At 65.4% G+C, this 56,401-nt stretch carries 53 protein-coding genes and 3 pseudogenes (2 of these 56 running past the window's edge); 32 read left to right on the forward strand and 24 right to left on the reverse strand.

The annotated features are described in order from the left end of the window. From motB to QM748_RS07420, 5 genes are all read right to left on the reverse strand, one after another. Nucleotides 1–279 carry the start of a flagellar motor protein MotB gene (gene motB, locus QM748_RS07400; protein WP_415246363.1) on the reverse strand. It extends 753 nt beyond the left edge of the window, so only the first 279 of its 1,032 coding nucleotides appear in the window; its start codon is at nt 277–279; the stop codon falls past the left edge of the window. A 44-nt stretch (nt 280–323) separates the two neighbouring features. Then, nucleotides 324–1,178 carry a flagellar motor stator protein MotA gene (gene motA, locus QM748_RS07405; RefSeq protein WP_415246364.1) on the reverse strand — a complete coding sequence of 285 codons (855 nt, stop codon included), beginning with the start codon at nt 1,176–1,178 and terminating at the stop codon, nt 324–326. Nucleotides 1,179–1,371: 193 nt separating this feature from the next. Then, on the reverse strand, nt 1,372–1,962 hold the full coding sequence (flhC, locus tag QM748_RS07410) for a flagellar transcriptional regulator FlhC (protein WP_415246365.1): 591 nt from the start codon (nt 1,960–1,962) through the stop codon (nt 1,372–1,374). Nucleotides 1,963–1,971: 9 nt separating this feature from the next. Then, complete coding sequence (flhD, locus tag QM748_RS07415) at nt 1,972–2,289, reverse strand: flagellar transcriptional regulator FlhD (RefSeq protein ID WP_415246366.1); 318 nt, start codon at nt 2,287–2,289, stop codon at nt 1,972–1,974. Nucleotides 2,290–2,431: 142 nt separating this feature from the next. After that, nucleotides 2,432–4,402: a diguanylate cyclase gene (locus tag QM748_RS07420; RefSeq protein ID WP_415246367.1), complete on the reverse strand. Its 1,971-nt coding sequence runs from the start codon at nt 4,400–4,402 to the stop codon at nt 2,432–2,434. Between the two features lie 190 nt (nt 4,403–4,592). On the opposite strand from QM748_RS07420, the gene QM748_RS07425 reads away from it, so the two are divergent. The 14 genes and pseudogenes from QM748_RS07425 to QM748_RS07490 all read left to right on the forward strand — a co-directional run bounded on the left by QM748_RS07425 (nt 4,593) and on the right by QM748_RS07490 (nt 17,480). Further along, nucleotides 4,593–5,135: an NUDIX hydrolase gene (locus tag QM748_RS07425; RefSeq protein WP_415246368.1), complete on the forward strand. Its 543-nt coding sequence runs from the start codon at nt 4,593–4,595 to the stop codon at nt 5,133–5,135. Between the two features lie 90 nt (nt 5,136–5,225). Further along, nucleotides 5,226–5,810 carry an electron transport complex subunit RsxA gene (rsxA, locus tag QM748_RS07430; protein WP_415246369.1) on the forward strand — a complete coding sequence of 195 codons (585 nt, stop codon included), beginning with the start codon at nt 5,226–5,228 and terminating at the stop codon, nt 5,808–5,810. A gap of 16 nt (nt 5,811–5,826) precedes the next feature. Further along, nucleotides 5,827–6,379, forward strand: a pseudogene (rsxB, locus tag QM748_RS07435) (electron transport complex subunit RsxB). Next, nucleotides 6,376–8,169, forward strand: coding sequence for an electron transport complex subunit RsxC (gene rsxC, locus QM748_RS07440; protein ID WP_415246370.1), 1,794 nt, complete (start codon nt 6,376–6,378; stop codon nt 8,167–8,169). Before rsxB ends, rsxC begins: the two are co-directional and overlap by 4 nt. A gap of 5 nt (nt 8,170–8,174) precedes the next feature. Further along, nucleotides 8,175–9,179, forward strand: a complete 1,005-nt coding sequence (locus tag QM748_RS07445; RefSeq protein WP_415246371.1) for an RnfABCDGE type electron transport complex subunit D — start codon at nt 8,175–8,177, stop codon at nt 9,177–9,179. Beyond that, nucleotides 9,176–9,850, forward strand: coding sequence for an RnfABCDGE type electron transport complex subunit G (locus tag QM748_RS07450; RefSeq protein WP_415246372.1), 675 nt, complete (start codon nt 9,176–9,178; stop codon nt 9,848–9,850). The genes QM748_RS07445 and QM748_RS07450 overlap by 4 nt, the downstream gene beginning before the upstream one ends. After that, complete coding sequence (locus QM748_RS07455; protein WP_415246373.1) at nt 9,847–10,548, forward strand: electron transport complex subunit E; 702 nt, start codon at nt 9,847–9,849, stop codon at nt 10,546–10,548. Before QM748_RS07450 ends, QM748_RS07455 begins: the two co-directional genes overlap by 4 nt. Before the next feature lie 13 nt (nt 10,549–10,561). Next, nucleotides 10,562–11,194 carry an endonuclease III gene (nth, locus tag QM748_RS07460; protein WP_415248036.1) on the forward strand — a complete coding sequence of 211 codons (633 nt, stop codon included), beginning with the start codon at nt 10,562–10,564 and terminating at the stop codon, nt 11,192–11,194. A 90-nt stretch (nt 11,195–11,284) separates the two neighbouring features. Then, the gene (locus tag QM748_RS07465) at nt 11,285–11,716 is read left to right on the forward strand and encodes a DUF1841 family protein (protein WP_415246374.1); all 432 of its coding nucleotides are present in this window, start codon (nt 11,285–11,287) and stop codon (nt 11,714–11,716) included. Nucleotides 11,717–11,868: 152 nt separating this feature from the next. After that, the gene (locus QM748_RS07470; RefSeq protein ID WP_415246375.1) at nt 11,869–13,461 is read left to right on the forward strand and encodes an ABC transporter substrate-binding protein; all 1,593 of its coding nucleotides are present in this window, start codon (nt 11,869–11,871) and stop codon (nt 13,459–13,461) included. Nucleotides 13,462–13,494: 33 nt separating this feature from the next. Next, nucleotides 13,495–14,475 carry an ABC transporter permease gene (locus QM748_RS07475; RefSeq protein WP_415246376.1) on the forward strand — a complete coding sequence of 327 codons (981 nt, stop codon included), beginning with the start codon at nt 13,495–13,497 and terminating at the stop codon, nt 14,473–14,475. A 10-nt stretch (nt 14,476–14,485) separates the two neighbouring features. Further along, the gene (locus QM748_RS07480; RefSeq protein ID WP_415246377.1) at nt 14,486–15,418 is read left to right on the forward strand and encodes an ABC transporter permease; all 933 of its coding nucleotides are present in this window, start codon (nt 14,486–14,488) and stop codon (nt 15,416–15,418) included. After that, nucleotides 15,415–16,473 carry an ABC transporter ATP-binding protein gene (locus QM748_RS07485; protein WP_415246378.1) on the forward strand — a complete coding sequence of 353 codons (1,059 nt, stop codon included), beginning with the start codon at nt 15,415–15,417 and terminating at the stop codon, nt 16,471–16,473. The genes QM748_RS07480 and QM748_RS07485 overlap by 4 nt, the downstream gene beginning before the upstream one ends. After that, nucleotides 16,470–17,480 carry an ABC transporter ATP-binding protein gene (locus QM748_RS07490; protein ID WP_415246379.1) on the forward strand — a complete coding sequence of 337 codons (1,011 nt, stop codon included), beginning with the start codon at nt 16,470–16,472 and terminating at the stop codon, nt 17,478–17,480. The genes QM748_RS07485 and QM748_RS07490 overlap by 4 nt, the downstream gene beginning before the upstream one ends. A 104-nt stretch (nt 17,481–17,584) precedes the next feature. Here the strand turns inward: QM748_RS07490 and QM748_RS07495 are convergent, their stop codons facing one another. Then, complete coding sequence (locus tag QM748_RS07495; RefSeq protein ID WP_415248037.1) at nt 17,585–18,241, reverse strand: DUF4351 domain-containing protein; 657 nt, start codon at nt 18,239–18,241, stop codon at nt 17,585–17,587. After that, on the reverse strand, nt 18,222–18,467 hold the full coding sequence (locus QM748_RS07500) for a hypothetical protein (protein ID WP_415246380.1): 246 nt from the start codon (nt 18,465–18,467) through the stop codon (nt 18,222–18,224). Before QM748_RS07500 ends, QM748_RS07495 begins: the two co-directional genes overlap by 20 nt. A gap of 190 nt (nt 18,468–18,657) precedes the next feature. On the opposite strand from QM748_RS07500, the gene QM748_RS07505 reads away from it, so the two are divergent. Then, nucleotides 18,658–19,785: an aminotransferase class V-fold PLP-dependent enzyme gene (locus QM748_RS07505; protein ID WP_415246381.1), complete on the forward strand. Its 1,128-nt coding sequence runs from the start codon at nt 18,658–18,660 to the stop codon at nt 19,783–19,785. 280 nt (nt 19,786–20,065) lie between these two features. On the opposite strand, the pseudogene QM748_RS07510 reads toward QM748_RS07505, so the two are convergent. From QM748_RS07510 to QM748_RS07520, 3 genes and pseudogenes are all read right to left on the reverse strand, one after another. Continuing rightward, nucleotides 20,066–20,203 (reverse strand): annotated as a pseudogene (locus QM748_RS07510) (transposase); the annotation flags it as partial. 533 nt (nt 20,204–20,736) lie between these two features. Beyond that, a complete protein-coding gene (locus QM748_RS07515; RefSeq protein ID WP_415246382.1) occupies nt 20,737–21,831 on the reverse strand; it encodes a hypothetical protein in 1,095 nt (364 codons plus the stop codon). A 34-nt stretch (nt 21,832–21,865) separates the two neighbouring features. Continuing rightward, a complete protein-coding gene (locus tag QM748_RS07520; protein WP_415246383.1) occupies nt 21,866–22,837 on the reverse strand; it encodes a hypothetical protein in 972 nt (323 codons plus the stop codon). Nucleotides 22,838–22,959: 122 nt separating this feature from the next. Here QM748_RS07520 and QM748_RS07525 point away from each other — a divergent pair, with 122 nt between their 5' ends. From QM748_RS07525 to QM748_RS07535, 3 genes are read left to right on the forward strand one after another with little or no spacing between them, the layout of a single operon-like run. Then, a complete protein-coding gene (locus QM748_RS07525) occupies nt 22,960–24,714 on the forward strand; it encodes a hypothetical protein (protein WP_415246384.1) in 1,755 nt (584 codons plus the stop codon). Between the two features lie 5 nt (nt 24,715–24,719). After that, nucleotides 24,720–25,325, forward strand: coding sequence for a hypothetical protein (locus QM748_RS07530; RefSeq protein WP_415246385.1), 606 nt, complete (start codon nt 24,720–24,722; stop codon nt 25,323–25,325). Nucleotides 25,326–25,327: 2 nt separating this feature from the next. After that, nucleotides 25,328–25,582: a hypothetical protein gene (locus QM748_RS07535; RefSeq protein WP_415246386.1), complete on the forward strand. Its 255-nt coding sequence runs from the start codon at nt 25,328–25,330 to the stop codon at nt 25,580–25,582. Between the two features lie 1,163 nt (nt 25,583–26,745). Here the strand turns inward: QM748_RS07535 and QM748_RS07540 are convergent. From QM748_RS07540 to QM748_RS07555, 4 genes are all read right to left on the reverse strand, one after another. After that, nucleotides 26,746–29,979, reverse strand: a complete 3,234-nt coding sequence (locus tag QM748_RS07540) for an efflux RND transporter permease subunit (protein ID WP_415246387.1) — start codon at nt 29,977–29,979, stop codon at nt 26,746–26,748. Next, complete coding sequence (locus QM748_RS07545) at nt 29,972–31,513, reverse strand: efflux RND transporter periplasmic adaptor subunit (RefSeq protein WP_415246388.1); 1,542 nt, start codon at nt 31,511–31,513, stop codon at nt 29,972–29,974. Before QM748_RS07545 ends, QM748_RS07540 begins: the two co-directional genes overlap by 8 nt. After that, nucleotides 31,510–32,835: a TolC family protein gene (locus tag QM748_RS07550; protein ID WP_415246389.1), complete on the reverse strand. Its 1,326-nt coding sequence runs from the start codon at nt 32,833–32,835 to the stop codon at nt 31,510–31,512. The genes QM748_RS07545 and QM748_RS07550 overlap by 4 nt, the downstream gene beginning before the upstream one ends. 119 nt (nt 32,836–32,954) lie before the next feature. Next, entirely contained in the window at nt 32,955–33,320 is a 366-nt protein-coding gene (locus QM748_RS07555) for a copper-binding protein (RefSeq protein WP_415246390.1), read from the reverse strand. Between the two features lie 167 nt (nt 33,321–33,487). Between QM748_RS07555 and QM748_RS07560 the strand changes: the two genes are divergently transcribed. Genes QM748_RS07560 through QM748_RS07570 form a run of 3 tightly spaced genes read left to right on the forward strand, consistent with a single transcriptional unit; the run spans nt 33,488 to nt 36,075 of the window. Then, the gene (locus tag QM748_RS07560) at nt 33,488–34,192 is read left to right on the forward strand and encodes a heavy metal response regulator transcription factor (protein ID WP_415246391.1); all 705 of its coding nucleotides are present in this window, start codon (nt 33,488–33,490) and stop codon (nt 34,190–34,192) included. Between the two features lie 3 nt (nt 34,193–34,195). Next, nucleotides 34,196–35,623 (forward strand): heavy metal sensor histidine kinase, encoded by a 1,428-nt coding sequence (locus QM748_RS07565; protein ID WP_415246392.1) that lies wholly within the window; start codon nt 34,196–34,198, stop codon nt 35,621–35,623. Then, the gene (locus tag QM748_RS07570) at nt 35,620–36,075 is read left to right on the forward strand and encodes a DUF411 domain-containing protein (protein WP_415246393.1); all 456 of its coding nucleotides are present in this window, start codon (nt 35,620–35,622) and stop codon (nt 36,073–36,075) included. Before QM748_RS07565 ends, QM748_RS07570 begins: the two co-directional genes overlap by 4 nt. 49 nt (nt 36,076–36,124) lie before the next feature. On the opposite strand, the gene QM748_RS07575 is transcribed toward QM748_RS07570, so the two are convergent. Continuing rightward, nucleotides 36,125–37,057 carry a ketopantoate reductase family protein gene (locus QM748_RS07575; protein WP_415246394.1) on the reverse strand — a complete coding sequence of 311 codons (933 nt, stop codon included), beginning with the start codon at nt 37,055–37,057 and terminating at the stop codon, nt 36,125–36,127. Between the two features lie 123 nt (nt 37,058–37,180). Here QM748_RS07575 and QM748_RS07580 point away from each other — a divergent pair, with 123 nt between their 5' ends. After that, nucleotides 37,181–37,783, forward strand: a complete 603-nt coding sequence (locus QM748_RS07580; protein ID WP_415246395.1) for a helix-turn-helix domain-containing protein — start codon at nt 37,181–37,183, stop codon at nt 37,781–37,783. 59 nt (nt 37,784–37,842) lie between these two features. Here QM748_RS07580 and QM748_RS07585 read toward each other — a convergent pair. Continuing rightward, nucleotides 37,843–38,216, reverse strand: a pseudogene (locus QM748_RS07585) (macro domain-containing protein). Here QM748_RS07585 and QM748_RS07590 point away from each other — a divergent pair. After that, the gene (locus tag QM748_RS07590; RefSeq protein WP_415248088.1) at nt 38,127–38,315 is read left to right on the forward strand and encodes a hypothetical protein; all 189 of its coding nucleotides are present in this window, start codon (nt 38,127–38,129) and stop codon (nt 38,313–38,315) included. The pseudogene QM748_RS07585 and the gene QM748_RS07590 sit on opposite strands and share 90 nt — an antisense overlap. 69 nt (nt 38,316–38,384) lie before the next feature. Here QM748_RS07590 and QM748_RS07595 read toward each other — a convergent pair whose 3' ends face one another. The 6 genes from QM748_RS07595 to QM748_RS07620 form a co-directional block, all read right to left on the reverse strand. After that, the gene (locus QM748_RS07595) at nt 38,385–38,768 is read right to left on the reverse strand and encodes a hypothetical protein (RefSeq protein ID WP_415246396.1); all 384 of its coding nucleotides are present in this window, start codon (nt 38,766–38,768) and stop codon (nt 38,385–38,387) included. 71 nt (nt 38,769–38,839) lie between these two features. After that, nucleotides 38,840–39,550, reverse strand: coding sequence for an aspartate/glutamate racemase family protein (locus tag QM748_RS07600; RefSeq protein ID WP_415246397.1), 711 nt, complete (start codon nt 39,548–39,550; stop codon nt 38,840–38,842). 64 nt (nt 39,551–39,614) lie between these two features. Beyond that, nucleotides 39,615–40,253 carry a LysE family translocator gene (locus QM748_RS07605; protein ID WP_415246398.1) on the reverse strand — a complete coding sequence of 213 codons (639 nt, stop codon included), beginning with the start codon at nt 40,251–40,253 and terminating at the stop codon, nt 39,615–39,617. A 101-nt stretch (nt 40,254–40,354) separates the two neighbouring features. Beyond that, entirely contained in the window at nt 40,355–41,323 is a 969-nt protein-coding gene (locus QM748_RS07610; protein WP_415246399.1) for a DNA-3-methyladenine glycosylase 2, read from the reverse strand. After that, complete coding sequence (locus QM748_RS07615) at nt 41,320–42,369, reverse strand: RNA methyltransferase (RefSeq protein ID WP_415246400.1); 1,050 nt, start codon at nt 42,367–42,369, stop codon at nt 41,320–41,322. The genes QM748_RS07610 and QM748_RS07615 overlap by 4 nt, the downstream gene beginning before the upstream one ends. A 34-nt stretch (nt 42,370–42,403) precedes the next feature. Then, a complete protein-coding gene (locus QM748_RS07620) occupies nt 42,404–43,018 on the reverse strand; it encodes a c-type cytochrome (RefSeq protein ID WP_415246401.1) in 615 nt (204 codons plus the stop codon). A gap of 183 nt (nt 43,019–43,201) precedes the next feature. Between QM748_RS07620 and QM748_RS07625 the strand changes: the two genes are divergently transcribed. The 9 genes from QM748_RS07625 to QM748_RS07665 all read left to right on the forward strand — a co-directional run bounded on the left by QM748_RS07625 (nt 43,202) and on the right by QM748_RS07665 (nt 53,329). Next, nucleotides 43,202–44,053 carry an AAA family ATPase gene (locus QM748_RS07625; RefSeq protein WP_415246402.1) on the forward strand — a complete coding sequence of 284 codons (852 nt, stop codon included), beginning with the start codon at nt 43,202–43,204 and terminating at the stop codon, nt 44,051–44,053. A gap of 15 nt (nt 44,054–44,068) precedes the next feature. Further along, complete coding sequence (locus QM748_RS07630; protein WP_415246403.1) at nt 44,069–45,460, forward strand: EAL and HDOD domain-containing protein; 1,392 nt, start codon at nt 44,069–44,071, stop codon at nt 45,458–45,460. A gap of 7 nt (nt 45,461–45,467) precedes the next feature. Next, nucleotides 45,468–46,646: a vWA domain-containing protein gene (locus QM748_RS07635; protein WP_415246404.1), complete on the forward strand. Its 1,179-nt coding sequence runs from the start codon at nt 45,468–45,470 to the stop codon at nt 46,644–46,646. Between the two features lie 302 nt (nt 46,647–46,948). Beyond that, nucleotides 46,949–48,982, forward strand: a complete 2,034-nt coding sequence (locus QM748_RS07640; RefSeq protein WP_415246405.1) for a TonB-dependent receptor plug domain-containing protein — start codon at nt 46,949–46,951, stop codon at nt 48,980–48,982. Between the two features lie 62 nt (nt 48,983–49,044). Then, the gene (locus tag QM748_RS07645) at nt 49,045–49,599 is read left to right on the forward strand and encodes a DUF2478 domain-containing protein (RefSeq protein ID WP_415246406.1); all 555 of its coding nucleotides are present in this window, start codon (nt 49,045–49,047) and stop codon (nt 49,597–49,599) included. Between the two features lie 19 nt (nt 49,600–49,618). Next, the gene (locus tag QM748_RS07650; RefSeq protein ID WP_415246407.1) at nt 49,619–50,662 is read left to right on the forward strand and encodes an ABC transporter substrate-binding protein; all 1,044 of its coding nucleotides are present in this window, start codon (nt 49,619–49,621) and stop codon (nt 50,660–50,662) included. After that, a complete protein-coding gene (locus QM748_RS07655) occupies nt 50,659–51,651 on the forward strand; it encodes a FecCD family ABC transporter permease (RefSeq protein WP_415246408.1) in 993 nt (330 codons plus the stop codon). Before QM748_RS07650 ends, QM748_RS07655 begins: the two co-directional genes overlap by 4 nt. Then, on the forward strand, nt 51,648–52,454 hold the full coding sequence (locus QM748_RS07660; RefSeq protein ID WP_415246409.1) for an ABC transporter ATP-binding protein: 807 nt from the start codon (nt 51,648–51,650) through the stop codon (nt 52,452–52,454). Before QM748_RS07655 ends, QM748_RS07660 begins: the two co-directional genes overlap by 4 nt. A 62-nt stretch (nt 52,455–52,516) precedes the next feature. Further along, nucleotides 52,517–53,329 carry a TOBE domain-containing protein gene (locus QM748_RS07665; RefSeq protein WP_415246410.1) on the forward strand — a complete coding sequence of 271 codons (813 nt, stop codon included), beginning with the start codon at nt 52,517–52,519 and terminating at the stop codon, nt 53,327–53,329. A 14-nt stretch (nt 53,330–53,343) separates the two neighbouring features. On the opposite strand, the gene QM748_RS07670 is transcribed toward QM748_RS07665, so the two are convergent. Both QM748_RS07670 and QM748_RS07675 read right to left on the reverse strand, forming a co-directional pair. Continuing rightward, complete coding sequence (locus tag QM748_RS07670; protein ID WP_415246411.1) at nt 53,344–54,537, reverse strand: multidrug effflux MFS transporter; 1,194 nt, start codon at nt 54,535–54,537, stop codon at nt 53,344–53,346. 88 nt (nt 54,538–54,625) lie between these two features. Then, nucleotides 54,626–56,401, reverse strand: partial view of a malate synthase G gene (locus tag QM748_RS07675; protein WP_415246412.1) — the 3' portion only. Its footprint extends 405 nt past the window's final position; 1,776 of the gene's 2,181 nt are visible here — the last part of the coding sequence; its start codon lies off the right edge, out of view — the gene reads right to left on this strand; its stop codon occupies nt 54,626–54,628.

Raw genomic sequence — 56,401 nt, forward strand, 5'->3', positions numbered from 1 at the left:
CGAGCGCGTCAGATCCTCCCCGCCGCCCGGAATCACGCTCGAACTGTCGCCCGTGCCATCCCCGCCTTCCATCGACAGCTTGATCGGATTCTGGAAATAGTCGGCGATGCCTTCGAGATCGCCCTGGGCGGTGGAGCCGAGCAGCCACATCAACAGGAAGAAGGCCATCATCGCCGTCACGAAGTCGGCATAGGCGATCTTCCAGGCGCCGCCGTGCGCCGCGCCGCCGCCCTTCCTGATCCGTTTGACGACGATGGGCTGCTGGGTATCGTCGCTCACGCCACGCTCCCTTCATGCCCTTGGCTGATCCGTGCTCGCATGGTTCAGCCCTTGCGGCTCTTGAGCTCCTGCTCGAGCTCGACGAAACCCGGCCGATCGGTCGAGTACAGCACCTTGCGGCCGAATTCGACCGCGATCTGCGGTGCATAACCGTTCATGCTGGCAAGCAGCACGACCTTGATGACCTGGTAGATCTTGCCGCTCTCCTCGACCTTCTGTTCGAGCTGGCCCGCGATCGGCGCCACGAAGCCATAGGACACGAGAATGCCGAGGAAGGTACCGACCAGCGCGCCGCCGATCATCTTGCCCAGCACCGCGGGCGGCTGGCCCACCGAGCCCATGACGTTCACCACCCCCATCACTGCGACGACGATGCCGAAGGCCGGCAGCGCATCGGCGACCTTGGAGACGATGTGGGGCGCCTGGTGCGCTTCGGTGTGATGCGTTTCGATCTCCATGTCCATCAGGTTCTCGATCTCGAACGCATTCAGGTTGCCGCCCACCATCATGCGCAGATAGTCGGTCATGAACTCGACTGCGTGATGGTCTGCGGTGACGCTCGGGTACTTGGAAAAGATCGGGCTGGAATCCGGGTTCTCGATGTCCCCTTCGATCGACATCAGGCCCTCCTTGCGGACCTTGGCGAGCAGTTCGTAAAGCAGCGCCAGCAGGTCCACATACATGGCCTTGTTGTACATCGAGCCCTTGAACACCGAGGGCAGCGCCCCCATCGTGGCCTTGATCGCCTTGCTGCCGTTGCCGGCCACGAAACCGCCGATCATCAGGCCGATGATGGCGAGATACTCCATCGGCACCCACAGCGCTGCGAGGCTTCCGTGCACCGCATAGGTGCCGAGCGAGGCGGCCAGGATGATGACATAGCCGATGATCAGGAACACAGCTCACTCCAAGATGAAGACGCTGCGGCACAGCCTAACCGCAACGGAATCCAGAACCCGTGATTTATATCGTCAGGCACCGGAAAAACTTGAATTTCCCCACCGGGGCTTGCCAGGCAGCATGAAAAAAGGGCTGCCCCGGCCTGCGGGCAGCCCTTGTTCGCGCCGCCCGGCCGGGCGGCAGATTCCTGCATCAGGCGGTCTCGGCGACGGCCCGATTGACCGGCTTGCGCTTGGCCACCGCCTTCGGCTTGGCCGTGCGGGCCTTCCCCGAACCGGATTTGCCCGCACGCGACGGCATGTTGCACAAGCCGCATACGTAGTCATGCACCGGGTCATGCGCATGAACGACGAAGCTGCCGCCGCACGAACGGCATGCCGCCATCTGCAGCAGATCGGCATCGAAGAAACGGACCAGGGTCCAGGCACGCGTCAGGCTCAGTGCCGGCTCAAGCGAAGTGGCCTCGAGGTGGTCCAGATAGAGGTGGTAGGCCTTGATGATGGCATCAAGGCCGCTCAACGCGGCCCGCTCGACATAGAAACGGTACAGCGCCATGAACAGCGACGAATGCACGTTCGGCTGCCAGGTCATGAACCAGTCGGTCGAGAACGGCAGCATCCCTTTCGGCGGCGAAACGCCACGCACTTCCTTGTAGATGCGCAGCAGCTTTTCGCGGCTCAGGCTGGTCTCGACTTCGAGCATCTGCATGCGCGCGCCGAGCTGCACCATTTCCACCGCACGGCGAATGTCGTTCGCCTCGTCGAGCACGCTCTTGTTCTTCATCTCAGTTCCTCAGGCCGCACCTTCGGCCGCCTTGCCTGCGGCGATGATCGCGGCATGCAGGCCGGCGCTCACCGCATCGCGCCCTTCACCCGCCATCAGGCGGGCAAGCTGGACATCATCGAAGCGGAAACACGGCACCAGCATCTGGCTTCCCGCCATTCTCACCAGTTTGGCCGCACTCATCGTCGCGATCAGTTCGGCCAGTTCGTCGCCGATGCCAAGCCGGAACATCGCCGTCGCCCGGTCGCTGCGCAGCATCTGCTGGGCAAGCATCAGATAAGCGAGGTTCAGTTCACGAATTTCGGCCTGGAAGTCGGGTCGTTCCATAAATTTCCAATCCCTTTCAGGGACGAACGGCATCGAAGTTAAAGTAAATTATTCGTAGCAGCAAGTTACAAAGCCACACCGGCAGCTAATCGGATAGCATCGGCGTTGCCCGGAAACAACAAAAAAGCATGCGGCCGGCAGTTCAGGAGGCAGGGCCGATCAACTGTGGCGCAACGACACAGTTGCGCCCACGTGCCTTGGCGAGAAAAGCCCCCTGATCGGCAAGCTTGATCAGCGTCTTCATCACCGGCATCGATTCATCCCGCACCGCCACGCCGATGCTGACCGAGAGATGCAGACGCGGACCACCCGTCTCGATTTCCAGGCTGGCCGCCGCTGCCCGCAGGCGCTCTGCGCAGGCAAGCGCCGCGCCCAGATCGGCATCCGGACAGATCACGACGAACTCGTCTCCACCCATGCGGCAGAGCACATCCTGCGCACGCAGCACGCCGCGCAGCGCATCAGCCACCTGGCGCAGGGCCATGTCGCCGACGTCATGCCCGTGCGCATCGTTGATCTCCTTGAAGCCATCAAGGTCCACGACCATCACCGCCAGGGGGCGATGGTGCCGCGCACATGCCGCCCACTCCATGTAGAGGCGATCGATGGCATAGCGGCGATTCGGCACGCCGGTCAACACATCGGTCATCGCCGCCTCCTGCAGGCGCCGGTTCGAAATTGCCAGTTCGGCAGCAAAATGCCGGAGCTCCTCGCGCTCGTGCTCGAGCCTCAGTTGCAGCAGAATCATGCGACGCCCCGTCTGCATCCGCAGCGCCAGTGCGCTCGGGCAGATCGGCCTGACGAGAAAATCGTCGGCCCCTGCCTCGGTGGCCTTCTTCAGCGTTTCTTCGTCCAGATGGTCGAGCAGCACCAGCAGATACATCGAGCGGCCGAAACGGGTGTCACGCAGGGCCCTGATCCAGTTGGCCCAGCAGCCCTCGCGCCCCCAGGCGACGACCATCAGTTGCGGCTGCAAATCGATCGCCCTTTCGATTCCCTGATCGTAGTCGTCCTCTTCGGTAATCAAAAAGGCAGCCGAATCCAGCGTCGCACGCATGCATGCACGCTCATCCTTGTTTGTGCCGATCACCAGCACGCGGACGGCCTCATCGTCCATGAACTCTTCGCCCGTACCGCCCGGGCGCTGTACGGCACGTTCCTGCGAACGCCGGGCAGTCTCTGCAGCCGGCGGTTCCCGTGTGGACGACAGCTCGGAAAACGCGGGCGCCGGCCTGGTTTCGAGCAGCAGCAATTTGCCCCACTCTTCCCATTCGCGTCCGACGTTCTCGCAGAGTGCGATGAAGTCGCCATGCGATATGCCCAGACGGCTCGACAGCCGCAACATCGTCAACATCAGGTTCGCATGCTCGGACTCGGGCGAGAGACATAGCTGCGCCATTGCCCGGGAAAGCACCAGGCACTGCAGCAGGCCCGCTTCACGGCTGGACTCGGCGAAGCTGACAAACTCCGGCGTTTCGTGACACCGCACCGGGGCGATCATCACCTCGGGCAGCCCCCAATCCGTCAGCATCGCAGCGCCGAGCTCGCAATGCGTCATGGCGAAGGCCTTCTCCTCGAGGTCAAGCTGGCCCAAGGTCGGCGTCACTGCGATTTCACGCAGCACGCGGCCGAACTCGACCGGATACAGCGTCGCCAGAGCCAGTTCGCCGACACGCGCAAGCAGGCCGAGACTGAAGGCTTCGTCGGCGGCGACGACACGCACGCGCAGCGCCAGCGCCTGCATCGACAGCGCCATCACCAGCGAAGAGGACCAGAAACGCTCGTAATCGAAAGTCTCGCAGGCGCCCTTGCGATAATTCGACAGCAGGGAAAAACCCAGCGCCATCGTGCGCACTGCGGGCAAGCCAAGCACCATCAGGGCATCCTGCACCGACACCACCGCGCGCTTGCTCGCGCCCAGCGAGGAGTTCGCAGCCTTGATCAGGCGCCCGACGAAGGCCGGGTCGCCCTTGATCGCCTGCGCAAGGTCGGCCATCGACACGTTTGGAGACTGGGTCAGCCGGATGATCGCGATCGCCACACCGCGGGGCGAAGGGAGATCGCCAGCCGCCTTGATCTGCTCGAAACGCTTCATGTCAATCGGCTGCTGCATGGATTCCTCGAGTGTTGTTCGATCGTCGGTGTGACTGAAGCATGGGGCACCTGCCTTCATTGTCCGCCGTGCCACCGGCAGGACAGCGGCAATGGGCCTATCGTGCGCGCCAAGGATACGTCGAATCCATATGCCGGACTGCGCAGAAAAGCACGCTAGAATCCAGAAAACTTCTTCCCTCGTCCATTTCATGAATTTTTGTTCGAACTGCGGCGCCCAGGTCGAAATCCGCATTCCGGCGGGCGACAGCCATCTGCGCCACGTCTGCCCGCAGTGCGGCACGATCCACTACCAGAACCCCAAGCTGGTGGTCGGCGCATTGCCCGAATGGGAAGACCGGATCCTGCTCTGCCGCCGCGCGATCGAGCCGCGCCACGGCTACTGGACCCTGCCCGCCGGCTTCATGGAAAACGAGGAGACGACCGCCGAGGCCGCCGCGCGCGAGACCGCCGAAGAGGCCTGCGCACGCATCGCGGTGGGCGATCTGTACACCCTGATCGACGTCCCGTACATCAGCCAGGTCCATCTGATCTACCGCGCCCGCCTGCTCGACCTGGATTTCCGCGCCGGCGAGGAATCTCTCGAAGTGGCGCTGTTCCGCGAAGAAGAGATTCCCTGGGATCAGATCGCCTTTCGCAGCATCGGCCTGACCCTGCGCCACTTCTTCGACGACCGCCGCCGCGGCCACTGGACCTTCCACAGCGCCAGCCTGGCGCCTCCGCCTGCTGCCTGACAGCCCGGCCTGAAGCCGGCGCCCGACCCCAGGCTTGAAGCCGCGTCGCCCCGCGGGCGATAATCCGCCGTTTATTTTCCCCGGCGGATCATGACCAGCTACATCTTCATCGTCATCGGCGCCGTCCTGGTCAACAACGTCGTCTTCGTCCGCATCCTCGGCCTGTGCCCCTTCATGGGCGTGTCGAAGAAGCTCGACACCGCGATCGGCATGGGCGCGGCGACCACTTTCGTGCTCACGCTCGGCTCGGGCTCGAGCTACCTGATCGACCATTACCTGCTGCAGCCCTTCGATCTCGGCTACCTGCGCACGCTGTCCTTCATCGTCGTCATCGCCGCCATCGTCCAGCTCACCGAACTCGTCATCCAGAAGACCAGCCCGCTGCTGCACCAGGTGCTCGGCATCTACCTGCCGCTGATCACCACCAACTGCGCGGTGCTCGGCGTGCCGCTGCTCAACGTCGGCATGAACCACGACCTGCTCGAATCGCTGCTGTTCGGCTTCGGCTCCTCGGTCGGCTTCACGCTGGCGCTGGTGCTGTTCGCCGGCATCCGCGAACGCCTCGACGGCGCCGACGTGCCGGTGCCGTTCAAGGGCACGGCGATCGCGATGATCACCGCCGGCCTGATGAGCCTGGCCTTCATGGGCTTCGCCGGCCTCGACCGCTTCCAGTGACCGAGAGACGCGACCGATGCTGACCGCCCTCCTCGTCATGACCGCCATCGCCCTGGTGCTCGGCGCCGCGCTCGGCTATGCCGCGGTGCGCTTCAAGGTCGAAGGCGACCCGCTGGTTGACAAGATCGACGCCGTGCTGCCGCAGACGCAGTGCGGCCAGTGCGGCTATCCCGGCTGCAAGCCCTACGCCCAGGCCATCGCCGGCGGCGAGGCCGACATCAACCAGTGCCCGCCGGGCGGCGAGGACGGCATCCGCAAGCTGGCCGACCTGCTCGGCCGCGAATTCAAGCCGCTGTCCGAAGAGCACGGCATCGAGAAACCCAAGGCCGTCGCCCTCATCGACGAGCAGACCTGCATCGGCTGTACGCTGTGCATCCAGGCCTGTCCGGTCGACGCCATCGTCGGCGCGGCCAAGCAGATGCACACCGTGGTCGCGCCGCTGTGCACCGGCTGCGAGCTGTGCCTGCCGCCCTGTCCGGTTCAACTGCATCAGCATGGAGCCGGTCGCCGAGACCGTCCACAGCTGGAAATGGAAGTACCCGGTGATCGACATCAGGAAAGCCGCATGATCGCCCGCCTGTTCAAGTTCCACGGCGGCGTCGCCCCCGAAGGCCACAAGGACGAGTCCGCCGGCACGCCGATCCGCCGCGCGCCGCTGCCTTCGCGCCTGATCGTGCCGCTGCGCCAGAGCACGCGCACGACCGCGCGCCGCTGCGTCGAAGTCGGCCAGAAAGTGCTCAAGGGCCAGCGCATCGGCGAGCCGGAAGGCAGCTTCGGCACCGCGGTGCATGCGCCGACTTCCGGCACCGTGGTCGATTTCGGCGCCTACCCGATGGCCCACCCCTCGGGCCTGCCGACGCGCTGCGTCGTCATCGAGCCCGACGGCGAGAAACGCTGGATCGAACGCCAGCCTTTCGACATCGACAGCGCCGGCCGCGATGCGGCGCTGGCCTGGCTGCGCGACTGCGGCGTCGTCGGCCTCGGCGGCGCGGCCTTTCCCAGCCATATCAAGCTCGGCAGCGGAGGCGGCGTCAACACGCTGATCCTCAACGGCGGCGAATGCGAGCCCTGGATCACCTGCGACGACCGCCTGATGCGCGAGCGCGCCGCCGAAGTGCTGGCCGGCGCCCGCATCCTGTTCCGCCTGATCGGCGCGCGCGAGCTGCTGATCGGCATCGAGGACAACAAACCCGAAGCCATCGAGGCGATGCGCGCCGCCGCCCGCGAGGCCGGCGACGAAGTGCGCATCCTGCCGGTGCCCGCGCTCTACCCGATGGGCGGCGAAAAGCAGCTCATCCGCACCCTGACCGGCATCGAGATCCCCTACGGCCGCTTCGGCGCCGAATACGGCGTGCAGTGCTTCAACGTCGGCACCGCCTATGCTGCGTACCGTGCCATCGAGCACGGCGAGCCGCTGGTGGATCGCATCGTCACCCTCACCGGCAACGTCGCCCATGCCGGCAACTGGGAAGTATTGATCGGCACCCCGATCGACGAACTGCTGGCGCTCGCCGAGCCGGCAGCGGACACCGACCGCTGGCTGATGGGCGGGCCGATGATGGGCTTCGCCCTGCCGCGGCTCGACGTGCCGGTGATCAAGGCCTGCAACTGCATCATCGCCGCCTCGCCGACGCTGATGCCGCCGCCGCCGCCCGAGCAGCCCTGCATCCGCTGCGGCGAATGCGCCCGCGCCTGCCCGGCCGAACTGCAGCCTTTCGAGCTGTACTGGTTCAGCCGCGCGCGCAACTTCGACAAGGCGAAGGCCTACCACCTGTTCGACTGCATCGAATGCGGCTGCTGCGCCTACGTCTGCCCCTCGCACATTCCACTGGTCGATTACTACCGCTTCGCCAAGAGCGAGATCGCCGCCGGCCAGCGCGAGAAGAACGCCGCCGACGAGGCGCGCGAGCGCTTCGAATTCCGCAACTTCCGCCAGGAGCGGGAGAAGGAAGAAAAAGCGGCCCGCTTCGCCGCCAAGGCCGCGGAGACCCGCGCCCGCACGGCCAGCGAAGCCGCTGCTGAAGCACCTGCGGCCAGTGCTGCCGCCGAAGCAGCAGCAAACTCTGCTGCGCCGGCCGCCGGAGTGCTGGCGACCGGAGCGCCCACCGCCGACGATCCTGCAGCCAAGAAGAAAGCCCTGATCGCCGCCGCGCTCGCCCGCGCCCAGGCCCAGAAGGCCGCAGCGGCCCCCCGCAACACCGCAGACCTCAGCCCCGCGACCCAGGCCGAGATCGCCGCCATCGAGTCCCGCCGCCAGCAGGCCGGCGCCAAAGCCGGAGCCACAGCCGAAAACAGGGGCGGAACTGCGGCGGCAGCGGTGGGCACCGAGAACACCCGCGCCGAAGACGAGGCCCGCTGACCCCCATGATCCACGCCCCCTACATCCGCAAACCGGCCAGCGTCCAGCGCATCATGGGCCTGGTGCTGCTGGCGCTGCTGCCCGGCATCGCCGCCTACGTTTACACCGTGGGCGCCGGCATCCTGGTCAATCTCGCCATCGCCACCTGCACCGCGCTCGCCGCCGAAGCGCTGGTGCTGGCCCTGCGCAAGCGCCCGGTGGCGATCGCCTTGCGCGACCTGTCGGCGGTGCTGACCGCCTGGCTGGTGGCGCTGTGCTTTCCGCCGATCGCCCCCTGGTGGCTGACGATGATCGGCGTGCTGGTCGCGATCGTGATCGCCAAGCAGCTTTACGGCGGCCTCGGCCAGAACCCCTTCAACCCGGCGATGGTGGCCTACTGCATGGCGATCGTCGCCTATCCGGCGCTGATGTCGCAGTGGCCACCCGTTGGCGGGATGGATTTCGGCACCCAGCTCGACCTGATCCTCGGCGGCGCGCGCGACATCGACGGCCTCACCGGCGCCACCGCGCTCGACGCCCTGCGCACCGGCCTGCATGCCGGCGCCGGCCCGGTCGACGTGCTCAGGCAGGGGCCGGCCTTCGGCTTCCTCGGCGGCAGCGGCTGGGAGTGGATCGCGCTCGGCTACGCCGCCGGCGGCCTCTTCCTGCTCGCTGCGCGGGTCATCACTTGGCACATGCCGGCCGCCTTCATCGCCACCCTGGCGCTGGTGTCCGGGCTGTTCTGGCTGTTCGATGCGGCCCGTTTCGCCTCGCCGCTGTTCCATCTGGCCAGCGGCGGCGCGATGCTCGCCGCCTTCTTCATCGTCACCGATCCGGTGTCCGGCGCCACCACGCCGCGCGGCAAGCTGATCTTCGCCGCCGGCGTCGCCCTGATCGCCTGGATCATCCGCAACTTCGGCGCCTATCCCGAAGGCATCGCCTTCGGCGTGCTGCTGATGAACCTGTGCGTGCCGCTGATCGACATGAAGACCCAGCCGCGCGTCTTCGGCCACCGCGGGGAACGGCGATGAGCACGGCCAATGACGCCCTGCGCACCTCGCTGCGCACCGCCGCGATCATGCTGGCCTTCACCGTCGCCTTCACCGCGATGATGGCCTTCACCTACGACCGCACCCGGCCGGCGATCGAAGCTTCGGCGCAGGAAGCGCAGATGCGGCTGATCGACGAGGTGCTGCCGCCGGACAGCTACGACAACGCCCTGCTCGACGATTACGTGCACCTCGGCCCCACGCCTGCACTCGGCCTCGACAAGGGCGGCAGGGTCTGGCGTGCGCGCAAGGCCGGCGAGCCGGTCGCGCTGATCGCCGAAGCCGTCGCCGCCGACGGCTACGCCGGCCGCATCTCGCTGGTGGTCGCGATCAACACCAACGGCCTGCTGTCGGGCGTGCGTGTCACCGAGCACAAGGAAACCCCCGGCCTGGGCGACTACATCGACCCGAAGAAGGACCGCCGCAAGGACATGCCCTGGATCGGCCAGTTCGCCGTGACCACCTGGCAGGAAACCGATCCGGCAAACTGGTCAGTGCGCAAGGACGGCGGTACTTTCGGCTACCGCACCGGCGCCACGATCAGCGCCCGCGCGGTGGTCGGCGCCGTCGGCCGCGCCACTGCCTGGGCCACGGCCCGCCAGCACGACCTCTTCACCGCCCCCGCCGGCAGCACTTTCGGAGCGCAGCCATGAACATCCAGCAATTCCGCGAGCTCACCCACAACGGCCTGTGGAAGCAGAACACCGGCCTCGCCCAGCTGCTCGGCCTCTGCCCCATCCTCGCCGTCAGCACCAGCATGGTGAATGCGGTCAGCCTCGGCCTGGCCACCATCCTGGTGATGGCGCTGGCCAACCTCGCCGTCTCGGCGCTGCGCGGCTACATCCCCTACGAGATCCGCATCCCGGTCTTCATCCTGATCATCGCCGCGCTGACGACAGTGGTGGACCTGAGCTTCAATGCGTATTTGCACGATCTTTACCTGGTGCTCGGCATCTTCATCCCGCTGATCGTCACCAACTGCATCGTGCTCGCGCGCGTCGAAGCCTACGCGGCCAAGAACGACCCGCTCACCTCGACCCTGGACGGTGTCATGATGGGCCTCGGCCTGGTCTGGGTGCTCGGCCTGCTCGGCGGCATCCGCGAACTACTGGGTGCCGGCACGCTGTTCTCCGGCATCGAAATGATCGTCCCCTCACTGTCGGCCTGGAACGTGTTCGGCGACGACTATCCCGGCTTCCTGGTCGCAATGCTGCCGCCCGGCGCCTTCATCACGCTGGGCTGCCTGATCGCCGCCTTCAACGCGATCAACGCCAAACTGGCCGAGCGTGCTGGCCAACGCCCACCCGCGGCGCCGGCCGGCACGGATGCCGAACCGGCCGGGGTGAACTGAAACCATGGCCCTGATGAAACGCGACGCGATCCGCGAATTCTTCCGCCGCCTGCACGATGCCAACCCGAGCCCGCAGACCGAGCTGGAATACGCTTCGCCCTACCAGTTGCTGGTGGCGGTGGTGCTGTCCGCCCAGGCCACCGACCGCAGCGTCAACATCGCCACCCGCAAGCTGTTCGCCGACGCACCGACGCCCGAGGCGATGGTGTCGCTCGGCGAAGCCAGCATTGCCGAGCACATCAAGACCATCGGCCTGTTCCGCAACAAGGCCAAGAACACCCTGGCGCTGTCGCGCCTGCTGCTCGAACGCCACGGCGGCGAAGTGCCGGCCGACCGCGACGCGCTCGAAGCCCTGCCCGGCGTCGGCCGCAAGACCGCCAACGTCGTGCTCAACACCGTGTTCCGCCAGCCGGTGATGGCGGTCGACACCCACATCTTCCGCCTCTCCAACCGCAGCGGCCTGGCCCCCGGCAAGGACGTCGTGGAGGTGGAAAAGGCCCTGATGCGCCGCGTCCCCAAGGACTACCTGCTCGACGCCCACCACTGGCTGATCCTGCACGGGCGCTACGTCTGTACCGCGCGCAGCCCGAAATGCGGCCAGTGCATCGTGCACGACCTGTGCCTGTTCCGCGACAAGACCAACTGACGCCCCCACGGCACAAACGAACCGAAGCCGGCAAGCAGGATCGAATCCTGCAGCCCGCCCCCCTCCCCCAGAACACCTCCCGGAGCCCCCATGTTCAACCCCAGCCGCGACCAGGTCCGCAACTTCTTCATCGAAAGCTGGCGCAAGCACCAGGCGCGCGAGGTGCTGACGCCGATGGAAACCATCGCCGCCGACATCATCGGCCATCATCCGGAATACCACGCCATCGTCGAAGACCCGGACGCCATCGACCGCGACTTCCCCCCCGAGGACGGCGGCATCAACCCCTTCCTGCATCTGTCGCTGCACCTGGCGATCGAGGAACAGCTCTCCATCGACCAGCCGCCCGGCATCCGCGCCGCCTTCGAAGCCGCCTGTGTGCGCCACGGCAACCGCCACGATGCGATGCACGACGCGCTCGAAAGCCTCGGCGAAATGCTGTTCAACGCCCAGCGCAACGGCACCCCGCCCGACGCCGCGGCCTACCTCGCCAGCCTGCGCAAGAAGGCCGGCCTCATCTGAACACCGCCCGCCGGCCCGGCTGGGTCGCCACGCGCCGGCATTTCATGCGTTAGCATGAAAAAGCAAACCAGCATTTCATCGTTCCGCCCCATGGGCCGGCAACGGACAATCGGGGCACATACAGTGCCCTCATTTGCCAGGAGAACCCACCCATGCCGCAGCACACCTCCGTTTCCCGTCGTCCTTCCCTACTGACCCGCCTGCTGCTCGGCGCCGCCACGGCCGGCGCGCTGCTGCCGGCCTGGGCCGCCGACCTGCGCATCGGCCTGTCGTCCGACGTCACCTCGCTCGACCCGCACTTCGTCAACATCGCGCCGAACATCGCCTTTTCCGACCACATCTTCGACACCCTGGTGAAGTCCGACGCCAGCGGCAAGCTGGTGCCGGGACTGGCGGAAAGCTGGCGCGCAGTGTCGCCGACGACCTGGGAGTTCAAGCTGCGCCAGGGCGTCGTCTTCTCCGACGGCACGCCACTCACCGCCGAGGACGTGGTGTTCTCGCTCGACCGTCCCGGCACGATCAAGAACAGCCCCGGCCCCTTCACCAGCTACACCAACCAGATCGTCCGCAAGGAAATCATCGACGCCCGCACCGTGCACCTGCACACCGCATCGGCCTACGGCCCGCTGCCGCTCGACCTGATCTCGATCTACGTGGTGTCGAAGAAGGCCGCCGAGAATGCCGGCACCGAGGACTTCAACACCGGCAAGGCGCTGATCGGCACCGGCCCGTTCAAGTTCGCCGCCTTCCGCAAGGGCGAAAGCATCGAGGTCACGCGCAACGAGCGCTACTGGGGCAGCAAGCCCGAATGGGACAAGGTGGTGTTCCGCATCCTCGCCTCCGACGCGCCGCGCCTGTCGGCGCTGCTGGCCGGCGACGTCGATGTGATCGAGAACGTGCCCGCCGCCGACCTCGCCCGGCTCAAGACCAACCCGCAGGTCACGCTCGCCCAGCACACCACCTGGCGCACGCTGTTCTGGCAGCTCGACCAGTTCCGCGACCAGAGCCCCTTCGTCGCCGACAAGGACGGCAAGCCGCTCGCCAGGAACCCGCTCAAGGACCTGCGCGTGCGCCAAGCGATCTCCAAGGCGATCAACCGCCAGGCGCTGGTCGAGCGCACGCTCGAAGGCCTGGCCGAGCCGGCCTCCAACATCAACGCCCCGGGCATCTTCGGCTACAACGACCGGATCCCGCTCGAGGCCTACGACCCCGAAGGCGCCAAGAAGCTGCTCGCCGAAGCCGGCTACCCCGACGGTTTCTCGCTGACCATCCACGGCACCGACAACCGCTACATCAACGACGAGCAGGTGGTGCAGACCGTCGCCCAGTTCCTCAACCGCATCGGCATCAGGACGCGGGTCGAGACCCAGCCGGTCGCCACCTACTTCGGCAAGGCGCGCGCGCACGAATACAGCTTCGCGCTGCTGGGCTGGGGCTCGCTCGCCACCGACTTCACGCTGCGCTCCATCGTCGGCACCATCGACCCCGACACCGGCTGGGGCAGCTGGAACTGGGGCAAGTACAGCAACCCGAAGGTGGATGAACTGGTGGCCGGCGCGCTGGCCGCGGTCGAACCGGCCGAGCGCGAACGCCTCGCCCGCGAAGCCGCCGGCGTCGCACTGGGCGACCTGGCGGTGATCCCCTCGCACCACCAGCTTGCCACCTGGGCGCTGCGCAAGGGCTTCGCCTACGACGGCCGCATCGACGAGTTCACCTTTGCGCATGAAATTCGCAGCACCCGCTGAACAGCCGCCGGCCTGCCATGACGGAGCCGGCGCATGATCCTGTTCCTGCTGCGCCGCCTGCTGCAGACCGCCCAAGTGCTGTTCATCATGTCGCTGCTGGTGTTCGTCGGCGTCTACGCCGTCGGCAACCCGCTCGACATGCTGGTCGATCCGCAGGCCACCGCGGCCGATACCGCCCGCGTGGCCGCGGCGCTGGGGCTGGACCAGCCGCTGTGGGTGCAGTACTGGCGTTTCCTCGGCAACGCGCTGCAGGGCGACCTCGGCAACTCCTTCCTGCACGGCACGCCGGCGCTGCAGCTGATCGTGCAGCGCCTGCCAGCGACGCTGGAGCTGGCCGTCAGCGCGCTGCTGATCGCGGTGCTGCTCGGCATTCCGCTCGGCCTGTGGGCCGGGCTGCGGCCGGACAGCTTCGGCGGGCGCACGATCATGGCCGGCTCGATCCTGGGCTTTTCGCTGCCGACCTTCTGGGTCGGGCTGATGCTGATCATGGTGTTCTCGGTGCATCTCGGCTGGCTGCCGTCCGGCGGGCGCGGGCCGACGCGCGAATTCCTCGGCCTCGAATGGTCGCTGCTGGCGCCCGGTGGCTGGCGCTACCTGCTGCTGCCGGCGCTCAACCTGGCGCTGTTCAAGCTCGCGCTGGTGATCCGCCTGACCCAGAGCGGCACCCGCGAGGCGCTGCTGCAGGACTACGTGCGCTTCGCCCGCGCCAAGGGCCTGCCGCCGCATCGCGTGGTCGGCGTGCACGTGTTGAAGAACATCATGATCCCGGTCGTCACCGTGGTCGGGCTGGAATTCGGCACCCTGATCGCCTTTTCGGTCGTCACCGAATCCATCTTCGCCTGGCCCGGCATCGGCAAGCTGCTGCTGGACTCCATCAACCAGCTCGACCGGCCGGTGGTGGTCGCCTACCTGCTGCTGATCGTGTTCATCTACACGCTGATCAGCCTGGTGGTCGATCTGCTCTACGCCGCGCTCGACCCGCGGGTACGCCTCGCCGGCGGACAGACGGCATGAGATTCAGCCGATGACGGCTTCCGCTTCTTCCTCCCCTTCTTCGTCCATCTCGCCCTCCCACCCGGGCACAGGCGGCTGGCGCACGCTGGTCCGCGCCTACGCGACCAGCCCGCTGGCGGTCGCCGGGCTGGTCCTGCTGCTGGTGATCGTCGCCGCGGCGCTGGCCGCACCCTGGATCGCGCCGCAGGACCCTTACGACCTGTCGCAGCTCGACATCATGGACTCGCGCCTGCCGCCGGGCAGCACCAGCGCCGACGGCAGCCTGCACTACCTGCTCGGCACCGACGGCCAGGGCCGCGACATGCTGTCGGCGATCCTCTACGGCCTGCGCATCAGCGTCGCCGTCGGCTTCAGCGCCACGCTGCTGGCGCTGGCGCTGGGCATGTCGCTCGGGCTGGTGGCGGGTTATGCCGGCGGGCGCATCGATGCCTTCGTGATGCGTGCGGTGGACATCCAGATGTCCTTCCCGGCAATCCTCACCGCGATGATCCTGCTGGCACTGTTCGGCCAGGGCACGGACAAGATCATCATCGCCCTGGTCGCCTCGCAGTGGGCCTACTACGCCCGCACCACGCGCAGCGCGGCGCTGGTCGAAGGCCGGCGCGAATACATCGAGGCCGCCCGCCTGCTCGGGCTATCCACGCCGCGCATCCTGTTCCGCCACCTGCTACCCAACTGCCTGCCGCCGCTGATCGTCGTCGCCGCGCTGCAGGTGGCGGCGGCGATCGCGCTGGAAGCCACGCTGTCCTTCCTCGGCCTCGGCCTGCCGGTCACCGAGCCATCGCTCGGCCTGCTGATCTCCAACGGCTTCCAGTACCTGTATTCCGGCCGCTACTGGATGAGCGTGTTCCCCGGCGTGGCGCTGCTGCTGACCATCGTCGCCCTCAACCTGGTCGCCGACCGCCTGCGCGAGATCCTCAACCCGCGCCTGCAATCATCATGACAGCGATCCCGCCCTCCACGACCCACGGCACCGAACCGCTGCTGTGCGTCCGACACCTCAGCACCCGCTTCCGCAGCCGCGACGGCGAAGTGACGGCGGTCGACGACATCAGCTTCGAACTGGCGGCTGGCGAAGTGCTGGGCCTGGTCGGCGAATCCGGCTGCGGCAAGTCGATGACCGGCTACTCGCTGATCGACCTCGTCGATCCGCCCGGCTACATCGCCGGCGGCTCGGTACGGCTGAACGGCCGCGAACTGCGCGGCCTGCCGGCCAAAGCCTGGCGCGCACTGCGCGGCGACCGCATCGCGATGATCTTCCAGGATCCGATGCTGACGCTGAACCCGGTGCTGCGCATCGACACCCAGATGGTCGAGACCGTGCTCGCCCACCGCCGCATATCCCGCGCCGAGGCGCTGGCCCGTGCGCTCGACGCCCTCGAACGGGTCGGCATCCCGGCCGCGGCCGAGCGCCTGCGCAGCTACCCGCACCAGCTCTCCGGCGGCATGCGCCAGCGCGTGGCGATCGCCATCGCCCTGCTCAACCAGCCCGACCTGATCATCGCCGACGAACCCACCACCGCGCTCGACGTCACCATCCAGGCGCAGATCCTGTACGAGATGCAGACCCTGTGCCGCGAAGCCGGCACCGGCCTGATCTGGATCACCCACGACCTCTCCGTGGTCGCCGGCCTGGCCGACCGCGTCTGCGTGATGTACGCCGGCCGCATCGTCGAGCAGGGCAGCACCGCGCAGGTGCTGGAACGCCCCGCCCACCCCTACACCCGCGGCCTGCTCGACGCCACGCCCGCCGCCGCACTGGCGCGCGGCCACCGCCAAGGCGAGCCGCTGCGCCAGATTCCCGGCAGTGCGCCGCCGCTGTCGGCGCTGCCGGCCGGCTGCGCCTTCCGCCCGCGCTGCCCGCGCGCGGACGAAGCCTGTCTGCAAGTACCGCCAAGAGTCGAAACGGCAGACGGCCAGCAAGCGCTGTGCTGGCACCCGCTGTCGCCGGGCGAAGCCCTGCCCGAGGCAAGCACCGCCATCGGAGCGCAATCATGAGCACCCCGCCGCTGCTCGCCCTCCACGGCATCCACAAGCACTTCGGCCCCCGGCCGGACTGGCTGGAAAGCATCGGCATCCGCCTCGGCTGGCTGCCGCCGCCGGCCCGCGTGCACGCGCTCGACGGCATCGACGTCGACATCGCCGCCGGCGAAGTGCTCGGCCTGGTCGGCGAATCCGGCAGCGGCAAATCCACCCTCGGCCGCGTCGCCGCCGGCCTGCTGTCGCCCGACCGGGGCACGCGCCTATGGCACGGCAAGGAAATCGAAGCCACGCCGATCGCGGCCAACGGCATCCAGATGGTCTTCCAGGACCCATCCGCCTCGCTGAACCCGCGCATGCGGGTGGCCGAACTGATCGCCGAAGCACCGCGCACCCACGGCCTAATCACCCGCAGCGAACAGGCGGACTACGTCGCCGAGCTGCTGCGCCAGGTCGGCCTCGACCCCGGCGCGGCGGGCCGCTTCCCGCACCAGTTCTCCGGCGGCCAGCGCGCCCGCATCGGCATCGCCCGCGCGCTGGCGGTCAAACCCGAACTGCTGATCTGCGACGAGCCGGTCGCCGCGCTCGACGTCTCGGTGCAGGCCCAGGTGCTGAACCTGTTCGGCGAACTGCGCAGCCGCCTCGGCCTGACCTACCTGTTCATCAGCCACGACCTCGGCGTCGTGCGCCACCTGTGCGAGCGCGTCGCCATCCTCTACCTGGGCCGCATCGTCGAAAGCGCGCCGGCGGACGCGCTATTCACCGCGCCGGCCCACCCCTACACCCAGGCCCTGATCGCCGACGCGCCGACACTAAAGGCCGAGAAAAAACGCTTCGTCGCCATCCGCGGCGAACTGCCCTCGCCGCTGTCGCCACCATCCGGCTGCCACTTCCACCCGCGCTGCCCGCATGCCTTCGGCCGCTGCCGCAAGGAACGGCCGGTGTTGCGCGAGATTGCGCCCGGCCATCAGGCCGCCTGTCATCTGCACGACGGTCCCGCTGCCCTGTCCCTGCTGCCACCCTGACCCCAGGCTCCAGGCTCCAGGCTCCAGGCAGCCTGCATCGAGCAAGAAAGTAAAAACGGCACCCTCAAACAGGTGCCGTTTCTTCCAGCTCAGCCCCTCAGGCTTCACTTCTCACTGAATACATCCTCCAAGGTTCGCGCATCCAGGATGTTCTCGGCCCATTGTTCCAGCTCTACCGATTTTGCCTTGCGCAAGCGCTCATCCGTCACCGGATCAAGCGGACCGAAACGGCATGTAAGCTGCCGGATCAACACGGCGAGTTCACCTTGTTGCACACCCTCGCTGCGGACGCGTTCGCTCCAGGTCATCATGGTCTGCTTCTCCTGCGGGTACTGTTCGGCAAAAAGCTCACGCTCATTATCGGTAAGCCGGCTGTAGATGTCGATGAAGTCCATGTATTTGAGGCGCTTCTCCATGTCCGGTTCCAGTTCCAGCAGACCCCGGAAAGCCCAGGCGAAGACATCGACCGCAGCCTGTCTCACATAAGCCATGTTGGGCAGATTGAGCCGGGCGACGATGTTGTCACTGTCGCGGAACTGCTCGGCTGGCATCTCGTTCAGAATGCAGAACAGGTAGCGGAACGACAGAAAAGCATGATTCTCGCTACCCAGTTCCAGCCGCTTGCGGATACGCGCGTCTCCGCGCAAGAAAACCACCACGGGCACCACGCGATCGGTCTTGCACAGTTCGGCCAGATCGAGGCAGTAATGGCCGAGCCGGTGGATGGAGAAGCGTGCCGGATCACTTTCCTCTTCCAGCACGAACAGCAACGCCTCCCTGCGACCGTCGGGCCACCAGCAAAGGCACGTCCAGCTCGTGAAAGCGGTCGCCGAGGCGGTTCTTCAGTTGCTCCTGCCGGATCGGCGTAATCCGCACCGATTCGTCGATATGCATCGCTTCGTCCGGAGCAAAGAACGCCAGCGCCTGACGCGGATAGTCGAGGATCAGATTCTTGAAATTCTGGTCGTGACTGTTGGGAGCTGACATGGCGGCACTCCGGCTGGCGATGCCAGGATCATCATCACGCACTCGCTCGATGTCAATATCATTATTGGACGGATGCCCCACAGTGCCTTCGTCTCACCTTCGGCTACAATCAACCGTTTCCGGCAGGTCGTTGACTGCCGCCCGCCCGATGGAAACATCCGGCCCCCACAAACAAAACTGGAGATCACCCATGCCCGGACTGCTGCCCAACGTTGACCCCGATGGCCTGCTCGAATACTCGGTGGTGTTCACCGACCGCTCGCTGAACCACATGTCCCAGGCCTTCCAAGGCGTGATGCGCGACATCTCGGCGACACTGAAGAAGGTCTACAACGCCAGCGCGGTCGCGCTCGTGCCCGGCGGCGGCACCTACGGCATGGAAGCGGTGGCACGCCAGTTCGCCACCGGCAAGAAGACCCTGGTGATCCGCAACGGCTGGTTCAGCTTCCGCTGGACGCAGATTTTCGAGATGGGCGGCATCCCGGCCGAATCGGTGGTGCTCAAGGCCCGCCAGACCGGCAGCGGCCCGCAGGCGCCCTTCGCGCCGGCCCCGATCGACGAAGTCGTCGCCGCCATCCGCCAGCACCGCCCCGACTTGGTCTTTGCGCCGCACGTCGAAACCGCCGCCGGCATGATCCTGCCCGACGACTACCTGCGCGCCGTCGCCGACGCCGTGCATGAACACGGCGGCATGTTCGTGCTCGACTGCATCGCCTCCGGCGCCGCCTGGGTGGACATGCAGGCCTGCGGCATCGACATCCTGATCAGCGCACCGCAAAAAGGCTGGAGCAGCTCGCCCTGCGCCGCGATGGTGATGCTCAATACCACCGCGCGCGAACGCATCGACGCCACCACCAGCACCAGCTTCGCCGCCGACCTGAAGAAGTGGCTGCAGATCATGGAAGCCTACGAGGCCGGCGGCCACGCCTACCACGCCACCCTGCCGACCGACGCGATCGCCGCGCTGCGCGACGTGATGAAGGAAACCGAGGCCTTCGGCTTCGACAAGGCCCGTGACGCGCAATGGGAACTCGGCCGCCGCGTGCGCGCCCTGCTCGAATCGCGCGGCATCCGCAGCGCCGCCGCCGAAGGCTTCCAGGCCCCGGGCGTGGTCGTCAGCTACACCGAAGACGACGGCTTCAAGAGCGGCGCCAAGTTCATCGCCGCCGGCCTGCAGACCGCCGCCGGCGTGCCGCTGCAATGCGACGAACCGGCGGACTTCAAGACTTTCCGCATCGGCCTGTTCGGCCTCGACAAGCTGGGCAACATCGACCGCGCCGTGGGTAATCTGGAGCGGGCGCTCGACGCACTGGGTTGAGGATTCAACAGCCTTCGCCGACCAGCATCAGCGGCCGGCGAAGGCTGTATGACGGCGGGTTCTCAGCCGAAGCAGCCATTGGATACCACCCTGGCAACTGCAGCTGCCGGCCAGAAGCTGCAGTTCGAGGCTCCCAGTCAAATACCACCGGCAAAGCCGGTGGTTTGAGATTGTGAGCGCCTCAAAGGCGCCCATGAAACCGTGAGCCGCCCTTGGCGGCTTACCCCATCTCCAACTTCATCTGGTCGTAGCGCTCATCCTCATCTTCCTGCTTGCGGATCTACGCTCGAACCATGTGCTCATCCAATCCGACCGTCGATACAAAGTAGCCTCTCGCCCAGAAGTGCTCACCGGTGAAGTTCTTCTGACGACCGCCAAACCTGCGTGCGATCTGGATCGCACTCTTTCCCTTCAGGTACTCTTTCATCGTAAATCTCCTTCTCTTGGCAGAGACTAGAAATTCACCCCGACCGTCATAAAGGTCAAACCTTGGTCAGTCCCCCGGCAAAGCCGGGGGCTTACCCTCTATGAGTTAGGCCCCTCCACGCTTCGGCGGCCGAACGTAGAGTTCGACCGGGGACAAGAAATAGGAGCAACAAGAGGAATGCGCACGTACAGTCGGGTCGGCCACCTTTTAGGATGCACCGTTATTCCAACGTCGGCGAAGCCACCAATACGCAAATCTGGTGATTACTCCGTATTTGGTTCAACGTACAAAGGAGACCACGCGCGCGCCAGTGCGCGGAGTCAAACGGTTGCGCGAGTTCGAACCCAAACAGGAGCATCGGTTCACGCACCAATCAGGACGAATTGCTACCATTTGCGAGATCAAAGCGCAACAACCACTGTGCGGGAGTTCCGACGAAGATGGCAATGGGTATCGACTGCCAACCCTATCGGCCATACGCCCTCATGGCCCGCTCGTCGAGGCCATGGTTTGCCCAGTGAACATCAGGGCAACCAAGAGTTGTCTATCCAGACAATGCCAGCTTGGACGGTGCGCGACTTGAGGTCTCGGTAAGACTGACCCGCTCCCCAATAAGCTCGGCCAGTAACTGTCATCGAGCCGTCCGGTGGTCCCAGAAAACGCAGGGTCCTTCTGCCTGCGGCTGTTCCTTGGCGGCTCAAGACGACACCTTTAATCGTCTGCACGGGGCTGCCCTTTCCCGGTGAAAACGTGAGATCAAGCTGAACAGAATGGAAGGCACCTCCGCGCGCCGGATCGTCGCTGATCTGATTCTCGATCGAGAACGTCTGGATCGCTGAACCCGTCGCAGGAAGCAAGTACTTGAATGGATCTGCGCTGGAAAGCACATGGCGCAGTCCCGGGCCAGGCGCAGAACAAACCGAGGCGCAGTTGAGTGAAATTTCCTGCCCCGCGTTGACCCGAACAGGTGAACCAAGGACTCGAATGGAGTCGCCATCAATGAAATAATCAATGTCAACAGGGTGCACGAACGGATTTCGGAGCTTTCCGACGGCTCCCACCAACGAAAGATCTCCGCGAAACAGGCTCAAATTGGTAATCAACGGACTCTGGGGTACGCCGCCATGTCGCCAGCCGATGCTGACGTTCTTTCCGTACGTTTGCGTCAACTCCGCCATCGTCGCGACCAATGACGACTCTGGAATCCGAAGATCGATCGAAAACTCGCCTCCACCTGTTGGCGTAATAGATTGACTGATCAGGCCCGTGAGTTGCAAGTTGGGCGTGTCGAACTGAACATCATCGGAAATTTCCGTAACTTCCCTTGCCACGGGGAATTTCTTCTTCACGTACTCGAGGACACTGAGATCGGTCTGCAGTCGCACCAGAAACCGAAGCCTCACGTTCGCACCCTCTCGATCAGCGAAGCCGATGCGGACGCCGCCGTCCGTCTGAATGAACTGCGTCGAGAAAATATTTGGCAGTACCTGAACACGAAGTGATGCTTGGTCACGCACCAGTGTTGCCGTGAGTGGAGGCGCTCCCGGTCTAGGAATTTCAAGGCGCTCGATGACATAGTTGTTCAACAGCGCTTTTTCGATTTCAAGCAGTGCTTCCACACTCGCTGTAACCCCCGGCTCTCCGATAACAGTCTTAGGAGCCGAAGAGACGAGACTCTTCAAGCTGTTCTACGGTCGTGGCAGCTATGCCGTATTCACGATTGAGCAGATGCGATTTGGCGATGCCCGTCCCAGCCTGCAATGACTTGACGAACCAAGTCGCGACTTCCTTGCCGGGTAACGCACTCAAGAGTTCGTGAAAGGGCTTGACCGTGTCGAATTTCGAAACCTCGAGTTGAAGCGCCCGCGCTACGAGCGCGAACTCAGGCTCGGACCGAAGCCAGGCCTGGTATGAGCCCGTCAACTCACTCCACATAATGCTTGAGGATCCCGAGGCAACGGCTTGCACGGGATTCATTGAAGAAAATGAGCGGGCAATGGCGCGCAAAATCGGGGCGGGCACCGGGGTGTTGCTCGTCGCACCGCCCGAGATATCTTTCAAAAGAGCATCGATGTAGCCCGGAGAGTATTCAACTCGATTGGTAAAAACATGGACATTGCCGCGTTGACCATCAAACAGTGTGGCACCAAACGGGTTTACGCGTGCGCCATCTCGCTGAATAGAAAATGGCGCAGTCAAGCCATTCCCATCAGTGCGAACTCCGCTGACGACGATCGTTTCTGCGGCGATGTACACGTCTCCGGCCCTGGTGTTTTCGGCCGAGCCGGGCGAATACACGCCGTCCATCAGGAACGACGTGGCGGGCCCAATCTTGATCTCTCTGGCTAGAAAAACGATGTCAGATGTGCGCTGATAACCCTCGCGCGAGGGCATGAATGTCTGATCGGACAGATCCAGCCTATCGCCGACGAACATCACGGTCTTCACGTGGCGACCGTTGACATTGGAGTCTGCGATCTTGATGCGATCGTAGTTCTCGACGAGCCGAACAGGCCCTTCGAGTGCGCCTACGGTCTGCGCGTGTACATCGGAGGCGACAAGGAAGCCAAGGAGCAAAACAGCGAAAACCTTTGTGCCGCGTCCGCAGAACATGAACCCGCCCATAACCCCCCTTGTATATTAGATGTTGATACACCACACTGGGAACCATACCATGCCGCTAGGGAGGACGTATGTTATTACTAAGGCGTTGGATTGTCCCGGCTCTGCTCGCATCCGGCACTGCTATGAGCACTGGCGCAAACGCGCAGGCGAGTCTTGCGGCAGAGAACATCATCGATTCCGTCGCGTTCCAGTATCAGGACGCGACAGGTTCGCTGCAGGAGGTCAAAGTCACGGTGGTAAGAGACGCGCGCGAGGCCAATCAATGGTATTACGTGCCCAGTTCTCCGGTTCTTGTATCGACCAACGTCGGCAGCTCCGCGGTCCCAGTGTTTTCGCTGCTCCAATACGACTATCGGGACAGCACGAACACTCAAACGATCAAGCGGGCGGGGCTGCTGAATTTCGCAGTGCGGCTCTCACTGCCGCCTGAAGCCACGGCAGCACTGCAGAACACTCTCGTCTCGGAAGTGCGTAAGCGACAGGGGCAGATCTCCTCGGACAACGTACGCATTGCGGCTCTGCCCATTATTTCGGCCACAGTCTCGCTGTTCGCCAACGACGGGAACTTGGTCGGGACGGCGGAAGGCACGGGCGTCGCGCCTACGTTCGCGTCGCAGCACATGGCCTTCAGTGTTCCGTTGACGGAGGTTGGTGCACCAGTTTTTGATGCGCTTGTTCGCACACCCACGGGTATCCGCACTGCGGTGCAGTACAAGTATTACGGCCTTACGCCGCCAGCCGGATTCAAGGTAAAGCTCAACTACCGCAATGCGTTCGAGCACTACAGCAAGAACGAGCAGTTTCGAGCACGCGCGAGCTACTACGGTTTGTTTTCGGCGTCGGTCGCTTCTGAGCGGACCTCGATCCGCGAAGAACTGATCCGCTCGGGTGCCATGCAAGTCGAAATCATCGACGGCGCCAATTTCTCGATGGAGAAAGTGGATGCGTATCTTCAGCCGATCTTGAAACGCATCAATGATCAAGTTCTGGAAAACCAACGGCCCCCGGACAAGATCGATCCTGCTCGCGCGTCGCCGGGCTCCACAGAAGGTTATTTTGGCGGGGCCTCCTATTCCGTGGCAATGAAGAGCATGTCGTCCATCCGCACGCTCACTGAAGAAATCGATTTTCGGCAGCAATCGATCGTCGAAAGAGCGACTGTAGCTGAGGGCTTCATTGGCATTGGAAATTACCCGGAGTCCATCAAGTCGCAACTTTTCACCGCGGTTGATGGCGCCGCACAGCGAAGTGCGTATCTCGCGTTTCCAGAAGTCCCGCGCGGCCTCGCCCGGGTCGATCTTTCCGTCGCGTTGCAAGCTAGGGGAGAGACCTTCGCGCAGCGAACGTACGTGTACAAGCGGGATTCAGGATGGAAGGACCTGGCGTCCGGCAAGGATGCTGATCGGATCGGATTCTCTTTGGCATCTGTCGAGCAAAAGTACGGCGCTTCGGCGCCGAATGAAGGCAAGTTCCAGATTACGAAAGTGATTCGATCGGGTCAAGACGCGGTCAGCGTCGTGGAGTCGATTCCGACAAATATCGCGACGCAAGCCGTTGATCTTGAGTCCAGCATTTCAGGAATACGTCTTCGTCCCTCCCAGGTGGTTTTCACGCAGATGGGCGGGGATGTCCGCCGCGTGGTTGCCCGCGTCATCACTGCCAGCAAGAAGAAGGAGTACGTTTTCGAGGCTGTCAACGCGAACGGAACGTGGCAAGCGCCTTTTGACGAATTCTTCTTGCTTCCCCAGTCCGAAGAGGGCAAGAAAGCAGAAGTGCAAGTGGAGACAGTGTTTTCTTCAGGACAGGCAAAGATGAATTCGACCTCGATCACGCTTCACCGCGGTTTCTCGAATGTTTTTCTCGACGACTACAGGTAGCAGCCATGTCGAAGTATTTCCTAATTTGCGCGGCATTGTGTTGTGCTGCTCTTTCGGTGTATGCAGGCAATCTCGATCCGTACATCATGAGTCCAATGCCACATCCATTCTGCGGACTGAATTCGAACTTCCCATCGCCTCCGTCCTTACCTGAGGGTGCGCCGGCCGGCGCCAAGTTGCCAAATGGGATTCCATTCAAGTTTTGCAGGTCATTGATCCCGGGCTTCTCTGCCAACAAGGATCCTTTGCATCCCGGAAAAGATGCATTGATTGGATTGATCGCAGCGATCGGAAATGTTGGATTCGAGGAAAAGGTGACGAAGCCCATGAGCCCTCCTTTGACGTGCAAGATCACGCCGCCGGTCGGATTGGGCCCTATGAATCCGCCGCAAGACAGCAAGCCAGAATGCACTATGTCGGATTTGCAGTCGTTCTTGGACGAATACGAAAGGAAGCCAGAGGTGCGCGATTTCCGCAAGTTCCATTCGCTAGTTGACCGGATGAATTTGGATGACCCCGCCTCTGTAGCAAAGTTAAGGCAGGCGCACTCGGTACTGATCCTTTCGAACGGGAAAGCCACCTTCGGCGAGTTGGTTCAAATATTGGAGTAAGCATGAAGCTTGCCTCAATCATCGGCATATCGCTCCTGGGCTTCTCTTCCTTCCTTGCTTACGCGGTTGACATCACGAATCTTCCAACGCTTACGCTTGATTCGATTTCACTGACAGACGTTCTGGACCAGACAGTTCGCGTCAGTGTTCGCAGCGCTGGCTGCCCTGAAACAGCAATCGAATTAACGAAGGATGAGCTTCTTGCAAAACACTTCGTGTTCAGCTGGAGCACAGCAGCCCTTCTGGTTTTTATGTGAATTTTTGCTGAGAGGTTGGATTGGCCGGTGCGCAATCTAGCGAAATGGCATTTTTATTGTAATTTTGGGCGCGCGCGCCTGCGGAAACGCCCTGCATCGTCTGGCGAGAAGGCACACAGCGCGCGGTCAGCGCAGCAATCGCATCAACTGGTCGGCCGATAGTGCCAGGACACCGAACGAGAGTAGACGTGATTTTGAGCGGACCCACAAGATTCTTCTGCAAGCGTCTGAATATAAAAAGAATTACTGGGCAGGTGATCGAAAATCAATGACGTCCGAGTGTAGCAACCAGGGCAATCGCACCTTTATGTGACAAATTGGTCTTGGAAACCGGAATTTGCCCAAAATTTAAGCAACGATGGGCTCACAAGCATGCTGCGGAAGTCTCTAAGTAGTCGTGGCCCGTGTTCTGAATCCCGTGAAAAGGTCGGTTGTGCCTAAAAATCGTGCATTTTTACCTTTTTTCGAGCCATGCCATATAGGTGCGATTGCCCTGGTGTGGTGGCCCTGACAAGCTGAGCGACATCGACCGCATGATCGGACATCTGGAGCGGCCGCTCGACGCACTGGGTTGAACAATGATGCCCGAGGTCTACGGCCCCGGACGTTGCATGCACTGTAATTCAGCTCATCGTGCTCGGCGAGGCGACTCGTTTTTACCCAGGCATGAAATGAACGCCTTAGTACCGACCGCGAGCACGACGTCTGGTGACTTCGGCTGCGACAGCGGCATCCATTTCACTGAGACTGACCCGCGCGCGGCGAGGCTTGAGACAAGCAGCCACGTCTGCAATCTGGCTGCTGCTCTCCGGGTCTGGCAGTACACTTTCCGACGTTTCTTCCACCAATAGACTTGCCAAGGCAGCCTCATCCATACCCCGTTTCGCTGCCTGTTCACCTACGCGGTCGCAGAAGTCTTGGAATTTTTTGATGGGCATGGCGATATAAGCACTCGTCGTGGATACGTGATCCTGCTTGTTTTACGCGATGCGGTCAATTTAACCGAAGCACTCCAAGGAAGATCTGAGCAATTCGGTTTTTGTTCGCCGCTCCCAAGACAGCGGGAGCCCAGGGGTCTTTGGCGTCAAGGTCTTGCGATTCACTGGATGCCCGCCTTCGCGGGCATGACGGACTTGTTCAGACGTTCCCCAAATTCACCTTCATTACCCCCCCGCCCGCCGCAGCTCCCGCTGCTTCGCCAACACAAACAACACCGGAATCACCGCCAGCGTCAGCACCGTTGACGACACCATGCCGCCCACCATCGGCGCGGCGATGCGGCGCATGACCTCGCTGCCCACCCCGGTGCCCCACATCACCGGCAGCAGGCCGACGACGATGGTCAGCACCGTCATCATCTTCGGCCGCACGCGGCCTGCGGCGCCTTCCATCACTGCAGCGTGCAGTTCGGCGGCCGTGGGTTGGCGGCCTTCGGCGGCGCAGGTGGCGCACACGCGCTGCCATGCGTGGTCGAGATAGATCAGCATGATCACGCCGGTTTCGGCGGCGACGCCGGCCAGGGCGATGAAGCCGACCGCCACCGCGACGCTCATCTGGTAGTCGAGCCACCACATCAGCCAGACGCCGCCGATCAGCGCGAAGGGCACCGACAGCATCACGATCAGGGTTTCGGCCAGGCGGCGGAAGTTCAGGTACAGCAGCACGAAGATCAGCGCCAGCGTCACCGGGCCGACGATGGCAAGCCGTTCGCCGGCGCGCTCCATGTTCTCGAACTGGCCGCTCCAGGTGGCGTAGTAGCCCGGCGGGAACTGGACCTGCTCGGCCACCGCTTGGCGGGCGCGGGCGACGAAGGCGCCGAGGTTGCTCTCGCGGGTGTCCACATACACGTAGGCGGCCAGCATCGCGTTTTCGGTGCGCACCGACGCCGCGCCGCGCACGATGCGCACGTCGGCAAGCTGGCCGAGCGGCACCGCGCCGTTGGCCGTCGGCACCAGCACGCTGGCGGCGACGCGCTGCGGGTCGTCGCGCAGCGCGCGCGGGTAGCGCACGCTGACGTCGTAGCGCTCCAGCCCTTCCACCGTCGTCGTCACCCGTTCGCCGCCGAGCGCGGTGGCGAGCGCCTCCTGCAGGCGGTCGATGGTCAGGCCGTGGCGTGCCAGTTGGTCGCGGCGCGGTTCGATGTCAACGTAGTAGCCGCCGGCGACGCGTTCGGCGTAGGCACTGCTGGTGCCGGGCAGCGCGCGCACTGTGGCTTCGACATCCTTCGCCACCCGTTCCAGGGTTTCCAGGTCCTTGCCGAACACCTTGACGCCCACCGGCGTGCGGATGCCGGTCGACAGCATGTCGATGCGGGCCTTGATCGGCATCGTCCATGAATTGGCCAGGCCGGGGAATTTCAGCGCCGCGTCCATCTCGGCGATCAGCGCATCCACCGTCATGCCCGGGCGCCATTCGGATTCGGGCTTGAGGTTGATGACGGTCTCGAACATTTCCAGCGGCGCCGGGTCGGTCGCGGTGTTGGCACGGCCGGCCTTGCCGTACACCGACTCGACTTCGGGGAAGGTCTTGATGATGCGGTTGGTGGTGGCGAGCAGGCGCCCGGCTTCGGTCACCGACATGCCGGGCAGCGCCGCCGGCATGTAGAAGATCGCACCTTCGTTCAGCGTCGGCATGAATTCGCTGCCGATCTGGCGCGCGGGGATCAGCGTCACGCCCATCGCGACCAGCGCCAGTAGCAGGGTCGTCAGCCTGAAGCGCATCACCAGCGCGATCAGCGGGCGGTAGGCCGCCACCAGCACGCGGTTGATCGGATTGCGGTGCTCCGGCACGATGCGCCCGCGCACGAAGAACAGCATCAGCACCGGCACCAGCGTCACCGACAGCAGCGCCGCGCCGGCCATCGCCAGCGTCTTGGTCCAGGCCAGCGGCGCGAACAGCCGGCCCTCCTGGCCTTCGAGCGTGAACACCGGCAGGAAGGACACGGTGATGATCAGCAGCGAGAAGAACAGCGCCGGCCCCACTTCGCGGCAGGCGCCGATCAGCGTCGCCCGGCGTTGAGCTTCGCTGGCGTCCGCGCCCAGCGTCTCCAACCGCTTGTGGGCGTTCTCGATCATGACGATGGACGCATCGACCATCGCGCCGATGGCGATCGCGATGCCGCCCAGGCTCATGATGTTGGAGCCGATGCCGAGCGCCCTCATGCCGATGAAAGCGACCAGGATGCCCAGCGGCAGAGTCACGATCGCCACCAGCGCGCTGCGCACGTGCAGCAGGAAGACGATGCACACCGCGGCGACGATCAGGCTTTCTTCGAACAGCGTCCAGCTCAGGGTGTCGATCGCGCGCCCGATCAGGGTCGAGCGGTCGTACACCGGCACGATTTCCGCGCCTTCCGGCAGGCCGGCCTGGATTTCGCCGAGCTTGGCCTTGACCGCGTCGATCACGTCCAGCGCATTCTCACCGAAGCGCGCCATGACGATGCCGGACGCCACTTCGCCTTCGCCGTTCAGCTCCGCCAGGCCACGCCGCTCGGCCGGCACCTGCTCGACGCGGCCGACGTCGGCGATGCGCACCGGCGTGCCGTTCCCGGTCTTCAGCACGATGCCGCCGATGTCCTCGATGCCGCGCAGGTAGCCGCGGCCTCGCACCATGTATTCCTTCTCGGCCAGCTCGATGATGCGGCCACCGACGTCGCGGTTCGATTCGCGGATCGCGCGCGTGACGTCGTCGAGGGCGATGCCATAGCCCGCCAGCCGGAAGGGATCGACCGTGACCTGGTATTCGCGCACGAAGCCGCCGACGCTGGCCACCTCGGCCACGCCCTCGGCCTGGGTCAATTGGTAGCGCAGATACCAGTCCTGCAGGCTGCGCGTGTCGGCCAGCGACATGTCCTTGCCGGTGACGGCGTACTGGTAGACCCAGCCCACGCCGGTCGCATCCGGCCCGATCTGCGGCGCCACCCCCTGCGGCAGCCGCGCCGCCGCGGTGCTCAGGTATTCCAGCACCCGCGAGCGCGCCCAGTAGATGTCGGTGCCGTCCTCGAAGATCACATAGACGTAGGACGCGCCGAACATCGAGAAGCCGCGCACCACCCGCGCGCGCGGCACCGCCAGCAGCGAAGTGGTGAGCGGATAGGTGACCTGGTCTTCCACCACCTGCGGCGCCTGGCCGGGGAAGTCGGTATAGACGATGACCTGCACGTCGGACAGGTCGGGCAAGGCGTCGAGCGGCGTGTGCTTGATCGCGTACAGCCCGCCACCGATCAGGAACAGCGTCGCCAGCAGCACCAGAAAGACATTGCGCGCCGAGGCCTCGATTAGGCGGCCCAGCAGACCGCCTTCCGCCCGGTGGAGTTCTTCCTCCGCTCGGCGGCCTCCTTCCGTACCGCCGTCGGCTTCCAGACGGCCGCCAGCGGAATCCCGTGCCGAATCAGTCATGGCGATGCTCCGCCGCGCCCTGTACCGGCGAGGCGCCGACCGGCTCGATGCGGGTGACGACATACTCACCCGGCCCGCGCTCCTCAAAACGGAAGCGGATCGGCGTGCCCGGTACCAGGCCATGCACGAGATCGGGCGATTCGAGGCCGAACTCCATCGTCATCGACGGCCACTTCAGCGCCGGAATCGCTTCGTGGCTCAGCATGACGCTGCCGGTTTCGGCATCGAAATCCTCGAAGCTGCCTTCGGTGTCGTAGGCAGGCGGTGAGCCGGCCTCGCCTTCATCCGCATCGGCGAGATTCGACAGCGCCGCGCGCAGCTGGCTCTCGGAATCGATCAGGAAGCTGGCGGAGACCACGACCCGTTCGCCGTCCTCCGCGCCGTCGAGCACTTCGACGAAATCGCTGCCGCGCACACCCAGGCGCACCGGCCGCGGCGCGAAGCGCCCTTCGCCGAGCGCGACCAGCACCACCTGGCGGTCGCCGTCGTCGATGATGGCCGATGTCGGCACGGCAATACGCAGTGCATCGCTGCCGGTCAGGACTTCGACGCGGGCGAACATGCCGGGCCGTAGCGCGCCGTCCGGGTTGTCCAGCTCCAGCCGCACCTGGGTGCTGCGCGTGGCTGCATCCAGCGTCGGGTACAGATAGGCGACCCGCGCCTCGAAGCTGCGGTCGGGGAAGGCATCGAGCACGAGTTGCGCGGACTGGCCGACCCGCAGTTGCGCGAGATCGCGCTCGAACACGTCGGCGATCACCCACACTTTCGACAGATCCGCGATGCGGAACAGCGCCTCGCCGGCGGCGAAGCGCGCGCCTTCGACCGCGGTCTTCTCGAGCACGATGCCGTTGATCGGCGCGTGCAGGGTCTGGCGCGCCCCTGCCTGACCGGCCACCTGCAGGTTGCGCAGGCGTGAACGTGTCGCTTCGGCCAGGCGCGCGGCAGCTTCGGCCGCCTGCGGATCGGCCGCGCTTTCACGCTGCAGGCGTTCGGCGATGCGCAGTTCCTCGCCCGCCGACTGCAATTCCGGGCTGTAGGTGGAGAACAGCGGCTGGCCACGGCGCACGACGTCGCCGGTCGCCCTGACGTGCAGGTGCTCGATCCAGCCGTCGAAGCGCGGCGCGACGACGGCCTGGGCGCGCTCATCGACTTCGACACGGCCGCTCGCGCGCACCGGCTGCGACAGCGGTCGCTTCTCGACCACCGCGGTTTTCACCCCCAGCGTCTGCACCCGCGCCGGGCTGACTTTCACCACGCCTTCGTCGCCCGGTTCCTCGCCCGCATAGACCGGGATGTAGTCCATGCCCATCGAATCCTTCTTGGGCACCGGCGAAGTGTCAGGCAGGCCCATCGGGTTACGGTAGTACAGGATCTGGCGCCCCTGGCTGTCCGTCTGCGTCCCCGCCGCCCCGCTGGCGTGGCTCGTATGCCCGGCACCGTCATGCACGACCTGCCGGCTACCTGCCCAGTAGCCGCCGCCCGCCGCCAGCGCGCCGAGCACCACCAGCGCGGCAAGCCATCCCGTCCTGTTCACTTGATCTCTCCAGACAATCTCTCGATTTCGCTCAGCGCCAGGCGGGCTTCGACTTCGGCCTGCAGCACCTGCTCGCGCACGGCGATCAACTGCCGCTCAGCCTCGAGCACGCTGTCGAAGTCCACCTGCCCGCCGGCCAGCGCGCTGCGCGCTGCGTCGCGGGTGGCTGCGGCCTGCGGCACCAGACTGTCGCGCAGCAGGCGCAAACCGTCCCGCCCGCCGGTATAGGACGCCCACGCCGCGCCCAATCGGCCGGCGGCTTCATCGGCTGCCGCTTCGCGCCGCGCCTCGGCGGCAGCGAGCATGCGTTCGGCTTCGTATTCGCGAGCACGCCGGCTGCCCTGCTGCAAGGGAATCGTCACCTCGAACATCAGATCCCAGGACGAACGCCCTTCGTCGGGCCGGTTGTGGGTCAGGCCGATGCCGAAGTCCGGCAGGCGGTCGCGACGGGTACGATCCCGCTCGGCATGGGCAAGGCCGACGCCCTCTGCCGCGGCCATCACGGCCGGATTGAGGCTGCGCGCACGCTCGAAGCGGTCGGCCGCATCGCGCAGATCGGGCAGCGGGCCGGGTTCGGCCGGCGCTGCCAGCGGCGCATCGGGCCGGCGCGACAGCAGACCGTTCAGCGCCGCTACCGCGCCACTGCGGGCACGTTCGCGCGCCAGCAGCAGCAAGCGCTGCTCGGTGATCTCGCGCTGCGCGCGCAGCACCGCCTGCTGCGGCAGCAGGCCGAGGCGGTAGCGCGCCAGCGCCAGGGTTTCCAGCTCCTGCATCAGCGCCAGCGCATGACGCGCCAGCCCGAGTTCGCGGTCGGCTGCGTAATAGCGCAGCCAGGCGGCCTCGATCGCGGCCACGCGCTCGCTCCAGCCGGCATCGCGCACCGCGCCGGCCTGCCGCGCTCTCGCCTCGGCCGCCTTCACATCCAGATCGCGCTTGCCCCAGGCCGGCAGCGGCTGCACGATGCGGTAGCGCGTCTCGCCGACACGCTCCGGCAGCAGCGAAGCCGAGCGGCCGTTCATGGTGTTGGTGAAGTCCATCAGTTCGAGTTCGAAGCGCGGATCGGGCAAGGCTCCGGCCGCCTCGATGCGCGCCTGCGCTGCCTCGACTTCGGCGCGGTCGGCCGCATAGGCCGGGCTGTGCTCGCGCGCATAGTCGATCAGCCCGCGCGGCTCCGCGCCCAGGCCGGCTTCGTTCCCCGCACCAGTGTCTGCACTCAGCGCCGCCCCCGGCAACACAAGCGCCGTCACGGCCAGGCAGGCTGCGGCGCCGGCACGCAGGCCGGCCAGGACACGGGTAAACGCAGGCTTGCGAAGCCGGTTCATTGCAGACTCCGAACATGTCGAGCGCGGGCAGCCGGGCCACGAGAGTCCAGGCCGCAAGGGAGCGGACAGTGCTGCAGCTCAAGCATCTGGATGAAGTCGAACCCGGACATGGCGAAACCTCAGCGCAAGGGCTCCAGCTCGATCACGACGAGCTTGCCGTCGACCTTGTCGGCGATGAAGCGCACGCGATCGCCCGCCTTCAGACCTTCGAGCATTGCCGCATCGGTGACACCGAACACCATCGTCATCGGCTGCATGTCCAGCCGCGGCAGAGGGCCGTGGGCAATCGTGATCCTGCCGCCGGCGGCATCCACCTTGCGCACCGTGCCTTCGGAATGGTCGTCTGCCTGCTCGACGGCTGCCGCGCCGTGGCCGCCGTGGTGATCGTGCCCGCTCTGGGCCAGCGCGACGGCGGGCGCGGCCAGGATCAGCGCCGAGGCCAGCAGGGAAATTCGCAGCGAAGGAATGCGAAGCGCCTTGTCCATGTCTCTCTCTCCGTTGGATTGGGGATGAGCCGATGGTGCCCCGCCACCCCCGTCGACAAACTGACGCCAGGATTACATCTCTGTAATCTGCGGCCCGCGCGCCGCCGCACAGGGCACAATGCGCTTCAGTTCCAGCAACACGGCAAACCCGGCTCCACCCTGCCCCGATGAAGATCCTGATCGTCGAAGACGAACCCAAGACCGGCGATTACCTGCGCCAAGGTTTGGCCGAAGCGGGCTTCGTCGTCGACCTCGCCCGCAACGGGCCGGACGGCCTGCACCTGGCGCTCAGCGGCGACTACGACCTCGTCGTGCTCGACGTCATGCTGCCAGGGCTGGACGGCTGGGGTGTGCTGCAGACGCTGCGCAGCGGCGGGCGCGAGATGCCGGTGCTGTTCCTGACCGCGCGCGACAGCGTCGAGGACCGCGTGCGCGGCCTCGAACTCGGCGCCGACGACTACCTGGTCAAGCCCTTCGCCTTTTCCGAACTGCTCGCCCGCGTGCGCACCCTGCTGCGCCGCAGCCGCGGCAAGGAACCCGAAGTGCTGCGCGCCGCCGACCTCGAACTCGACCTGCTGCGCCGCCGCGCCCAGCGCGCCGGCCAGCGCATCGAGCTGACCGCCAAGGAATTCGCCCTGCTCGAACTGCTGCTGCGCCGCCGCGGCGAGGTGCTGCCGCGTTCGCTGATCGCCTCGCAGGTGTGGGACATGAATTTCGACAGCGACACCAACGTCGTCGAAGTCGCCGTGCGCCGCCTGCGCGCCAAGGTAGACGACGCCTTCGAACCGAAGCTGATCCGCACCGTGCGCGGCATGGGCTACGTCTGCGACGCGGGCGAGGCCGGCGATGCGGGCAATCCGGCGGAGCGCTGAACGATGCCGCTGTCGCTGACCGCCCGCCTCGCCCTGCTGTTCGCGCTGCTCACCGCCGGCCTGCTGATCGTGGTCGGCATCCTGCTCGGGCGCGCGGTCGAACACCACTTCGACGAACTCGACGCCCACGAACTGGCGGCCAAGCTGACCCTCGTCGGCAACCTGATCCGCGAAGGCGGCACCGAACCGGAACAGCATCTCGACGCCGCCTTCGCCGGCCAGGACACCGTCGGCCTGCTGCTGCGGGCGAGCGACGGCAGCGTGCTGCACGCAATCCAGCCCCGGGCCTTCACCGACGCACAACGCGCAGGCGCCGCGCTGAACGCGCGCGGCGAAACCTGGCACGAAGCCGGACGGGAATTCATCGGTCGCGAGATCGAGCTGGCGCCGGCCGACACCGACGGCGAGCCGCTGCGCGTCGCAGTGGCGCTGGACATCTCCCACCACGCGCACTTCCTCGACGACGTGCGGCGCGGATTGTGGCTCGGCATCTCGGCCGCGGCACTGGTCGCCGCGCTGCTCGGCTGGCTGGCCGCCCACCGCGGCCTGGCACCGCTGCGGCGGGTGACGAGCACCGCCCGCCGCTTGTCGGCCGACGGCCTGTCGCTGCGGCTGGACGAAGCCGGCGCGCCGGCCGAAGTGCGCGACTTCGTCGACGCCTTCAACGGCATGCTGGCGCGGCTCGAAGCCTCCTTCACCCGGCTGTCGGACTTCTCCGCCGACATCGCCCACGAACTGCGCACGCCGATCTCCAACCTGATGACGCAGACCGAAGTGGCGCTGTCGCGCGCGCGCAGCAGCGAGGCCTACCGCGAAGTGCTGGCCTCGAACCTGGAAGAGTTCGAGCGCATCGCCCGCATGGTCGGCGACATGCTGTTCCTCGCCCAGGCCGAGAACGGCCGCCTGCCGCGCCCGGTCGAGACCGTGCAGCTCGACGACGAGGCGCGTGCGCTGATCGAGTTCTACGAAGCGCTGGCCGAAGACCGCGGCGTGAACATCACGCTGGCCGGCCAGGCGCGTGTCACCGGCGACAGGCTGATGCTGCGGCGCGCGCTGTCCAACCTGCTGTCCAACGCCCTGCGCCACACGCCGGCCGGCAGCAGCATCGGCATCGCCATCGATAGCGACATCGGCGACGCGAACGAAGCCCCGGATGGCATGGTCACGCTGTCCGTCTCCAACCCCGGCGAAACCATCCCGCCCGACCAGTTGGAGCGCATCTTCGACCGCTTCCACCGCGCCAATAGCGAACATACCCGCAAGGGCGAAGGCGCCGGCCTCGGGCTGGCGATCACCCGCTCCATCGTGCTCGCCCACGGCGGCAACATCCGCGCCGCCTCGGCCGACGGCCAGACCCGCTTCACCCTCACGCTGCCGCGCGCCACCGCGGCGGGCGGCGTCTCCCCCTCTCACACAGGAGTTGCACCATGAACCCCGTCCGTTCCTCCCTGATCGCCCTGATCGGCGCCGCCGTACTCGGCCTGGGCGCCACCGGCATCGCTGCCGCAGCCGACGACGAAGTCACGATGTTCAAGGACCCGTACTGCGGCTGTTGCGGCAAGTGGGCCGAGCACATGCGCGAACACGGCTTCAAGGTGAAGGAAGTCATCTCGCAGGAGATGGACCAGATCAAGCACCAGGCCGGCGTGCCGCGCGCGCTGGGCTCCTGCCACACCGCCAAGGTCGGCAACTACATCGTCGAAGGCCACGTGCCGGCCGCCGACGTCAAGCGCATGCTGAGCGAAAAACCCGCCATCACCGGCATCTCGGCACCGGGCATGCCGATGGGCTCGCCCGGCATGGAAGGCCCCTACCCGGCTGATCGCTATGATGTGGTGAGCTTCGATGCCGAGGGCAAGACGGCCGTGTTTGCCAGCCACTGAGCACGGCTCGCGAGGCGGCCTCGCCGGACACTAGGTAGCCGGATCATCGCTAGGTGACCTGCCTGTACGTTCCGGAACGTTCCGCCTCATAAGCCTCCATGTTGGCCAGACTGAGCCGCAGCAGGGGGGCAGATACGTCTGCCGCCCGTGCACGAATCAGCATGTCGCCGATGATGTGCTCGTGCTCCGTCCTTCCGTTTCGTGCCATGTCGCGCAACATCGACGCCGTTCCCGTCGAGCCGCGTTCGGTCAAGGCGGATGTCATCTGCGTCATTGCATCAGGGCGCGGCGCATAACCGCAGGCCGAGGCCGTTGCGGTGCACTCCCCCAGCATCTCGCGCATGATTGCTTCACCTTCGGCCGACGCCAGAATTGCGCCGATCGGTGCGCGCATCAATGTCGTCATGCCGGCATAGGTGGCCAGGAAGGTGAACTTCTCCCACATCTCCTGCATGATGGCCGTGCTCAGGATCGGCGAGAATCCACCGCGCTCCAGGACCTCGTGCAAGGCTCTGGCCGCCTCATCCTGCCCGGCCGTTCGAGCGCCGATGACGAAACGTTGCAGGGAATTGAGGTGCTGGATTTCTCCAGCCTCGTTCATGGTCACGCCGATGTGACATAAGCCGCCCAGGACCCGCTCTCGACCAAATCGCGCATCGAGAATATCGAGTTGGCGAACGCCATTGAGCAGCGGCAGGATCACCGTGGATGGTCCGGCCGCCGGCGCGATGCTCTCCATCGCCCCCGCCAGATCGTATGCCTTGCAGGCCAGCAGCAAGGCGTCGAACGGTGAATCCGCCTCCGTCAGCACCTGGACGGGCACACGAAGATCGCCAAGCGGACTGTTGATGGCCAGCCCTTGCCGCACCAGAGATCGAGCACGCAACGGCCTGACCAGGAAGCTGACGTCAACGCCGGCTGCGGCCAGCTTCCCGCCGAAGTAAGCACCGATGCCGCCCGCTCCCAATACAAGTATCCTCATGGCGCCTCTCCTTGGGCTTTCTATTCTCTACTATAGTAGAGTTTACAGACAACGCAAGGCAGCAACGCGTTGCCAAAGAACGTGGCAACAGATAAAGCCCAGACGGTCAGAAGCGGAAACACATTGGCACAGCAGACAAAACCATCGGACACGCGTTGTCCATCGTCCGCCGGCGCAACCCATCTGGCAGGCAACCTGCGGCGCATGCGGCGGGACGCCAAGCTGACCTCGGATCAGCTTGCCGAGCTGTCAGGCGTCAGCCGGGCGATGATCTCGAAGATCGAGCGAGGTGTCTCGGTACCGACCGCGACCGTGCTTGGCAAACTTGCGGCGGCCCTGGAGGTCAGCCTTTCCCAGTTGCTCGGGTCACCGCGTCCCCGCACCCCCAGACTGACGAAGCTGAACGAACAAGCCGTATTCCGCGATCCAGAAACAGGCTTCGAACGCCGCTCGATTTCTCCCGTGCTCGAAGATGGCGGTGTGGACCTCGCCTTCAATGTCTTGCCCGCCAAGCGCTCGGTACGCTTCCCTGCCCATCATGGAGGCGTGGAAGAACATCTTTATGTCCATGAGGGCACACTGACCGTGATCCTGGACGAGACACCGTTCGTCGTCTCGGCTGGAGACACCCTGTTCTTCCCGTCCGATTGCATCCACGAGTTCCGCAACGAAACCGACGAGCCCACGAGATTTTTGATCGTCATCGACGATCGTTCCAAGCGATAGCGGCAACTCGGGTTCGGTATCAGCAAATACTTGATGTAGAAGGCGGTCCAAGGAAATCTTCAGGCGGCAAGGCCAGACATGGTTGCCTGGTAGATTTCCAGGTCTTCATCACTGAAACAGCAGAATATGGCCTGATTGATGCATGCTGACCGATGCACCAAGACAGTGCTGACCGCAATCCGGGATGCTTCAACTTTTGGATAACCGTAAATGCCTGTGCCGATACCCGGAAATACAATCGAAAGAATGCCAAGACTTCGGCCACGGCCAGGGAGTTCGCATAGCAGTCGGACAGCAGCGCAGGTTCTCCATCGTTTCCGCCACGCCATACCGGACCAACTGTATGGATGACGTACTTGGCGGGCAAACGATAAGCCTTCGTCGCCTTGGCCTGGCCCGTCTTGCAGCCACCCAACAATCTGCACTCATGCACGAGTTCCGACCCGGCAGCCCGATGAATTGCGCCATCCACGCCACCACCACCCAGGATCTGTATCGAGTCAATTTCAGCAGCAAAACCCGCTCGGACTGAATTGAACAAAAGAATGACTGGAAGCCAGCACGACGACCGTATCCCCCGATCAAATCCATTCAATCGAGATCAACAAGCGCCCAAACGCGAAATCACGAATGCAACCGGCTCTCCTATGAGCCTGGGATCACTAGAGTAGACAACATCCTCAACCCGGAAAATACCGCAATCGACAACTACAGGATCGACACCAATAATCTTGCCGAATGCACGGTACCGCCAACCTTGAATCTGCTCCAGCTTGATATGGCCCTCCGGATTTCCGGAGAAGATCGTCTCCCACTCTTCTTCGTCATCCAGACACTGACCAAATTCAAGCTCAAACTCTTGCCCAGGCTTTGGCGCTGAAGCAGCAACACTGAACTCGTCCATGACGCAGAAGCGCCGACCTTCAACTTCAATCACTGCTTCGAGGTAGGGGCCCTCAGTAGATATCAGCTTTGCTCTGACCATATGCAATCCAACCTGAGAATCCAAATACTACTTGTCGTTGCAGTGTCGCACACGTAATCAGCATCGCTTACTCACAGTACCCTCCGGTCGTGGCTCAAAGCAGTCTCCGCCGCCGCGCCCGCATGGATCGCCGTGGTGTCGAACAGCGGAACCGTCGCGTCCCGCGCGACCACCAGCATCGATATCTCCGTGCATCCCAGGATGATGCCTTGTGCGCCACGCTCGACGAGGCGTGCCATCACGCCCCGGTATGCTTCCCGCGACGCATCCTCGATACGGCCGAGGCAAAGCTCTTCGTAGATCACGCGATGCACGACACCGACGTCCTCCTGCTCGGGAATGAGCACTTCGATGCCATGGCGCTCCTCGAGGCGGCCGCGATAAAAAGCCTGTTCCATCGTGAAGCGGGTGCCGAGCAGGCCGATGCGGGACAAACCGGCCCTGCGGATCGCCGCCGCCGTCGGGTCGGCGATGTGCAGCAGCGGAATCTTCACTGCTGCCTCGATGGTGGGGGCAACCTTGTGCATGGTGTTGGTACATAACACGATGAAATCTGCACCGGCGCGCTCCAGCGCCTGTGCTGCATCGGCAAGCACAGCGCCAGCCGAGTCCCAGTCGCCGCAATGCTGCAGGCGCTCGATCTCGGCGAAGTCGACGCTGTAAAGCACGATCTTCGCCGAGTGCAGCCCGCCTAGCCGGGCCTTCACAGTTTCGTTGATCTGGCGGTAGTAGGGAACGGTGGATTCCCAGCTCATGCCGCCGAGGAGGCCGATGGTTTTCATCGGGATGGGACGGCACATGATGTCATGACGATCGTAGCCATGCGTATATGGACTCGATGCAGAGCTAGGCGGCTTTGCGCTGTTCGGTTGCCAGCCGGACAGCCAGTCCCGCAAGCACCGTTCCCATGACGTATCGTTGAGCAGCCAGCCAGCGAGGGCTGCGGGCGAACCACAAGGCCAGCCTGGCAGCGGACAGCGCGATGCACAGATTGACGGTGAAGCTGATGACGATCTGGGTGAGTCCCAACTGGACACTCTGCGCCAATACCGAACCGTGCTCCAGCGAGACGAACTGAGGGAAGATCGAAAGGTAGAAGACGGCGATCTTCGGATTCAGGAGATTGGTGATGAATCCCATCAGAAACAGCTTTCTCGGCGGGTCCACCGGAAGATCGCGAGCCTCGAACGGCGAGCGTGCGCCCGGCTTGACAGCTTGCCAGGCAAGATAAAGAAGATATGCCGCCCCTGCCCACTTGAGCGCTTCGTATGCGAACGGAACAGCCACGAAGAGGGCTGTCACGCCGATGGCGGCAACAAACATGTGCACCAGAAAACCGGCAATGACGCCGAACAGTGACAACACCCCGGCTCGCTTGCCCTGACAGATGGAGCGAGAGACAAGGTAGATCATGTTGGGCCCCGGCGTCAGAACCATCAGCAAGGCTGCACCGCCGAACAGCAGCAGGTCGTTCAATGGAACCATGATCGTCTTTCCGTGGGTTGCGCCGCAACGATCTTACAGGGAGTGGCTGCCGCAGGCACTCCCGTTCGCCGCCGATACGTGGGGATCAGACCGAGACCGGTTCAACCCCCCGCCGCCACCGTCCACAAATGCGCCGCAACCAGCGCACGCCACGGTGAGAAGGCTTCCAGCCATTGCCGCGTTTCCGTCTCGCCAACCACATCCTCCCGGCCAAGCAAGCGCCGCAGCCCACGTCGGACCGCGACGTCGCCATGCAGCGAAGCATCCAGCCAGCCGAAGCCACGCAGCAAGGCATAGTTGACCGTCCACGGACCGATGCCGCGAATCGCGAGCAGGCCGCTGCGGATGTCCTCGATCGGCAGGGTCTGCAGCCATTCGTCGAGCGGCAGCCGCTGTGCCACCTCTGCGCGGGCGAGTCCGAGCAGCGCATCGGCCTTGGTCTGCGAGCAGCCCGCTGCCCTCAGCGCGGCGGCATCGAGCTGCAGCAGGCTGGTGGCGTCCGGGTAGCAGATCAGCCCCGAGGAATGGCGCCGGTCCGCGGCCTGGATCAGCCTGCGGCGCAGCGCGACCGCGGCGACCAGGCTGATCTGCTGGCCGAGGATGGCCCAGCTCAGGGCCTCGAAGGGTGTCGCCACCTGCGGGATGCGCAGGCCGGCATTGCGCCGGATCAGCGGCCCCAGTTCCGGATGGCCGGCGTGGGTATGCTCGAAGGCCTCGATCGGCTGGTCAAGGCCGAGCATGTGGCGCACCAGGCGTTCGAATGCTGCCTGATCCGGCACGCCATGGCCCTCCCCTGTGGCTGCGCCGGCGGTGCCGGCCGCGTCGTCGATGATGCATTCGACCCGCACGTGACCATCTTGCAGCCCCCCGCCATCGACGACGTCTCCCTCGAAGCGGAAAGCCATGCAGGCCGGGCGCCTGGCCCAGACGAAGGCCTTGTCGAGCCCGAGCTCCGGGCCGCCGTCCAGGATGCGTTCGGCGATCTGTTGAGGATCGCGGCGGTGAAATGCGAGCACGTCCACCGTACGGAAACCCGCGGGCAACGGCAGGTGGGCGTGCAGGCGGGTCATGCCTCGACCTTCAGTTTGCTTATCCGCTGTTCGCGTGCGGCAAAGCCGATCCTGATCTCGCGCGCCCGCAGTTGGCCGCAGCCGGCATCGACGTCCTGCCCGGCGGAGCGCCGCAGCTTGGTCAGGATGCGGTGCTGATGCAGCCAGCGGGCGATGTCGGCGGCCTTTTCCCAGCTCGGCCGCCGGAATTCCAGGCCTTCCACGGTATTGAACGGGATCATGTTCATCACCGCGTACTTGCCTTCCAGCAGGCGGACGATGCCTTCGAGCTCTTCGGCACCGTCATTGATGCCGTCGATCAGCGTCCATTGGTACTGGATCGGATAGCCGGTGGCGCGTGCATAGGCTTCGCCGCGCTCGACCAGTTCTTCCGGCGTCATGCGCGGCGCGCGCGGCAGCAGGCTGGCGCGCAGGTCGGTGCGGGTGGTGTGCAACGACAGCGCGAGCGCGGGCTTGACCCGCATCTGCGGCAAGCGCTCGAACACGCGCGGATCACCGACGGTGGAGAACACCAGGTTCTTGTGCGGAATCGCGCCGTCGTTGCCCAGGGCTTCGATCGCCTCGACGACGTTGTCGAGGTTGTGGGCAGGCTCGCCCATGCCCATGAACACCACCTTATGCACCCGGCGCAGGCTGCGGGCCAGCGCCACCTGGGCGACGATCTCGGCGCTGCCGAGCTGGCGCAGCAGGCCGTCCTTGCCGGTCATGCAGAACACACAGCCCACCGCACAGCCGACCTGGGTGGAGACGCACAGCCCGTCGCGCGGCAGCAGCACGCTCTCCACGGTCTGGCCATCGGCCAGTTCGACCAGCAGACGCGAGGAACCGTCCTCGCCCGGGTGCTGCGAACGCAGGCACGCGAGCCCACCGAGTTCAGCAGCGATGTCCGGCAGCGCCTGGCGCACGGCGAGCGGCAAAAAGTGTTCAGACGGCCGCGGCCCGCCGTCAAGCGGCAGGCCTTGCAGCCAGGCCCGCATCAGGCGGTCTTCGTGACAGGGTTTGGCGCCCAGCCCCTGCAGGCGGGCGCGAAGATTTTCGATGCGCATGGGGCCCGCATGCTAGCACCGGCAGGCAGCGCCGTCAGTGCTTCGTATACAGCCCCTGCTGGGCACCGAACCAGGCGGCAAGATCGGCCATGTCCTGCTTGGACAGGGCCTCGACCTGCACCGCCATGATCGGATCCTTGCGCCGGCCGGCCTTGTAGTCGAGCAGCGCCTGCAGCAGATATTCAGGATGCTGGCCGCCGATGCGCGGGAAGGTCGGCAAGGGGCTGTTGCCGTCGGGGCCATGGCAGGCGGCGCAGACTTCGGATTTTTCCTTGCCACGCATCACGTTGCCAGCCGACTGTACCGGTGCGGATCCGGCTGCCGGAACGGCCGGCTGCGCACCGTAATACGCTGCCAGATCGGCCATGTCCTGCTCGGACAGGCCGCCGGCAATGCTCTGCATGGTAGGGTGGCTACGGTCGCCCGACTTGTAGACCTGCAGCGCGGCCATGATGTACTCGGGATGCTGACCACCCAGCCTGGGCACGGGATATACCGTCGGAAACGCGGTGCGGTAGCCTTCGATGCCATGACAGCCGATGCACATGGAATTCTTGCTTCTGGCAGCCTCGGCATCGCCTTCGACCGCCCCAGCAGGCAGAATACCGAGCGCAAGCGCCAGGCCGCAAACCAGATATCGTCTCTGCATTTCGAGCCCTCCGTCGGGGTGCTGCACAAGCCGTTTCCGGCCGTCCCCATCCATTCCTGCATCGTGCCTGCAGGAATGAAACGCAGCCCAGGGAGGAACGCGCAAGCCGGAGCTGCGGACGCGCCGCCGGTTTTCCGTAACGCTAGTCTTATAATCGCCGGGGAATAATCAGAGGAATCCCGCATGTCCACGCTGCGCTTCGAAGGTACGAGCGACTACGTCGCAACCCCCGACCTGATGCTGGCGGTCAATGCCGCCATCCGCCTGCAACGTCCGCTGCTGATCAAGGGCGAGCCCGGCACCGGCAAGACCATGCTCGCCGAGGAGGTCGCCGCCGCCCTCGGGCTGCCGCTGTTGCAGTGGCACATCAAATCCACCACCAAGGCCCAGCAGGGCTTGTACGAATACGATGCGGTGTCGCGCCTGCGCGATTCGCAGCTGGGCGACGACCGCGTCAAGGACATCGGCAACTACATCGTCAAGGGCGTGCTGTGGCAGGCCTTCGAGGCCGAACAGCAGACCGTGGTGCTGATCGACGAGATCGACAAGGCCGACATCGAATTCCCCAACGACCTGCTGCGCGAGCTCGACCGCATGGAGTTCCATGTGTACGAGACGCGGCAGACGGTGCAGGCGCGCAACCGCCCCATCGTCTTCATCACCTCGAACAACGAGAAGGAACTGCCCGACGCCTTCCTGCGCCGCTGCTTCTTCCACTACATCCGCTTCCCCGACCGCGACACCATGCAGCGCATCGTGGATGTGCACTTCCCTGCCATCCGCAAGCAGCTGCTGAGCGAGGCGCTGGAGGTGTTCTTCGGCCTGCGCGACATTCCCGGGCTGAAGAAGAAGCCCTCGACCTCTGAACTGATCGACTGGCTCAAGCTGCTCGTCGCCGAGGACATCCCGCCCGAAGCCCTGCGCAGTCAGGACGGCAAGATGGTCGTACCGCCGCTGCACGGCGCGCTGTTGAAGAACGAGCAGGACATGAGCCTGTTCGAGCGCCTGGTGATGATGGCGCGCAACAACCGCTGACGACGCAGGCATCGCATGTTCAAAGCCCTTCTCGACTGGCTGTTCGGGCGCCGCTCCGATGCAAAGGCAGCCGCGCCGGCGGCAGCCCGGCAGGCCTTCGAGCAGCTCAACCGCAGCGCGCCGCTGCGCGAGGCTGCCGGCGAGGAAATTCCGGGCGAGGACAGCACTGCCGTCATCACCTATCTGTGCCGCGAGGCCGTGCTGGGGCGCGACCAGCGCATCGCCGGCTACCAGTTCATGCTGCACGAAGGCACGCGCAACCGCATCCGCCACAGCAGCCGGCGGGTACATCATCTATACGCCGAAGTACTGGTACGCAACCTCGCCAGCGCCGGCATCGGCCAGCTGCTGGGTCACCGCCTGGCCTTCATCGAGGTACCGGACTCCTTCCTCTCCCACCCCTGCCTGGCCGAGCTGCCGGCAAGCAACATCGTCCTGATCCCGATGCCCCACGCGGCAGCCGATGGCCCGGGGATCGAGGCGCTGCGCGGCACGATGACGCAACTGCGCCAGGCGGGTTTCCGCTTCGGCCTGCCCGATCCGATGATCATCAGCGAATTCGTGCCGCTGCTGCCGCTTGCGGACATGATCGTGCTGCGCGCGCCGACCCTGGACGCCCGCCGCGGCATGCAGCTCGGCCAGATGCTGGGCAACACGGCGCCGCAGGCCCGTCTGCTGGTGCGCGACCTGCCGTCGCTGGAGGACTTCCGCTTCGCCTTCAAGCTGGGCGCCAGCCTGTTCCAGGGGCCGTTCATCACCAGCCGCGAAGACTGGAGCGAGCATGAACTCGGCCCGAACACCGCGCGCATCGCCACCCTGATCGGCCGCCTGCGCATGGACGGCGACACCCGCGAGATCGCTGCGATGCTCAAGCACGACGGCGCCCTATCGCTGCGCCTGCTGCGCTACGTCAATTCCGTGGCCAGTCCCCATGCCGAGCCCATCACCTCGATCGAGCACACCCTGGTGATGCTCGGCCACGACCGCCTGTACCGCTGGCTGGTGCTGCTCGCCTGCAGCACCGACGGCAGCAAGGGCCGTGCTTCCGCCATGCTCGAAACCGCGCTGGTGCGCGCCCGCATGATGGAGCTGCTGGCCGAAAACCAGCCGGTGGCACAGCGCGAATCGCTCTTCCTGGTCGGCCTGCTGTCGCTCGCCGACGTGATCATGGAAGTGCCGCTGGAGAAGGTGCTGGCGCCGCTGGCACTGGCCCCGGAAGTGCAGGCGGCGCTGCGCGACGGCCAGGGACCGCTGCGTCCCCTGCTCGAGCTTGCGATCGCCTGCGAACATGACGGAGGCGGCAACGAGGTGCTTCAGGCTGCCGCCGAACGCTGTGGCGTCGCGCCCGAACAGGCCACCCATTGCCACCTCCAGGCCCTGATGTGGGCCATGGACATCCAGCAGTGAGCACACGATGCTGATCGACTTCTTCCTGCACCTGAAGGCGCACAGGCTGCCCGTCTCCACGCGCGAGTTCCTGACCCTGCTCGAAGGCCTGCGCGACCACGTCTGCGGGCCGTCGATCGACGACTTCTACGTCTTCTCGCGCGCCTGCCTGGTCAAGGACGAATCGCTCTACGACCGCTTCGACCAGGCTTTCGGCGCCTACTTCAAGGGCGTCAGCGAGATCCCCGGCCTCGAAGCTGAACTGCCCGAGGAATGGCTGCGCGCGATGGCGAAGAAGCACCTGACGCCCGAAGAGCGCGCCCGGCTCGAAAAGCTCGGCTGGGACAAGCTGATGGACGAGTTCCGCAAGCGCTTGGCCGAACAGAAAGGCCGCCACCAGGGCGGCAGCAAGTGGATCGGCACCGGCGGCAGTTCGCCCTTCGGCAACAGTGGCACCCACCCCGAAGGCATCCGGGTCGGCGGTGACTCGGCCGGCAACCGCACGGCGGTCAAGGTGTGGGACAAGCGCGAATTCCGCAATCTCGACGATTCGGTCGAACTGGGCACGCGCAACATCAAGGTTGCGCTGCGCCGGCTGCGCCGCTTCGCCCGCGAAGGCGCGGCCGAAGAACTCGACCTCGGCGGCACCATCGCCGCCACTGCGCGCAACGCCGGCTGGCTCGACCTGATGATGCGGCCGGAGCGCCACAACGCGGTCAAGGTGCTGCTCTTCCTCGACGTCGGCGGCTCGATGGACGACCACGTCAAGGTCTGCGAGGAGCTTTTCTCCGCCTGCCGGCTGGAATTCAAGCACCTCGAGTACTTCTACTTCCACAACTGCGTCTATGAAGGCGTCTGGCGCGACAACCGCCGCCGCTTCAGCGAGCGCACCCAGTTGCTCGACCTCATCCACAAGTACGGCCCGGACTACAAGCTGATCTTCGTCGGCGACGCCACCATGAGCCCCTACGAGATCCTGCACCCGCACGGCTCGATCGAGCACATGAACAGCGAAGCCGGCGCCACCTGGCTGCGCCGCCTGCTCGACGCCTACCCTGCCGCCGCCTGGCTGAACCCGGAGCCGGAACGCCTGTGGGACTACCGCCAGTCGATCGGCCTCATCCGCCAGATCATGGGCGAGCGCATGTATCCGCTGACGCTGGATGGCCTTGCCCGCGCGATGCAGGGGTTGTCGCGCAAGACCTAGGCTGGCTGAAACCAGCGCAAGGCTGCCCACCGCCGACTGAGCCTAATCGCCCGCACTGCAAATGCCTCCCTGCCTCCGGCCCCCAAACGGGCCGGCTTTGAATTCGTTATATACAAGCGTATATTTCAATTCTTGACAGAATGTTGCAAAAGCCGGCAGCCAGCCGCTTTCATGCAGCCAGTATCGGCCGCGGATCATTCACCTGCCCGCGGCCCGGTACGAAGCGCCGCCATGAGCGCCATTTTTTTGCCAATCGTTATATACAGATGAATATTTCGATTCATCAGGGGAGAGTCCGGGACATGAAGAAGAAGCTGTTGTGCTGTTCGATCGCGATGTGTTTTCCGCTGGCCATCCCCAGCGCCGTGCAGGCCGCGCAGGACGAGCGCGTGTTCACGCTGGGCCAGATCACCGTCACCGGCCGTCCCGATGACGCCGGCCAGGCAGTCGGCACCAGCACCATCGATCGCGAGCAGATGGACGAGTTCGGCCGCGAGGACCTGCTCGACGCGCTCGACCTGCTGCCAGGCGTCAGCGTCTCGCCGGGCAGCGGCTCGCGCAACGAAGGCAACTTCCGCATCCGCGGCTACGACGCCTGGCGCGTGCCGCTGATGATGGACGGCATCCGGCTCTACCTGCCCTACGACAACCGCATCGACATCAGCCGCTTCCTGACCCCCGACCTGTCCGAGATCCAGGTCTCGAAAGGCTATGTCTCGGTGCTGAACGGACCGGGCGGCATGGGCGGCGCAATCAACCTGGTGACGCGCAAGCCGGTCAAGGCCTTCGAGGCCGAAGGCCGGGTGTCGATGCTGCTGGGCGAAGGCGGCCAGCGCGGCGGCATGACGTACTACGCCAATGTCGGCGGCAAGCAGCAGGACTGGTACTGGCAGGCCAGCTTCGAACAGCGCGACATCGACCACTGGCGCATGTCGCGCGACTACAAGTTGACCAGCATGGAAAACGGCGGCAACCGCAACCGTTCCGACTCGGACGACAAGCGGCTGAACCTGAAGCTGGGCTACACCCCCAATGCCACCGACGAATACTCGATCAACTTCGTCAAGCAGGAAGGCGAGAAGACGGCGATCCTGAGCACCCGCCCGGGCAACCGCGACCGCGACTGGGACTGGCCGAAGTGGGACGTGTGGAGCCTGTACTGGCTATCGCACACTCAGCTGTCCGACACCACCTACCTGAAGACCAAGGCGTATTACAACCAGTTCGACAACGAACTGATGATGCACAACTTCAATACGCTCAGCACCTATGACGACACCTCGTACGGCATCTCGCTGGAAGCCGGCACGACCTGGTTAGCCCGCAACACGCTGAAGGCCGCAGTGCATTACCGCAACGACCAGCACACCGGCCAGGACAAGGAATACTCGCCCTTCTTCCTCGCGCCCAAGCAGGACGCCGAGGAAGAAACCTGGTCCTTCGGTCTGGAAAACACCTTCCATGCCACCTCCCGGCTCGACCTGATCGCCGGTGTCAGCTACGACACCCGCGACACCAAGAAGGTGGAGCAGTTCACCAAGGGCGGGAACCCGGAGTTCTTCGAGTACGACACCAAGGACAAGTCGGCCTGGAACTACCAGGGCGCGGTCGTCTATCGCTACAGCGACACCGGCAAGCTGAATTTCTCGGCCTCGCGCCGGGTCAGCATGCCGACGATGTTCCACCGCTTCAGCTCGCGCTTCGGCGGCGCCACCTCCAACCCCGGCCTGAAGCCGGAAAAAGCGATGAACGTCGAACTGGCGCTGTCCGACAAGCTCGGCGACAACTGGTTTGGCGAGATCGCTTTCTTCCACAACAAGATCGACGACCTGATGCAAGGGGTGGACGTCGAATATCCGGCCGGCTCGAACCGCTTCTACAGCCAGAACCAGAACGTCGGCAAAGGCACCTTCAAGGGTGTCGAACTGTCGCTCAACGGCTTCATCAACCCGACGCTGGAAGTCGGCGGCAACTACACCTACACGCATAGCGACATCGACCTCGACCGGACGGCGACCAGCAGCACGCTGACCCGCAACGAAATCCCCCGCCATGCCGGCATGGTCTATGCCAAGTGGACGCCGACCGCACAGCTCAGCGTGATGCCCTACGTCGAGTCGGCAAGCAGCCGCTGGTCGCCCCACATCATGAGCGGCAACGCCGACGTGAAGACCGGCTCCTACACACTGGCGAACCTCAGGGTCGGCTACCAGGTGACGTCCGACCTCGACGTGTCGCTGACCGCGCGCAACCTGTTCGACAAGAACTACGAGCTGAAGCACAGCTACCCGGAAGAAGGCCGCAACTTCATGCTCACCGCGCGCATCCGCTATTGATGCACCGCGGCCGGCCCGGGCTCGATGTCCGGGCGGGCCGGCTTTCGATGCAGGAGCCTACGATGACAGCCACCACGACGCCCACCCCCGGCGCACGCCGGCCATCGCCGCCGGTCGCGGCCATCGTGCACAAGCGCGGCGACCAGGCCGACGAGTTGCTGGCGCGCTTCGCGCTCGATCTGCGCGACTCGGGCTGGCGGGTGCATGGCATCGTCCAGCGCAGTTGCGGGTCGCGCAAGGCTCATGCCGCGCTGGTCGAGCTCGACACCGGCCTGCACATTCCGCTTTACCACCACACCGGCCGCTGGCCGCTGCCGTGCAGCCCCAAGCCGGACGGCATCACCGCCGCCAGCCTCGCGCTGCGCACCGCACGAGAGGCTGAAAGCGATCTTGCGGTGGCCAACCGTTTCGGCGCGCTGGAAGCGCTCGGCGGCGGGCTGGCACCCGAGATGCTGGCGCTGATGAACACGGGCCGGCCGCTGCTGACGGTGGTCAGCAAGAGCTACCTGGCCGACTGGCGCGAGTTCACCGGCGGACAGGCGGCGGAACTGCCGCCCAGCCGCGCCGCGTTGGACGAATGGTTCATCGGCATCGCCTATGCGAGGCGCGCAGCCTGAGGCGGCGCATGACCGGCCGATGAAACGAAGAGACTTCCTGCGGCTTGCCGCCTGCGCCCCCCTCCTGTCCGTCGGCACGCTGTTGCCCCGCACTGCAGCAGCACGCCCCACGGCCGTAGACGGCATCTACTTCTTCGGCGAGCTGCCCGCCCCGGACCGCATCCGCAAGGTGTTCGTCACCGGTCGCCCCGCCTCGGTGCTCGTTCACACCCTGGTGCCGCACAAGCAAATGGGCTGGCCGGGTGAAATGTCCGGGGAAGCACTCGCCCTGCTGGCGCCGCAGTACCGCACGCTGCCGGCGCTGGGCCAGTTGAGCGGACGCGGCAGCACGGTGCCGATGGAGCGGCTGCTGGCGCTCGCACCGGACGTCATCGTCGATGCCGGCATGGTGAGCGAGCACATCCTGTCGCTTGCCGAGCGCGTCCATCAGCAGACCGGCATCCCCTACATACTTGTTAACGGGCGGCTGCGCGACAGCGCAAGCCAGCTACGCCACACCGGCCGCCTGCTGGGCGCCGGCGAACGCGCCGAAACCCTCGCCCGGCATGCCGAAACCGTGCTCACCGCCTGCCCGCCGGCCGCCACGCAGGGCAAGCCCAAGGTCTATATGGCGCGCGCCAACGACGGTCTGGAAACGCCATTGCCCGGCTCGGTCAACGGCGAGATCATCGAAGCCGCCTGCGCGGTGAATGCCGCCAGCAGCAACGACACCCGCAGCGGCAACCTGGCGCGGGTATCGCTGGAACAGCTGCTGGCCTGGAAGCCCGACTTCATCGTCACCCAATTCACCGAATTCGCCGCCCTCGCCCGCCGTGATCCGACCTGGAACAGCTTGCCGGCCGTGCGCGAGGGCCGTCTGTTCCTCGCTCCCAGCCAGCCCTTCGGCTGGCTGGACGTGCCGCCCAGCGTCAACCGCCTGATCGGCGTGCGCTGGCTGCGCGAGGTGCTGCGCAACGGTGGGCCGACGACCGACTGGATCGACGAGGCCGAGGAGTTCCACCGCCTGTTCTACGGCCACGTGCCGCCGCGCGAACTGCTGGTGCGCGCCATCACCCCTGCATGAGCGCCCGCGGCCTGCACCCGCTGGTCCTGATACTGCCGCTGCTGCTGGTGACGATGGCCGCACTGGTATCGGGCGCCTATCCGCTCGCCCTTGGCGATGCGCTCGCCGCCCTGTTCGCCGGCCCGGCGGGCGGCGGCGAAGCCGGCATCGTGGTGTGGAAGCTGCGCCTGCCGCGCATCCTCGCCGGCCTGCTGGTCGGCATGGCGCTGTCGGTGGCCGGCGCGGCCTACCAGGGCATGTTCCGCAATCCGCTGGTGTCGCCGGACATTCTCGGCGTATCGGCCGGGGCCGGGGCCGGTGCATCGATCGCCATCCTGCTCGGCTTGCCGATCTTCGCCGTGCAGGCTGCGGCCTTCACCGGCGGGCTGCTGGCGGTCGGCTGCGTCTATGCCGTCGCCAGCCGCATCCAGTACCGCGACCCGGTGCTGGTGCTGGTGCTGGCTGGCGTTGCCGTGGGCACGCTGTTCGGCGCCGCGATCTCGCTGACCAAGGTGCTGGCCGACCCGAGCGCGGAGCTGGCTTCGATCACCTTCTGGCTGCTGGGCGGGCTGAACGCGGTGAACATCGATGACCTTGCCGTCGTCGCGCCCTTGATGCTGTGCGGCCTGCTACCGATGTGGCTGCTGCGCTGGCGCATCAACCTGCTGACGCTAAGCGACGACGAATCGTCCACGATGGGCATCAACGTCGTCCGCCTGCGCCTCGCGCTGATTGCCTGCGCCACGCTGATGACCGCGGCGGCGGTGTCGGTCGCCGGCATCATCGGCTGGGTCGGCCTGGTCGTGCCACACGCCGCACGGCTGCTGGTCGGCCCCGAGTTCTCGCGCCTGCTGCCCGCCACTGCCCTGCTCGGCGGCGCCTTCCTGGTGGCAGCGGACACACTGGCGCGCTCGACCGCCAGCATCGAGCTACCGCTCGGCATCCTCACCGCGCTGGTCGGCGCGCCGGTCTTCCTGTGGCTGCTGGCGCGGAGCGGCAGACAGACATGAACACCATCCCACTCGATCCCCTCGCAGCCCAAACGGCGGAACACTCCCAGGCCGGCGCAAAGCCGGTGCTGGAAACCTGCGGACTCGCCATCGGCCATCACTACAAGCGCATCGGCGAAGGCATCGACCTGCAGCTCCACGGCGGTGAGGTGCTGTGCCTGCTCGGCCCCAACGGCAGCGGCAAGACGACGCTGTTCCGCACCCTGCTCGGCCTTTTGCCGGCGCTGGACGGCAGCGTCCGCATCGGCGGCAAGCCGCTGCCCGACTGGTCCCGCAAGGCGCTGGCGCGGATGATCGCCTACGTGCCGCAAAGCCAGGCCGTGCCCTTTCCCTTCACCGTGGCGCAGATGGTGCTGATGGGGCGCACGGTACATATCGGCCCCTTCGCCCAGCCTTCGGCCCACGACCGCCACGTCGCCGCGGATGCGCTGGAAACGCTCGGCATCGGCCACCTGGCGGCACGCTCCTGCATGGAAGTGTCCGGCGGCGAACGCCAGCTTGCGCTGGTAGCGCGCGCGCTGGCGCAGGAGGCCCGGGTGCTGATCCTCGACGAGCCGACATCCAGCCTCGATTTCGGCAACCAGTTGCGCGTGCTGGAGCGCATCGCCAGACTCGGCGAGCGCGGCATCGCGGTGCTGATGTCCACCCACCAGCCCGAACACGCGCTGCGCGTAGCCGACCGCGTCGCCTTCCTGAAGGCCGGCCGCATCGTGCTCAGCGGCGGGCGCGGGATCATCACCCCCGCCACGCTGGCCGAACTGTATGGCGTCGATGAAAGCCTGATCGCCGCCGGTGCCGCCTAGCCTGCCCGCGCCGCAGCCGGTATGCTCCCGCCCGTCCGAATCCCAAGAGGCAGAGCTCGCACATGAAAACCGACAACAAGGGCATCGAGCTGCAGGGCGCGATCTGGATGACGGTCGACGGCGCCAACCTCGGCGGGCCGGGCCGTATCGAACTTTTGTCGAAGATCGCCGAATGCGGCTCCATCACCGGCGCGGCCAAGGCCATCGGCATGAGCTACAAAGCCGCCTGGGACGCCATCGACGCGATGAACAACCTCGCCGGCGAACCCCTGGTCGAGCGCCAGACCGGCGGCAAGGGCGGCGGCGGCACCCGGCTGACGCGCCGCGCCGAGCAACTGGTGACCAACTTCCGCCTCATCGCCCAGGAGCACCGCCGCTTCGTCGACCAACTCAGCCGGCAGGCCGAAGGCATTGCCGACGATTACCTATTGATCAGGAGAATGAACATGAAGACCAGCGCACGCAACGAATTCCTCGGCACCGTCCGCGAACTGAAGCGCGGCGCCGTGAATGACGAGATCGAACTCGAAGTGACCGGCGGCCACCGCCTCGTCGCCATCGTCACCCACGAGAGCAGCGAAGGCCTGGGCCTCAAGCCGGGCGCCGAAGCCTTCGCGCTGATCAAGGCCTCGTCGATCATCGTCGTCACCGACGAAGCCGGCGCCCGCTTCTCGGCCCGCAACCGCCTGGCCGGCACCGTGTCGCGCGTGCAGCCGGGCGCGGTCAACACGGAAGTGGTGATCGACCTGCCCGGCGGCGGCAGCGTCGCCGCCATCGTCACCAACGAGAGCGCAACCAATCTCGGCCTCGCCGCCGGCAAGCCGGCCACGGCGATCTTCAAGGCATCGAGCGTGATCGTCGGCGTGCCTGCGTAAGCCGGACTTCCAACTCAAGCCTTGCTGCCGCGCCTCCGCAGCAGCAAGCCCCACATCGCCAGGCTGAACAGCATGCCGCCGGCCACCGTCAGCGCCAGCGGCGTTGCGCTGGCCCGCACGCTGTGGCCGACGATCATGCCGGCACCGGCCCCCAGCCCCATCTGGGCGAAGCCCATCATCGAAGCCGCTGCACCTGCCATCTTCGGATAACCGGCCAGGGCCAGCGCGGTCGCATTCGGCAGCAGCAGGCCGACCGCCATGGTCACGCCCCACATCGGCCCCATCACCGCCGCGGGATGATGCACGCCGGCCAGTGCGAGCCCGGCCAGCAACAGCCCGCTGGCCGCGCCCAGATAGACACCGCTGCGGATCAGCCAGTCCGCCCCCAGCCGCCGGGTCAGGCGCGCCGACAGCACGCTGCCGACGATGAAGCCGGTCACATTGACGCCGAATGCAAAGCCCATCTGCTGCGGCGACATGCCGTACATCTCGATGTAGACGAAGGGCGAACCTGAAATGAAGGCAAACAGCGAAGCGAAAGCGCCGCAGCCGGTCAGCAACGCCCCACGATAAGTACGGTCGGCCAGCAGTACGCCGTAGTTCGACAGCATGCGCGAGGGGCGGATCGCATGCGGGTCAGGGTGGCGGTTGGTCTCCTTCAGCACTGCCCACACCATGAAGCCGAGCGCCAGCCCGTACAGGGTCAACACGACGAAAGTGGAACGCCAGCCGAAACCGGCACTGAGCCAGCCGCCGAAGATGGGCGCGATCAACGGCGCGAGTGCCGTCGCCGTCAACACATGCGACAGCACCCGCGCCGCCTCGTGCGGGCCATAGACGTCGCGCACCACCGCCCGCCCGAGCACCGGGCCGACGCAGGCGCCAAAAGCCTGTACCAACCGCGCCAGGATCAAGGTGTCGATCGTCGGCGCCAGCGCACAGGCAGCCGACGACAGCACGAACAGCACCGCGCCCCACAGCATCACCGGCCGCCGGCCGAAGCGGTCCGACAGCGGTCCGATCAGCAACTGCCCCAGGCCGAAGCCCAGCAGGTACACCGACAGCGTCAGTTGGGCGCCCGCGGTGTCGGTGCCGAGCGCACGCGCAATCGCCGGCAGGGCCGGCAGGTAGAAGTCGGTGGACAAGGGGCCGATCGAAGTCAGCGCAACGATCAGGACGGCAAGCAGGACACTGTGTTGTACGGGCATCGAGACACCAAAAATGAAAGCGCCGACCCGCAGGCCGGCGCTTTCCGAATTATACGGACGGCACTGCCGTCCGCCCAGCCCGCTGTCGTCAGGCCGCTTTCGCCTTGAACACCTGGCGATAGCGGTGCAGCAGCGGTTCGGTATAACCGCTGGGCTGGGCGCAGCCTTCGAAGATCAACGCGCGCGCAGCCTCGTAGGCGATCGAGTCGTTGACGTTCGGCGCCATCGGACGGTAGGCCGGATCGCCCGCATTCTGGCCATCGACCACCGCGGCCATGCGGCGCAGCGTGGCATCGACCTGCTCGGCGCTGACGATGCCGTGGCGCATCCAGTTGGCGATGTGCTGGCTGGAGATGCGCAGCGTGGCGCGGTCTTCCATCAGGCCGACGTTGTTGATGTCCGGCACCTTGGAGCAGCCCACGCCCTGCTCCACCCAGCGCACCACGTAGCCGAGGATGCCCTGGCAGTTGTTGTCCAGTTCCTGCTGGCGTTCCTCGGCGCTCCAGTCGGCCTTGGCGGCGACCGGCACGGTCAGCAGGCCGGTCAGCAGCGCAGCGCGTTCGGCGGCGAGGTCGATCTTCTCCATCTCCTGCTGGATCGCGGCGACGTCAACCTGGTGGTAGTGCAGCGCATGCAGGGTCGCACCGGTCGGCGACGGCACCCAGGCGGTATTGGCGCCGGCCTTCGGGTGGGCGATCTTCTGTTCCAGCATCGCCGCCATCAGGTCGGGCATGGCCCACATGCCCTTGCCGATCTGGGCCTTGCCGCGCAGTCCGGCGGTCAGGCCGACCAGCACGTTGTTGCGCTCATAGGCCTGGATCCAGGTGCTGGTCTTCATGTCGCCCTTGCGGATCATCGGGCCGGCTTCCATCGCGGTGTGCATCTCGTCGCCGGTGCGGTCGAGGAAGCCGGTGTTGATGAAGGCGACGCGGCTCTTGGCGGCGGCGATGCAGGCCATCAGGTTGACCGAGGTGCGGCGCTCCTCGTCCATGATGCCCATCTTCATGGTGTGGCGCGGCAGGCCGTAGAGGTCTTCGATACGGCTGAACAGTTCGTCGGCGAAGGCGACTTCGGCCGGGCCGTGCATCTTAGGCTTGACGATGTACATGCTGCCGGTGCGCGAGTTGCCCTTGCGCTTGAGGTCGTGCAGCGAGATCAGCGTGGTGACGACACCGTCCAGGATGCCTTCGGGAATCTCGTGGCCTTCGCCGTCGATGATCGCCGGATTGGTCATCAGGTGGCCGACGTTGCGGATGAACAGCAGCGAGCGGCCGTGCAGGCGCAGGCTGCCGCCGGCCGCGGCGGTGTATTCGCGGTCGGCGTTGAGGCGGCGGGTGATGGTCTTGTCGCCCTTCTGCACTTCCTCGGTCAGCGTGCCCTGCATCAGGCCCAGCCAGTTGCGATAGACGACGACCTTGTCGTCAGCATCGACCGCGGCAATGGAATCTTCACAGTCCATGATGGTGGACACCGCGGCTTCCATGACCAGGTCGTTGATGCCGGCGGCATCGGTCTTGCCGATCGCGCCCTTGCGGTCGATCTGGACGTCGATGTGCAGGCCGTTGTTCTTCAGCAGCACCGAACTCGGTGCGGCGGCGTCACCCTGGTAGCCGAGGAACTTCTCCGGCTGCTGCAGGCCGACGGTGGAACCGTTCTTCAGCGTGACGGCGAGCTTGCCATCGACCACGGCGTAGGCGGTCGAATCGGCGTGCGAGCCACTGGCCAGCGGCGCGGCCTGGTTGAGCACGTTGCGGGCGAAGGCGATCACCCTGGCGCCGCGCACCGGGTTGTAGCCCTTGGTGATCTCGGCGCCGTCGGCCTGCGGGATCGCATCGGTGCCATACAGCGCGTCGTACAGCGAGCC

The sequence above is a fragment of the Thauera sp. genome (assembly GCF_047601425.1).
Classification (GTDB): domain Bacteria; phylum Pseudomonadota; class Gammaproteobacteria; order Burkholderiales; family Rhodocyclaceae; genus Thauera.

Coding starts and splice junctions, on each gene's coding strand:
- QM748_RS07650 (WP_415246407.1), top strand. CDS start 49,619: ATGAAACGAAGAGACTTCCTGCGGCTTGCCGCCTGCGCCCCCCTCCTG.
- QM748_RS07560 (WP_415246391.1), top strand. CDS start 33,488: ATGAAGATCCTGATCGTCGAAGACGAACCCAAGACCGGCGATTACCTG.
- QM748_RS07530 (WP_415246385.1), top strand. CDS start 24,720: ATGTCGAAGTATTTCCTAATTTGCGCGGCATTGTGTTGTGCTGCTCTT.
- QM748_RS07485 (WP_415246378.1), top strand. CDS start 15,415: ATGACAGCGATCCCGCCCTCCACGACCCACGGCACCGAACCGCTGCTG.
- QM748_RS07670 (WP_415246411.1), bottom strand. CDS start 54,537: ATGCCCGTACAACACAGTGTCCTGCTTGCCGTCCTGATCGTTGCGCTG.
- QM748_RS07505 (WP_415246381.1), top strand. CDS start 18,658: ATGCCCGGACTGCTGCCCAACGTTGACCCCGATGGCCTGCTCGAATAC.
- QM748_RS07655 (WP_415246408.1), top strand. CDS start 50,659: ATGAGCGCCCGCGGCCTGCACCCGCTGGTCCTGATACTGCCGCTGCTG.
- flhC (WP_415246365.1), bottom strand. CDS start 1,962: ATGAAGAACAAGAGCGTGCTCGACGAGGCGAACGACATTCGCCGTGCG.
- QM748_RS07445 (WP_415246371.1), top strand. CDS start 8,175: ATGATCCACGCCCCCTACATCCGCAAACCGGCCAGCGTCCAGCGCATC.
- QM748_RS07550 (WP_415246389.1), bottom strand. CDS start 32,835: ATGAACCGGCTTCGCAAGCCTGCGTTTACCCGTGTCCTGGCCGGCCTG.
- QM748_RS07625 (WP_415246402.1), top strand. CDS start 43,202: ATGTCCACGCTGCGCTTCGAAGGTACGAGCGACTACGTCGCAACCCCC.
- QM748_RS07425 (WP_415246368.1), top strand. CDS start 4,593: ATGAATTTTTGTTCGAACTGCGGCGCCCAGGTCGAAATCCGCATTCCG.
- QM748_RS07635 (WP_415246404.1), top strand. CDS start 45,468: ATGCTGATCGACTTCTTCCTGCACCTGAAGGCGCACAGGCTGCCCGTC.
- QM748_RS07475 (WP_415246376.1), top strand. CDS start 13,495: ATGATCCTGTTCCTGCTGCGCCGCCTGCTGCAGACCGCCCAAGTGCTG.
- rsxC (WP_415246370.1), top strand. CDS start 6,376: ATGATCGCCCGCCTGTTCAAGTTCCACGGCGGCGTCGCCCCCGAAGGC.
- QM748_RS07630 (WP_415246403.1), top strand. CDS start 44,069: ATGTTCAAAGCCCTTCTCGACTGGCTGTTCGGGCGCCGCTCCGATGCA.
- QM748_RS07615 (WP_415246400.1), bottom strand. CDS start 42,369: ATGCGCATCGAAAATCTTCGCGCCCGCCTGCAGGGGCTGGGCGCCAAA.
- QM748_RS07620 (WP_415246401.1), bottom strand. CDS start 43,018: ATGCAGAGACGATATCTGGTTTGCGGCCTGGCGCTTGCGCTCGGTATT.
- QM748_RS07520 (WP_415246383.1), bottom strand. CDS start 22,837: ATGGGCGGGTTCATGTTCTGCGGACGCGGCACAAAGGTTTTCGCTGTT.
- QM748_RS07535 (WP_415246386.1), top strand. CDS start 25,328: ATGAAGCTTGCCTCAATCATCGGCATATCGCTCCTGGGCTTCTCTTCC.
- QM748_RS07490 (WP_415246379.1), top strand. CDS start 16,470: ATGAGCACCCCGCCGCTGCTCGCCCTCCACGGCATCCACAAGCACTTC.
- QM748_RS07590 (WP_415248088.1), top strand. CDS start 38,127: ATGGATGACGTACTTGGCGGGCAAACGATAAGCCTTCGTCGCCTTGGC.
- QM748_RS07645 (WP_415246406.1), top strand. CDS start 49,045: ATGACAGCCACCACGACGCCCACCCCCGGCGCACGCCGGCCATCGCCG.
- QM748_RS07660 (WP_415246409.1), top strand. CDS start 51,648: ATGAACACCATCCCACTCGATCCCCTCGCAGCCCAAACGGCGGAACAC.
- rsxA (WP_415246369.1), top strand. CDS start 5,226: ATGACCAGCTACATCTTCATCGTCATCGGCGCCGTCCTGGTCAACAAC.
- QM748_RS07455 (WP_415246373.1), top strand. CDS start 9,847: ATGAACATCCAGCAATTCCGCGAGCTCACCCACAACGGCCTGTGGAAG.
- QM748_RS07640 (WP_415246405.1), top strand. CDS start 46,949: ATGAAGAAGAAGCTGTTGTGCTGTTCGATCGCGATGTGTTTTCCGCTG.
- QM748_RS07605 (WP_415246398.1), bottom strand. CDS start 40,253: ATGGTTCCATTGAACGACCTGCTGCTGTTCGGCGGTGCAGCCTTGCTG.
- QM748_RS07610 (WP_415246399.1), bottom strand. CDS start 41,323: ATGACCCGCCTGCACGCCCACCTGCCGTTGCCCGCGGGTTTCCGTACG.
- QM748_RS07595 (WP_415246396.1), bottom strand. CDS start 38,768: ATGGTCAGAGCAAAGCTGATATCTACTGAGGGCCCCTACCTCGAAGCA.
- QM748_RS07600 (WP_415246397.1), bottom strand. CDS start 39,550: ATGAAAACCATCGGCCTCCTCGGCGGCATGAGCTGGGAATCCACCGTT.
- QM748_RS07525 (WP_415246384.1), top strand. CDS start 22,960: ATGAGCACTGGCGCAAACGCGCAGGCGAGTCTTGCGGCAGAGAACATC.
- QM748_RS07570 (WP_415246393.1), top strand. CDS start 35,620: ATGAACCCCGTCCGTTCCTCCCTGATCGCCCTGATCGGCGCCGCCGTA.
- flhD (WP_415246366.1), bottom strand. CDS start 2,289: ATGGAACGACCCGACTTCCAGGCCGAAATTCGTGAACTGAACCTCGCT.
- nth (WP_415248036.1), top strand. CDS start 10,562: ATGAAACGCGACGCGATCCGCGAATTCTTCCGCCGCCTGCACGATGCC.
- QM748_RS07420 (WP_415246367.1), bottom strand. CDS start 4,402: ATGCAGCAGCCGATTGACATGAAGCGTTTCGAGCAGATCAAGGCGGCT.
- QM748_RS07450 (WP_415246372.1), top strand. CDS start 9,176: ATGAGCACGGCCAATGACGCCCTGCGCACCTCGCTGCGCACCGCCGCG.
- QM748_RS07540 (WP_415246387.1), bottom strand. CDS start 29,979: ATGACTGATTCGGCACGGGATTCCGCTGGCGGCCGTCTGGAAGCCGAC.
- QM748_RS07465 (WP_415246374.1), top strand. CDS start 11,285: ATGTTCAACCCCAGCCGCGACCAGGTCCGCAACTTCTTCATCGAAAGC.
- QM748_RS07480 (WP_415246377.1), top strand. CDS start 14,486: ATGACGGCTTCCGCTTCTTCCTCCCCTTCTTCGTCCATCTCGCCCTCC.
- QM748_RS07470 (WP_415246375.1), top strand. CDS start 11,869: ATGCCGCAGCACACCTCCGTTTCCCGTCGTCCTTCCCTACTGACCCGC.
- QM748_RS07500 (WP_415246380.1), bottom strand. CDS start 18,467: ATGTCAGCTCCCAACAGTCACGACCAGAATTTCAAGAATCTGATCCTC.
- QM748_RS07565 (WP_415246392.1), top strand. CDS start 34,196: ATGCCGCTGTCGCTGACCGCCCGCCTCGCCCTGCTGTTCGCGCTGCTC.
- QM748_RS07665 (WP_415246410.1), top strand. CDS start 52,517: ATGAAAACCGACAACAAGGGCATCGAGCTGCAGGGCGCGATCTGGATG.
- QM748_RS07575 (WP_415246394.1), bottom strand. CDS start 37,057: ATGAGGATACTTGTATTGGGAGCGGGCGGCATCGGTGCTTACTTCGGC.
- QM748_RS07555 (WP_415246390.1), bottom strand. CDS start 33,320: ATGGACAAGGCGCTTCGCATTCCTTCGCTGCGAATTTCCCTGCTGGCC.